This window comes from Microcoleus sp. Pol11C3, assembly GCF_036701485.1.
In the GTDB taxonomy this organism is placed as follows: Bacteria; Cyanobacteriota; Cyanobacteriia; order Cyanobacteriales; family Microcoleaceae; genus Microcoleus.
This window is the reverse complement of the sequence record NZ_JAUBQW010000034.1, coordinates 1-48940: the sequence shown is the minus strand read 5'-3', so window position 1 is coordinate 48940 and position 48940 is coordinate 1. Positions and strand designations below refer to the sequence as shown.

The following is a 48940-nucleotide window of genomic DNA, read 5'->3' as shown; positions in this document are numbered from 1 at the left end:
TTATCTTTAGTTGAGTTTGAATATATCGGTCGCTCCTATTCATAGTTTGCGATCGATTATTCAGCAAGCCCTAATTATGAAATGGAACCGAAAAATAAAAAATAAAGGTAACTTAGTTAATGCAGTTTAGATGTTTGACAGCTTATACTTGTTTTATAATTGAAATATGTGTAAAATTTTTATTTTTGTAAACACCCCATTATATAATAATGTACAATAAGATTAGGGGAAAAGTCAAGTAGAGACGGAAAAAATATAAAATTTTTTTTAATTAATTAAAAACTTAACAAACATAAATAAATTTCCACTTCCCAAACTTAAACAAATCCAAGTGTATTGCAAATATATAACTGGCCCAGCAGTATGGATGATTTAATGTTCAGAAACTTTGTGAGAGTTATCAAAAATACGTAAGGTGCGCCCGGCGCACCTCACAATAATCCCAAGCGCTAGAGGAAAAACCCCCCTTGGAATAGGTAGAAATTTAAACAGGTTCTAACTGAGAAATTACCTTTTCCATGTGTTGGGCAACTTGGCTTTCTTTTTCCACAGAATTAGTTTCCATGTAAACGCGCATTAGGGGTTCGGTTCCCGAAGGCCGCAGCAGTACCCAGCCGCCGTCTTCAAGATAAAGTTTAATCCCGTCTTTGCGGCCGATTTCCTTAACGCCGATACCCGCTATTTCCGTCGGGGGATTCTTGGTAAAAGAGTCCAAAACGGCTGCTTTGTGGGCGTCATCTAGGTGCAAGTCTAAGCGTTTGTTGTACAGGGGGCCGTCGGCTTCTTTAATGGCTTCTTCGACTAGCTGAGAAAGCGGTTTGCCTTCATAGGCGATCGCCTCAGCAACTAGCATATCAGCCAAAATCCCGTCTTTTTCGGGAATGTGACCCAAAACGCTCAAACCGCCAGATTCTTCTCCACCGATGAGTACGGCAGTTTCCCGCATTTTTTCGCCGATGTATTTAAAACCGACTGCGGTTTCGTAGATTGTTAAACCGTACTTGGCGGCCAAATTGTCCAGCAAGTGGGTAGTTGCGACTGTACGGACGATCGCCCCAGTCAATCCTTTATTCTTAACCAAGTGACGCGCCAGCAGCAACAGTACAGTATTTGGAGTCAAGACATTTCCCAACTCGTCAACAATACCAAAGCGATCGCTGTCGCCATCGGTAGCTAAACCCAAATCCGCCGAATCCTTCTTAACAGCTTCCACCAACTCAACTAACTGTTCCCCCTTGGGTTCGGGCATTCCGCCCCCAAACAGCACGTCCCGGTAGGTATGAAAACTTTCGACATCGCAGCCGCAGTGTTCCAAAACGCCGTCGAGATAGCCGCGAGAAGTCGAGTAGAGAGCGTCGTACTTCACCTTCAATTTCGCAGAGCGAATCCGCTCCACATCGATCAAAGTATAAAGAAACTTCAGATATTCGGGTTTCGGGTCAAAACTGGAGATTTTATCGTTGTGGCTGCCTTTGGCTGGGGCATCAGAAGCACCAGCAATATTTGCCACAATTGTATCAGTAATTTCCGGGGTGGCCGGACCCGCGTAGTCGGGGATGTATTTGATGCCGCAGTAAGGTGCGGGATTGTGCGAAGCCGTGAACATCAGGGCTCCTGCGGAGTTTAGATGCTTGGCGCTGTAGGCGATGACTGGTGTGGGGCAATCTCGATCGACCACTTTCACAGTCCATCCCAAATCTGCCAATACTTCAGCCGACGTGCGGGCGAACTCGTCTGCCAGAAAGCGGGTATCGTAGGAGACTAGAACTGGGCGGTCTTTGGTGTAAGCGGTTTCTAGGTAACTGGCGATCGCCCTGGTGACTTTTCGCACGTTGGCAAAAGTAAAGTCATGGGCAATCAGTCCCCGCCACCCATCGGTTCCGAACTTAATTTCAGTTGAATTGCTGCTAGCGCTCATTTTATCCACTTCCTCTCGTCCTACTAATCCTACCCGAAGCCATAGCCTTAAAGACGTACCGGCCGTGCTGTTTGTGAGGATTGATCGCCCGTGGGGCCCGCATCAACCTAATCCTATCGTTGTAGAGACAGGCTTCGGCCTCCGGCAGAGGACTCAAAAAACTCAGAGTTGGCAAAATGTGGGAGTGATCGGGCTAGTCAGTCGCTAATTCCGGTTGTGAAGGGTCGTTGCCGATCAAATCGACGACGATCTATTGCGGGCGATTCCCTACGGGATAGCTTCGCTTCACGGGGAAGCTAAAAAACTGATCGCAAAAACCTTGCTGGCAATAGCATTAACGAAATGCACATAAATCTGATTCTCATTTCACACTTAATTCTTTCTCTATAAAAGCCCATAGTTGAACTTGTTAGGGTTTCCTAACAATCGCCAGGCTCAAAATACATTTCTAATTTAGCTAGGGAAATAAATTAACAAAAGTCACCGCTCATCGTGCTTTAGCCTAGCTTCATTAAGAAATTAGGGCGATCTACCAAAGCGCTTCAAAACAAAGATAAAGTATTTCAAGTATCAGTTTTTTTGAGGCAGACTTGACTTTAATTCTCAGCTTCTAAGACAAATTAAATTTATTTACAGACCTCTTTATAGGTGAAAAACATAAATTAGGATCGCGATCACAGGGTGATGGTGATCGATCGCACAATAAATAACGTTATTAACGTGCAACTTATAAAAGATGCAGGCAGTCGAGCCAAATGGCTTATAGCTTTAAGCGTAATGGCTGATGACTGTCAGCGTAACAAATGCAGAAAATTGTAGTTAACAACGTTAAAAATTAGGAGAATCGACCGGGTGCGACTTAATAAAAAAACGAGGTTTATCATGACGGGTATTTCACAAATATCTTCAAAATCTTTACCAGCAGCAGACCAACTTCAACAGGGCGCAAGTCAGGCGTCCCAAGGTATTACCGGACTGGACACAGAAAAACTCCCAAAAGCTAAAGGTGTCAGCGTTTCTTCCTTCGCAGTTAGCTGGGCAAAAAAATATTACAGTACAGTTGCGACACGAGAGAACCAAGCGCCACGCCAAATTCTCCCAAGGCTCGATTTAACTAATTTTGAGGGAAATAGAGCTCCAATCGTTGACAAATTGACAGATACCCTGAAATTAGCCAGCGAGATAGCTTGGAGTAGAGTAGAAGCTCTTTTAGGGAAACAAATAGAGCGCCACGCGATCGCTCCTAGTTTAATTAATTCTTTAGAAATTGCCGCCGACACTCGCACTTTATATCGGAAAGCAATAGACGCTTATGCGGATAGAGAACCTGTTTTCCGCTTGTCAGTGCTGGTGGGAAAAGATATTATCAAAGTGAGGCGAAAATACTCACAGACAGATTCGTTAGTGCTGGGATTTGTGACAATGCAGTTTCAATACACTAGCAAAATTTTGTTAGGATGCCTTTCGGAGTCAGAGCGAGCGGAATTTGCGCCATACTTAAAAGTTGTAGACGACTACCTGCACATTCCTTACGGAGAGATTAACGAGGCTGCGGCGAATCAGCCCCCGAATTCAAAAGCTCTATTAGCTGTTCAGCATTTATTGCAGCACACGACTCAGATTGCTAGTGCAGTGTACGATCGAGCTAGTTCACAGCATCAAGGATACCGCAGCAGCAGCGGGTATTTGAGCGATCGGGAAATAAAAATTTCTGGTATCCGGGATGTCGAGATTTTTCAAAGCTATTTGTGCTGGTGCGTTTTGGAAGGTAGCATTCACCCGGTACAGCAAGAATTGTTTCCAATTTGCGTGATGTTGTACCCGAAACTTCATGTATGTTGGGAGTTAGTGCAGGATATGCTGCTGATTTTGTTTTGGGAAATATGCGAGCGGCTTCCTGCTGAAGATTTAACGGTATTTGTACCTTACTTGCGTACTTTGACAGAGATGTTTTCCAGGGATGTGTTTGATAATTAGGTAATTGCTAATTGGTAATGGTTTCAAAATTTACCAGTTGCCTATTTAAAACTAAAAGCTGCGACTGCCAAAGATCCCCAACCAACAATAAAAGCAACTCCCCCCAGTGGCGTAATTGCACCCAGCCATTTGATGTCGCTCAAACTCAGGGCGTACAAACTGCCTGAAAAGATGATAGTGCCGGCCATAAAAGCCCATCCAGACACTGCAAAAAAGGTTTGAGACTCTTGGGCGCGGCTCAAGAGTAAAGCGACGAGTAATAGAGCTAGGGCATGGTACATTTGATAGCGGGCGCCGGTTTCAAAAATGGTTAAAGCTCGATCGCTCAATTGATTTTTCAAAGCGTGGGAGGCGAAAGCACCGCCTGCAACGGATAAACCTCCGAATAATGCTGCGGCTGCTATAAAAATGCGAATTAAAATTAGCGTATACATAATATTTATTGAATTGGGAAGAAGGAAGTTCGGCAACGGATTCTGTAACGGATGTCAGTCCGATGTCCGTCGGAAGAAGGAGGAGAGAAAAACATCTAATTGTTGATATCGAATGTGCGCGGTGCGTGCCTTACTTGTCATTACGAGCATCCCCGAAGCAATCGCATAGTAGAGATGTTCACTGGCCTAACTCTGGGAAGGTAAGGTGCGCGGGGCGCACCCTAGGCTGATGATAAATTAGCTTTTTTGCAGATAGATATTTTTAACCTATTTCCGCACAGCTTCCAGCAAGCGAGAATAGTAAAAGCTAGTGCTATTCATGGCTGTTCTGTTAACAACAAAGCCGTTGCTTTCTAGGATTTTGATAATATCTGCTTCGCGGTGCTGGTAAGCGCGAGTAGTTTTGCTCGGGCCGGGGAAAAGTTCGCCAAATTTTTTGAGGGCGGTGAGTGCTAAAGTTTTGGGGGCAAAACTGAGAATTAGTCGCGATTCGGCGATCGAACTTAGGTGAGCAATCATTTCTGCAGCCTTATTTTGAGGATAATGGATTAGCACATCCAAACAAATCACTGTGTGGAATTTGCCGGTTAAAGCTTCCAAATCTTGGGCGGCGAAGGAGATGTTGTAGAGCTTGCCGGGAACTGCTGTCGATCGCTCGTAAGCTTCTGCTACCATCTTTTCAGAGATATCGCTAGCGCAAACAATTGCCCCAGCGTCAGCCAGAGGAATGCTCAGAGAGCCTACACCGCAACCGGCATCGCAGACACAAAGCCCGGGTAAATTGCCGTCAGCTTGCAGCCATTCGATGACTGTATCCACCGTTTTCTGGTGGCCGGTGCGGATGTCTAGCTGAACTTTATTGACTTGGCCGTCGCCGTAAATTCGCTGCCAGCGATCGAATCCCGTCGAGTTAAAATACTGTCTAACTATAGTCTTGTCGTCTACCAAATTCATCGATCTGCCTGCTGCTGAGTTATTGCCAACGGTTAGATATTATATAGCAATCCGGTTCCGAAAACGCGCAACTTGCAACCATCGATTTTAGATTGGCGATTTGAGATATTTGATGAAAACGGCACATCTCAAATCTCAAATCAATCGGGCAATACCAGTTCGCCGATTCCCACTTTTTCAATTCTTTAATCTAAAATGGTATAACAGGCTAAAAGAGTCGATGCCAAGTCAATTCCTTTGTCGCCGCATTTAAATTCCAGCGCAACAATTGAGTGGCAGATTTGCCAATAATTCCCGAAATTCCGATCGCCCTTCTCGGAGATTCAGTTGCCAGGGCGATCGCACTTTCGGCATCGCAAATCCCCCACTCCACCAAATTCTGAACTCCCGCCAACAGTGGCAGAGTTGTACCCGCCAAAGTAGCAGATTCCAGGGCCGAGTGGTAATCTAATCTTACCCAAGCTGTACCTTTTCTGACTTCAATTTGTCGGGAATCCCAAGGATAAACACCGTCAGGCAAACCCAAAGGAGCCAAAGCATCGCTCACTAAAAAAACGCCTTTTTGATACCTACCAGCGCGTAGCAAAAAATCAATCATTGTCGGAGAAACGTGCTTCCCGTCAGCAATTAAACCGCATTTTACGCCCGGATAAACAATCGCCGCTCCCAACAAACCCGGTTCTCGGTGGTGCAAACTCGGCATCGCATTAAAAGCGTGAGTTACCATTGAAGCTCCCCGCTCAAATGCTTGTTGGGCTTGCTCTGCCGTCGCTTGGGAGTGTCCGAGACTGACGGCAATTCCCAAACTTTGCAAATAGGGAATGACTTCGCCAGTGCTGTCTAACTCCGGCGCTAAAGTAATTATTTTGACAATATCACCCCAATCTCCTAAAACTTTTTTGACATTTTCTATAGTTAGCGGTAATAAAAACTCAACTGGGTGAGCTCCTCGCTTCTGGGGGTTGAGAAAAGGGCCTTCGAGGTGAACACCGAGAATTTCCGCTGTTTTGGGTTGAATTGTTGCAGGAGCAACGTTTTGTACAGTGCGGATATAATCAGCTATAGTTGAGAGCGATCGCCTAAACTTGTCCAGCGAAGTTGTAACCAAAGTCGGCAAAAAAGCATCGACTCCCTGATTCCACAAAAATTGACAAATTTTCGGCAACATTTCAATATGCTTGCTTTCTAAATCGGGAAAAGCAAAACCGAGGGCGCCGTTAATCTGCAAGTCAACACCGCCTAGAGAAAGCCAATCGCCTGCTACATCAAGCACTTGCCAATCGGGAGGACAAATCCGTTTAAATACGGCGTCCATTGGCCAAACTTCTTGAATGATGCCCGTTTCGTCAACAGCAAGCATCTGCAAATCCTTGCAACCGGGGAGGCGAACATTGAGAATATCTGTGCGGGCGGCAGTTGGGGTTGTGGCTTCAGTCATCCGATTTTAGATTTTAGATTTTAGATTTTAGATTTTAGATTTAATATTCGCTACGGATAAATCCGGTGGCTGGCGATCAGGAGGGGGAGCTTTTTACTTTTTGCTGGCTCCTGGGCTGCTCTGACGGGGGCTTGTGGCCAAATTGCTTTTAAGGGTCAGTTTTGGTACAAAATATCTAAATTTGAGTTAACGCAATCATTTAAAATTAGCATTTATCTGAAATCTCAAAGCTGAAAATTTTATGAATCAAGCGACAGTTGGAATTATCATGGGTAGCGATTCGGATTTGCCAACCATGAAAGATGCGATCGCAGTTTGCGAAGAATTCAGTGTTGCTTGCTCCGTGGCGATCGTCTCGGCGCACCGTACCCCTGATCGCATGGTGGAATACGCCCAAACCGCGCACCAACGAGGCTTGAAAGTCATTATCGCAGGTGCTGGGGGAGCAGCGCACCTCCCAGGTATGGTAGCATCTTTAACGCCCTTGCCAGTAATTGGCGTGCCGGTACCGAGCCGCCACCTACAAGGGGTAGATTCGCTGTACTCGATCGTGCAAATGCCAGCCGGGATACCCGTAGCAACAGTGGGGATCGGCAACGCTAAGAATGCTGGCTTGCTGGCAGTTCAGATATTAGCAGTTTCCCAGCCAGAGTTGCTAGAGCTAGTCCTGGATTACCGCAAAACTTTGTCGGAATCTGTCATGAAAAAACAAACTCAGCTAGAAGAGTTAGGCTATCAAAACTATCTCAATCTAAATAAATAATCTCTAAACTTTTGTAGTAAAATTGGAAAGTTTTCCGAATATTGCTGAGCTTACTAGCCGTAAAGAGGGTGAAAGTGATTAAAATGACTGTCGGAAAGAAAAAGTCGAAACAAGTCAGGCGGGAGTCTTTAAATTTGCCAGCAGCTAACTTTTTGACCAAAGTTAACAGGTTCAAAAAATTACAAAGGACGATCGCCCGCCTCAGTCCCAGTTGGCAAGCCTGCATACCAATAGCAGCAATCATCGTCTTGGTTTGGGGATATGCGGCGGTAGCCCAAACCCCTCCCAGGCCGACCACCGAGGAACAATTAGCAAGCCTTAAAGTGGGCATGGATACCATGTGGGTCATGGTGGCGGCGATGCTAGTGTTCTTTATGAACGCCGGTTTCGGTATGTTGGAAACCGGTTTTTGCCGTCAGAAAAATGCCGTTAACGTGTTGTCAAAAAACTTGATTGTTTTTGCGCTTTCTACGATCGCATTTTGGGCGATCGGCTTTGCATTAATGTTCAGCAACGGCAACGGTTTTATCGGCAGCAGTGGCGGATTTTTTCTGTGGAATGTAGCGGACAACAGCCCCGCCACAGGAGACGCTTATCAAGGCATTTTCAGCGCATTAAACTGGACGGGAGTGCCTCTAAACGCTAAATTCTTTTTCCAATTAGTTTTTGCCGGAACTGCTGCCACGATCGTTTCTGGAGCAGTTGCAGAGCGAGTTAAATTCCTTGACTTCTTAATTTTCAGCTTGCTGCTAGTAGGCATTGCTTACCCAATTACCGGACACTGGATTTGGGGCGGCGGCTGGCTGGCAGACGCAGGCTTCCGGGATTTTGCCGGTTCGACAGTGGTTCACTCGGTAGGCGGTTGGGCGGCTTTGATGGGAGCGGCATTTTTGGGGCCGCGAATCGGCAAGTACCGCGACGGCGATACTGTGGCGATGCCGGGACACAATATGAGCATTGCCACCCTGGGCTGTTTGATTCTGTGGTTGGGCTGGTTCGGGTTCAATCCCGGTTCGACAATGGCAGTCGATGCAAATGCGATCGCCCACATTGCGATCACCACCAACACTGCCGGTGCCTTCGGGGGAGTTGCTGCAACCATTACTGCTTGGCTGTACCTGGGCAAACCCGACCTTTCGATGATTATCAACGGCATCCTCGCCGGCTTAGTCGCGATAACAGCGGGCTGCGCTTGGATCAACGTACCCAACTCTGCCATTATCGGCACGATCGCCGGTATCCTGGTAGTTTTCGCGGTAACTTTCTTCGACAACTTGAAAATTGACGACCCTGTAGGGGCAACTTCAGTTCACTTAGTCTGCGGCATCTGGGGAACTCTGGCAGTTGGCTTGTTTGCGGACGGGCCTGGAACGGGAATTTATACCGACGCCTTCCCGAAAGCGGGATTGCTTGTGGGCGGAGGTTTCGGTCAACTCTGGGCGCAGTTGGTCGGCATTATCTCTGTAGGCGGGATGACCGTGCTGCTGAGTACGATTTTTTGGCTGGCACTCAAAGCTTTGTTGGGTATCCGCGTTTCTGCTTTAGAGGAGGCTGAAGGTTTGGATATCGGCGAACACGGGATGGAAGCTTACAACGGGTTTGTGAAGGAAACGAGCTTGGACAACAGAATTGAGGGTGGCTACGGCGGTTATGCTGGGGGTTCTGGGGGGAGGACTACAAAACTGTAGAGTGTGCGCTCGATCGACCAATTCAGCTTTCGTGTCCTAGATTAGCTATTTAAGTAACCGGACAGAATTAATTACATCAAGACTTTTGAATAGGCAAGGTTTTTAGGCGGTATTTGGGGTAATTAATTGTGTCCAACTACTTATCAGCTAATTCACGCCTTTATTCAGAAAAACCACAATGTGAAATCCGCCTACTTATGGCTGTCTATCGTTGTGCTCGCGTTTCAATCTTCAATGCGAACGCGGGCATAATTTTATTTTTAGTTTTCGATTGCATGAGATGTGCGCCGATAATTGGTAATTGGTAATTTAGAATCTGTAACTAATGAACTTTGCAAGCTGGTGTATTGATTAGAGTTTACCGGCAATTGCTTTAAGTTCTTCAACGACGCGTTTGTTCTTGGGATTCCTGCTGCCATCAAGGCGGGCGGAGACAACAGTGATTATTTCTAGTATATCTTTAACTAAATCCTCGTCACAGCTAGTATTTTCGGTTTGATTTATAATCACTACCTCTGTCCCAAAGTGTTCGCACAAATTAAAAATTAGTTCCCAACCAAATCTCAGCAGTCTGTCTTTGTGAGTTAATACCAACCTTTCTACTTGATTGTCTGCGATCGCCCGAATTAGATGCTGTAAACCCCCCTTACTGTAATTAACCCCAGAACCCACATCATCAATGATTTGGAATTGCCAGCCGTGAGATGCACAAAACAATTCCAAAACTTGTTTTTGTCTGTCTAAATCATCTTTTTGGTCGTGGCTGCTAACCCGAGCGTAAGCTATGGTTAAAGCGCCGTTGGGTTTTAAGCCGAGAAGATGAGCTAGGTCATACCGTCTGTGACCGTTAGCCGTGCGTTCCGGTATTAGCTTGCCTTCGGCTTCCCACCTGCGTAAGGTGGAAGCGCTCACACCTTTAATTTTGGCTGCTTCAGTTATAGTTAATTTTTTCATTTTTGGATTTTAGCATCAGAACTGAGTAAGTTCGATCACTTTTAGATATATTTTTGTGCAGTGCTGCAGCTTTGACAAATCCGATTGCGGTGCCAGAAAGTTTGGTAGGCAGATTTTTTATGGTAAAGTAGTGCTAAAAAGCAAAGTTCTGCATCGCCGCCCTTGCCCAACACAGCACAGTGCTGGATTCTTACAAGAATTGAGGCTTTAATTGAGCGGTAAAATTTGATGCAGCAATCAGTGCAAATTATTCGGTGTGAGGCCTGCAAATAGCTTGAGTTTATGGAGAAGTTTGGCGGAGGTAGCAGAAGTAGAACTCATAAATCCCTCTTAGGGATGGAAGTTAGCCGATCGAAAGCTGTTCCGGTTTGGGCTTTGCTATCTTTGGTGACGAATGGGGTACTGATATTCACAGTGGCTCAATTACTGCTGCGGGGACACAACTGGGCAGAAAGCTTCCGGGCGAGTGTTGCGGTGATAGCAGAAGGCGCCCAGGAACAAATTGACCAACCGGCTACCTCTGCAAAGCCAGTGCTAGACGTGCCCGTTCCAGGACCGCGACATAAATGGACTTACCAGCAGTGGGTGACGCAGTTGGGTCGGGAAGCTGAGGCGGCCGCGGCGAATCGACCCTCCAGACTGACTGTTTTGGCTGGGGATTCTCTGAGTATGTGGTTTCCGACGAAGCTGTTACCGGTCGATCGAATTTGGCTGAATCAAGGGATTTCGGGGGAGACTTCCGTGGGTTTGCTGAAGCGGTTGCAGTTGTTCGATCGAACTGTTCCGGATACGGTGTTTGTGATGATCGGGATTAACGATTTGTTGCGGGGGGCCAGCGACGAAGGGATTTTGGACAACCAGCGGCAGATTATTCGCGATTTGCGGTGGGCTCACCCCCAAGCACAAGTGGTTGTGCAGTCGATTTTGCCGCACAGTGGCGAACAAGCTACTTGGGAAAATCGCGATCGGCTGTTGGCGATTCCTAACAGTCGGATTCGGGCAATAAATCGGCGACTCAAAGATATTGCTAGTTCTGAAAATGTTTTGTATCTGGATTTGTACCCGCTGTTTGCGGATGCTGACGGCAATTTGCCAACCGAACTCAGCACAGACGGCTTGCACCTTAACGATCAAGGTTATCTGGTTTGGCGATCGGCCCTGCAACTGTTCGATCAGATGCAGTTGAAAAATTAGTCATTAGTTATTAGTCATTAGTTAGAAAAAAGATGAACGAGGAAGTCCTATTCTCCCCAAATCTCCCCCTCTCCTCGTCCCACTCTCCGCCTCCCACTCTCCCCAACTCAAAAATCTCCCCCTCTCCTCCACTCGCCCTCCCCAAACACTCTGGTGTCACGGGCTATGTCAAGTAGCGACCTATAGATTAAGAAATATGATAGTTAGCTATTTAGTATAGTGTGATACAGAATTTCTGTTTGTACAAATGGTGCAATCCAGAAGGCATAGACCATTGGATAGATAGTTGATGAATTGAGATGAGTCCGGCTATACCAAGTCGGGGGTTGAGGATTGGGGAATTATCTATTGAAGATTTGTTCCGCTAAAACAGGGACTTAAAACCAAAGAACTATTGCATCTAAAATCCTCGCATCTAAAATCGGCTCGGTCTTCCCTGAAAATTGCTGAGTATGAGAAGGTACAACTAACGTGATCAAAAAAAGTTTAACGATCGGCATCATCGCACTGTGGCTGTTAAGCGTACCGCTGACGGACAATGCCTTAGCTCAAGCTGCTGATGCTGCGGCTGCTGCTGTGGCGCCGCCGAATCCGATCGACAGTGGCGATACGGCCTGGATGTTGGTCTCCTCAGCACTGGTATTGCTGATGACACCGGGGCTGGCCTTTTTCTACGGGGGACTGGTGCGATCGCGCAACGTCCTCAACACCATGATGATGAGCTTAGTCATGATGGGACTGATCGGCGTCACCTGGACGCTGTGGGGTTATAGTTTGGCTTTTGATGTCACGCCCAGCAACCTCAATGATAAAGGGTTTGCCCAAGGGATCGAAACCTTCATCGGCGGTTTCGACTGGATGTTCTTGAACAACGTCACGGCGGACAAACCAGATCCGATCGGCTACGCACCCACAATACCCCACCAAGTCTTCATGGTGTACCAGATGATGTTCGCCATCATCACTCCAGCCTTGATTTCCGGGGCGATCGTCGAACGGGTAACATTTAAAACCTATTTCTGGTTCGTGCTGCTGTGGTCTACCTTCATCTACTCTCCTTTAGCCCACTGGGTTTGGGGTAAAGGCTGGCTGGGGGCGATCGGAGCTTTAGACTTTGCCGGCGGCACAGTCGTGCACATCAGTTCCGGCGTTTCTGCAGTTGTCGCAGCGTGGGTAATCGGGCCCCGCAAAGACCACTTGAACAAGCCCCACACCCCCCACAACGTACCCTACGTCTTGCTGGGAATTGGGCTGCTGTGGTTTGGCTGGTTTGGTTTCAACGGCGGTAGTGCTTTGGGATCTGGTTCTTTAGCAACAGTGGCTTTTGTCACCACAATGATTGCTACAGCAGCCGGCGGTTTAACTTGGACAATTATCGAATGGGTACTCAGAGGCAAACCGACAGCAGTGGGAATTGCTAGCGGTTTCCTAGCGGGATTGGTGGGCATCACACCTGCGGCTGGATTCGTGCTTCCAGTGGGAGCGCTTTTGATCGGATCGATCACTTCGGTTGCCTGCTTCTTCGCCGTTAGTTTCCGGGCTAAGCTGGGATTTGACGACTCTTTGGATACCTTCCCGATTCACGGCGTCGGCGGGACTGTGGGCGCGATTCTGACAGGTGTGTTTGCGACTAAAGCCGTTAACGCTGCCGGAAATGACGGGCTGTTTGCCGGGAATCCGGGGCTAATCGGCACCCAGTTGGTAGGCGTTCTAGCTACTTACCTGTTTGCGGCTGTGGGCACTTTTGTGATCCTGAAAATTTTAGGGCAGTTTATGGAACTGCGAGTGCCGTCATCTGCTGAAGACCAAGGTTTGGATATCGGCCAGCATGGGGAAGAAGCTTACGGTGAGGATTTTGCCGGCGGTTTCAGTTCGTTTGAATCCAGTTCTCCTTTTGCGCCGAAGAAGGTTTGAAAATATCCTAAGACTGACGCACTCAAGCCTGTGAAACCCGGTTTCTTTGTAGATTTATCGGCTCCCAAGCAGATTTTTCTAATAAACCGGGTTTCTTTGCCGGATTTGGCGCCGAAGAAGGTTTGAAGCTAGGATTTGCAGTCAGAGTCAAAAATACTTGTGTAGCCCCGTTTTGCCGTTGTTGCAGGCGGGGTTTTCAAATTTGAGATAGGAATTCTCCAATGGTTCTAAAATCAAAGGTAATTAACCTAGATTTCAACTCGATACCGCATGGATACTAAAGCTTTTAAACGATCGCTCCAACAGTCTGAAAACTACCACCGCAAGGGTTTCGGACACGAAGCTGAGGTAGCTGGCGTGATGCAGACGGCTTATCAAAGCAGTCTGATCCAGCAAATTCGCGACAATAATTACAGGCTGGAACGCGGCGCAGTCACGATCCGGCTGGCTGAGGCTTTTGGCTTTTGCTGGGGGGTGGAACGCGCTGTAGCTATTGCTTACGAGACTCGCCAGCATTTCCCAACCGAACGAATTTGGATTACTAATGAGATTATTCACAATCCCTCTGTAAATCAGCATTTGCGGGATATGGAAGTTGGTTTTATTTCTGTTGAGAAGGGACAGAAAGATTTTTCGGTTGTCGATAGCGGCGATGTGGTAATTTTACCAGCTTTTGGGGCGAGCGTCCAAGAAATGCAGTTGCTTAATGAGAAGGGCTGCAAGATTGTTGATACTACTTGTCCTTGGGTTTCTAAGGTTTGGAATACTGTTGAGAAGCACAAGAAGAGGAATTATACTTCGATTATTCACGGTCAATACAAGCATGAGGAAACTGTTGCTACGAGTTCTTTTGCTGATAAGTATTTGATTGTGCTGAATTTGCAGGAAGCTGAATATGTCAGCAATTATATTTTGCATGGGGGCGACCGCGATGAGTTTATTGCTAAATTTAGCAAGGCTTATTCGGCTGGTTTTGACCCAGATGTTGATTTGGAAAGTGTGGGTATTGCTAACCAAACTACTATGCTCAAAACTGAGACAGAGAATATTGGCAAGTTGTTTGAAAAAACGATGATGCGGAAGTTTGGACCTGAGAATTTGAACGAGCATTTTCAGAGTTTTAATACTATCTGCGATGCGACTCAGGAACGCCAAGATGCTATGTTGAGTTTGGTTGAGGAAAAGTTAGATTTGATGCTGGTGATTGGGGGTTTTAATTCTTCTAATACTACGCATTTGCAGGAAATTGCGATCGACAAAACTGTTCCTTCTTATCACATTGATTGTGCGGAGCGTATTTTACCGGGAAATCGGATCGAACACAAGCCTTTGGGGGCAGATTTGGAGGTAGCTGAAGGTTGGCTACCGGATGGTAAAATTGTAGTCGGCGTGACTTCTGGTGCTTCTACGCCTGATAAGGTTGTTGAAGATGCGATCGATCGCATTTTCGCGATGAAAGCGGCTGCTGTTGTCTAATTATTATATTGTTTCGGCACTGCACTCGGAATCATAATTTTCTCAGTGCAGTGCGATCGTCTAAATCCTCAACAGAGTATCAACTCCAATTACTCTTCATTCCCTCTTGATGCTGAAAATTATCCGCGTTAACCTGCCTTTATCTGCGGTTAGTTTCCCTAGCAATTTCTCCCCTGCATCCCAAAATTATTTTTTTCACAAATCATGAAAAATCCGCCTTTTTTTTTGGGGAAAAAGCTTGACACTGGCCGCTTGACAAGGTATTATTTAATAATGGAAATATTGGCAAAATTTAAATTTATCTCACCACTTCCATTATCTAAAATATACCCCAAAAATCAACTTAAGTCAATAGGTAAAAACTCTTTTCTTTGCGCCGCGATTTGAAACTGTGAAAGCAGGATAATCGATGCAACAAAACATGGTGAATAAAGCTTTGTTAACCATCCTAGATTGTGTGGGGCCTGCCTGAATCACGAGAGGCAAGAGAGCGATTTCTTGCCTCTGGTTACTTAAGGGGATAGCAGGAATATCTACACTAAAATAGGAACAAGATCGATCGCACATTTGAGCCTTAAATTTATAGGCTTTGCCCGCCGGCCAGCGGGCGCCACAAATTCGCTTAGTCTGAATCCCGCTAAAATAAAGAAAAAAGCAGGACTCGCGTGCCGATCATTTCATGAAACAATCGCTGACTCCCCAAATTACCGTAGGTATCGGAATGGCCGTGGCGCTGCTGATTTTAAATGCGGCAACTTCCTACCGCAATACTCTCAAGTTAGTCGAAAACGAACGCTGGGTGAGCCATACTCACCAAGTTTTAACCGAACTCGAAGCCACGCTTTCTACCTTAAAAGATGCTGAAACCGGACAGCGCGGTTATTTGCTGACGGGAGAAGAACGGTATTTAGAACCGTATCACAGCGCGATCGCCCGCATCAACGAGCAAGTAGTCGGATTGCAGCAGCTAACCGCTGACAATAATCGGCAGCAACAGCGCATTCGCGACTTGAAAATTGCGATCGACTCTAAATTAGGCCAACTTGAAAAAACCATCAATCTGCGACGCCGACAAAACTTAGAAGCAGCCCTGCGGGAAGTAAAATCCGGTAGGGGAAGGCAAATAATGGGCAGCATTCGGCAGCAGATAGCCGCCATGACTGCCGAAGAAACTCAGCTATTGCAGCAGCGCGCCCGAGAATCTCAAGCGAGTGCTAATTTGACAATCCTGACTTTTACCGTTGCCGCTTTAGTAAATTTCCTGTTGATGCTGTTGGTTTACTATTTGGTGAAGCGCGATCGAACTTTGCGCGATCATGCCGAAATCAAGCAAAATCAACTGTTAGAACAGCTAGAAAACGATCGCCACTCCCTACAATTAACCGAAGAACGTTTCCGCCTCGCCATTCTCAACGCACCGCTGCCAATTATGCTGCACGCTGAAAACGGAGAAGTTTTGCAAATTAACTATGCTTGGACTGAACTCTCAGGCTACGAATACTCAGAAATTTCCACAATTGAAGATTGGACAGAAAAAGCTTACCACAGCCGCCAATCCCTAGTGCAAGCAGATATTGATCGGCTGCACCAATTAAACGCCCGCATTTCTGAAGGCGAATATATGATTGCCACAGCCAGCGGCGAAAGCCGAGTTTGGGACTTTTTTTCCGCACCTTTAGGCAAGCTTTCCGACGGCAGAAGTTTAGTAATTAGTACCGCCATTGACGTAACTGCGCGCAAACAAGCAGAAGCAGAAATTCGGATGCTCAACGCTACCTTAGAACGGCGAGTGGAACTCCGTACCAATCAACTTCAAGCAGCTAACGAAGAATTAGAAGCTTTCGCCTATACCGTTGCCCACGATTTGCGTGCTCCCCTGCGGGGAATGCAGGGATTGGCTGAAGCTTTATTAGAAGATTACCGTGACATCCTCGACGAACTTGGTCAAGAATACGCCCAGCAAATTGTTAATTCTGGGCAACAACTAGAAGAATTAATCCAAGATTTGCTAGCTTACAGCCGCCTGAGTCGCACTGATTTATCGCTGCAAGTTTTAGATTTAGAATCTGTTGTTGCCGAGGCAATTGCTATGCTAAAAGCTGACGCTAAATCCAGGCACGCTCAAATCAGTGTTCGATCGCCCTTGCCTGCGGTAATTGCCCACCGCGTTACTTTAGTGCAAGTAATCGCCAATCTGCTCACGAATGCTATAAAATTTGTGGAAGGCACACCACCCCAAGTGCAGATATGGGCTGAGGAACTTGAGCTGCCTCAAGAGGGAGAGACTGACAGCGATACAGCGGGAGAATTGGAAAGGAGAACTGTGGGACAGTGGGAACATTCCCAGTTACTGATGGCCAGTTGCCTATTGCCAGTCTGCATCATCCGTCTGTGGGTAGAAGACAACGGCATCGGTATTGCTCCGGAACATCAAAAACGCATTTTTCGGGTTTTTGAACGGCTGCACGGTATCGAATCTTACCCCGGAACTGGTATAGGATTAGCTATTGTAAAAAAAGGAGTCGATCGCATGGGCGGTCAAGTTGGAGTGGAATCTCAAGTAGGACAAGGCAGTCGATTTTGGATACAACTGAGGAAGCATGACCCAAACGCAGACGATTTTGCTGGTGGAAGATAACCCCGTTGATATTTTGTTGATGCAGCGGGCTTTTCGGAATGAGAATTTTGCTAATACTTCGCTGCAAATTGTCCGAGATGGAGATGCAGCGGTTTTTTATTTAAATGGTGACGGAGAGTACAGCGATCGCGATCGCTATCCTTTACCTGCGATAATTTTACTAGATTTGAAATTGCCTAGGCGATCCGGTCACGAGGTTCTGGTTTGGCTGAAGCAGCAGCCGGAACTCAAACGCTTGCCGGTGGTTATGCTTACTTCTTCTAGGCAAACACTTGATGTCAAGCGAGCTTACGATTTAGGGGTGAATTCTTATTTGGTTAAACCCATCGGGTTTGCTTCTCTATTGGAAATGATGCAGAGTTTTAGCGAGTATTGGCTCAACTATACCGAACTGCCGGAACCTAGAGAATTTTCGGGTTTGTAGTGGCGGTTCCCCGGTTTTTATTCCTCGTTTCCTCGTTACCAGACTCTTCCTGGTAACGAGGAAATTAAGTTTCTAGTCAGGAAGCCCGTCCTCTATCATCTTAAAGGGGCGATCTCCAACATTTTTATAAGCGATCGATCCGCAGTTTATCTGAGAGCCAAATTATCAATAGTTAAAGTGGTACACATTCTGGTAATTGACGATAACCCAACGGATCGCCTGCTCGTCAAACGCGAGTTAGAGCGGCAATTCTCGCAATTGCAAATAACGGAAATTGGCGACGATAGATTATTCGGGGAAGCACTGAATCGAGGCGGATTCCATCTGGTAATTACCGACTACCAACTACGCTGGACGAACGGTATAGATGTGCTTAAAACTATCAAAGCCCGTTATCCAGAATGCCCGATTGTAATGTTTACGAATACTGGCAACGAAGAAATTGCTGTAGAGGCGATGAAATCCGGATTGGACGACTATATTATCAAGTCGCCGAAGCACTACGTCCGCCTTTGCGTTGCGGTTCGCGGCGTACTCGATAGAGTGGCCGCCTGGAAACGAGTCGCCCGACTGGAAAATCAACTTAATTCTCTGCTAGAACGCTTAAATGTCGGAGTTTTTCGAGCGACTTCCGAGGGAAAGCTTTTGGAAAGCAATCAAGCTTTTTTGCACTTGTTTAATGCCAGCAATTTAGCAGATGTCCAAGGCATCTATCGGCAGCAATTGTTTTTGCAACCGCTAGATTCAGGGGAGTCTCGCTCTCAAAATCTCGAAATTACATTTCCTTTGGCAGACGGTCGAGTAAAATGGATTCGGTTTACTCAATATCTCTACAGCGCAGAAGGTGAAAGTACCATTGAGGGAGTGGTGGAAGATATTACCGAACTCAAGCAGGCTGAACTTGCTTTGCGCGAATTTAATGAAACTTTGGAAGATCGGGTGAGAGAGCGTACTGCTGAGTTAGAAGAAGTTAACGCACAGCTCGAATCGTTTACCTATTCAGTTTCTCACGACTTGCGCGCTCCTCTGCGGGGAATTTCGTTTTTTGCTGAAATGTTGCTCAAAGATAAAGTTAGGGACTTGGATGCTACCGCACAAGATTACTTGTACCGGATTGCGGACGCTGCCAGTCTGATGAATACTTTAATCGAAAATTTGCTAGAGTACAGCCGCCTCAGCAAAGCTAACTTGCCGCTAAAAGCAGTCTCTCTTGATTTAATTGTAGCTCGATCGATCGCGCAACTAGAGGCAGAAATTGCCCAAAAACAAGCTCGGATAACGGTTGTCGAACCGCTACCTGCGATGTTGGCACATCCTTCTACGCTGCTGCAAGTCTTGGCTAACTTGCTCTCCAATGCTATTAAATTCGTGCAGCCGGGGATAGCTCCCCAGGTGCGAGTTTATGCAGAAGCTGAGGATGAATATATATATCTTTGGGTAGAAGACAACGGCATTGGTATTGCCGAAAAATTTCAAGAAAGGATTTTTGGGTTGTTCGATCGCCTGCACGGTCAAGAAGTGTATCCAGGGACGGGAATCGGGCTGGCGATAGCGAAGAAAGGAGTCGATCTGATGGGCGGTGCGATCGGGCTGAAATCGACTGTGGGAAGCGGTACCCGATTTTGGGTAAAATTGCGAAAGTGCGATTGTTGAAGAAGGAAACTCGGCAATGGATTTTACAGATGAGGTTCCAGGGAAGAGGTTTTTAACAGCAATATTCTGCTGTAGCTGAAAGAATCAATTAACCCGCTTCCTCACACCACAACACATAATAAACAAGTAGTATACTGAGAGTTAACTGAGCTCTGGCACCGTTCCCGCCAGATCAGGCTGTCTGACCTGTTCTACAACAACTTAATTATTTTTTTTGTGGGCAGACCCTAAGATGCTGGTTAAGGATATTACAAGCTGTAAAATATAATAAAATACAAGCAAATACAATCTACTTATGTGCAAGCCTAATTAACCAGCCAAGTAAATATTCAAATTATCGAGATTGCTTAATAACATATTCTTAAATTAAAGAATGTTTGCGCCCCTACAAAAAGTAAAAGCCCAATGCTGTCAATTCTGTTAATCGACGACAACCCGAACGATCGCCTGATGATAGATCGAGAACTGAGGAAAACTTTTCCCGATTTAGAAATTAAATCGGTGATTGATATCCAAACTCTCGAACAAATCCTGAGCGCCGGGGGTTTTGACATAGTAATTACCGACTACCAACTGCACTGGAGCGACGGATTAACTATTCTCCACAAAGTTCAAAGCCGCTACCCAAATTGTCCGGTAATTATGTGTACGGACAGCGGTAGCGAACAAGTGGCAGTCGAAGCTATGAAAGCCGGTTTGAGCGATTACGTATTCAAAGGGCGGCACTTAAAGCGGCTGGCCGGGGCCGTGGGCGAAAGCTTGAAAAAACAGCAGTTGCGCGAGAACTACGCGAAAACGTCGGCGCAGTTGGCAATTTCGGAGGAAAGGCTGAGGTTGGCGATCGAAGCCTCGAAAATGGGAACTTGGGATTGGAATTTATTAAATGGCGAGGTCGTTTGGTCTGAGGGACACGAACTGTTATTGGGGTTGGAAAAAGGCAGTTTTGCAGGAACTTACGAAGCGTTTTTTGCCTGCATACACCCGGATGACCAGAGCTCGATCGCCCGGGCTGTTGCCTTTGCTTTAGAAAACAAAATAGAATACCAATACGAATTTAGAGTCATTTGGCCCGACGGCAGCTTGCACTGGATCGCGAGTAGGGGCAAGTTTTTTGATGATGATACGGGTAAATCGGTGCGATCGAGCGGCGTGGTTTGGGAGATTACCGAGCGCAAATTATCGATCGCGCGGGTGCAAGAAAGCGAGGAAAATTTGCGCTTTGCTCTAGAAGCAGCTAACATGATCGCTTTTACCTGGGATGTGGCATCGGGGGAAGTCCGCCGTTCGTCCAATGCCGAAACACAGATGGGTTTGGGCCCAGATAGCACCTGCGGTACTTTTGAGCAAAAAAAGAATGCGGTGCATCCAGAAGACCGGGAAAGCTTTTTGGCAGATTTGGATGCAGCACTCAGGGGTACGGGAGTTTACGAGTCGGAATACCGCAAAGTGCGACCCGACGGCTCAGTGATTTGGCTTCACGACAAAGGGCGGATGGTTTTTGACGCATCGGGTACACCCCTTCGGCTGTTCGGCGTGGCGATCGACATTACGGATCGCAAACAGTTAGAATACGATCGCTCGCGCGCCTTGATCCGCGAGCAGTCGTATTTACGGCGCCTGCAAAAGTTAACCTCCACGTCAGTTGCCATCAACTCCACACTGTCGGTAGGAGAAATACTTCAGTTAGCAGCAGATAGCGCCCGCCAAATTCTCGAAGTCCACCAGGTAGCGGTCAACCTCGACCCTGCCGCCACCTGGGATGCGGGAATTAGCAAGTTTTCCATGTCAGAAAAATACGCCGCGTGGCAAGATTACTGCGAAGAGCCAGACGGTACGGGCATTTACCAGCAAGTTTGCCAGCACCAACAGGCGATGCGGATGACTCAAACCGAGTTAGAGGCTCACCCGGCATGGCGGAAGTTCGGCAAGGCGGCGGGGAAGCACCCGCCGATGCGGGGCTGGCTGGCTGTACCGCTGACGACTCGGGACGGCAGAAATCTGGGATTGATTCAGTTGTCTGACAAGTCTGAGGGGGAGTTTGCCGAAGATGATGAAACTATTTTAATGCAGTTGGCTCAGGCGGTGTCGGGGGCGATCGACAATGCCCGACTTTACGAGGAATCTCAGCAGGCAAATCGCATGAAAGATGAGTTTTTGGCAACTCTTTCTCACGAGCTGCGATCGCCCTTAAACGCGATTTTGGGCTGGGCGCAACTGCTGCAGCAACGCAATTTCACTCCGGCTGCTACTGGGCGGGCTTTGTCCACTATTGAGCGAAATGCTAAATTGCAAACTCAATTGATTGATGATTTGCTGGATATTTCGAGAATTATTCGCGGCAAGTTGACTTTGAATCCTTGTGCGGTAAATCTGATTTCTCTGGTGGAAGGAGCGGTGAATACGGTGCGGTTGGCCGCCGATGCTAAGTCGATTGATTTGCGGTTTGGAATTGTAGATTTGGGCTTGGAGACTGCTGAATTTTCCGAACCAGGCGAGGTTTTTGGCAATCCTAAATCTCAGTTAAATCCGAAATTTTGGGTATCAGGAGACTCCGGCCGCTTGCAGCAAGTGATTTGGAATTTGCTGACGAATGCGATTAAGTTTACGCCGCGCGGGGGGCGAGTTGAAATCCGGCTTTCGAGAGTTGATTCGCAGGTTGAGCTGGCTGTTACCGACACGGGAATTGGGGTGGCTGCGAATTTTTTGCCTTACGTGTTTGAGTCTTTCCGCCAAGCGGATGCTACGATTACTCGCAATTATAGCGGTTTGGGGCTGGGTCTGGCGATCGTCCGGCAGTTGGTGGAACTCCACGGCGGCACGGTTTGGGCCCAGAGTCCGGGACTGGATATGGGATCGACTTTTACTTTCCGTCTCCCTTCGATGCAGGTAAATTCGATCCCCGACGAGGAAGTGCAGGTTTTGGCGGGCGCTGGTAATTTACTGGGAGTTAAGGTTTTGCTGGTTGATGACGAGGTTGATTCGCGGGAATTTATGAGGTTTGTCTTGGCAGATTCCGGGGCCACTGTTAGGGCTGCATCGTCTGCTGCTGAGGCGTTTGAGCTGGCTTCACAGTTTGGGCCGGATGTTTTGGTGAGCGATATCGGAATGCCGGAGGAAGACGGCTATTCGCTGCTACGAAGGCTGCGTTCTTTGAACACTCAGACAGGGAAATTTTGGGCGATCGCTTTGACGGCTTATGCTAGGGATGAAGACCGCAATCGTGCTTTTGCTGCGGGTTTTGACAGACATCTGTCTAAACCTGTGCAACCCGATGTGTTGGTAGAGACTATAGTCAAGTTGAGGCAGCAATGGCTAACAAATTAAAAAATTCAATTAATAATTGATAATTGGTAATTGAAATTGGGAATTGTGTTTGTAGTGACGACTTTAATCCTCGTAAAACTAGCTCGTACTTGCATTCCTCACTACCAATCTATAATACTGATTTTACCGGACACGAGCTGATAAACCCGACTGGATATCGACGAAAATCGCTCAACTGAGAAACATAAAAATTTGTATTTTTAAAACGCTTCAACTTCTTCTTGTGAGGCCTTGCTTCTAGCCTGCCGAAAATATGCAATTTCTATGCCGATTAGGTGAGGGGTTTGTGTTACTATGCTAAAATATCCAACAACCACACGGTAATTAGGTGGACAAACTTCAGACAGATATAGAGGCCATTTACTCTCAAATAGAGGAATTGCGCCTGGAACGCCAGCAGCTTAGTATTGCCGATGCTGTCCCAGCCGGTGATTCGCCCCAAGCGATCGCCGATGCTTATCGGCGTCACGCGAGGGAAACAGCACAAGTGTCGGCAGAAGTCAAGGGTATAGATGATGCGATCGCCGCTCTGTCTGCTCAACTGAGTCAGAAACAGCAGCAGTCGGTAAAGTTGCAAAGAATCACTCCGATGGAGGAGCAAGTTGAAGAAGGAAGAGTGCTCGCTCACGGACACGCGGAACGGATTAATGAACTGGCGGCGGAACTGGCGGCGGAAGTGAAGGGACTCAAAGCTATCGCCGACCAAATTAGTCCCAGCTACTGGCAGGTTTATTACAAGCCTTTTATTACGGGCTTTAAAAGTATTTCTGTTCCCTACGTGCGATCGGACGGGGATGTTTGGACTATTGTCAATCGAGTAGTTTAGAGAGGCTGCGGGAGCAGAAATAATCAGCGCTCAAGACAATTTTTTTCCTGTCCCTATTCCTCAACCTCAACCTCGCAGCAATTGCTTAATAGTGCCGACTAATTCCTGTGGGTGAAATGGCTTGGCGATGTAAGCGTCGGCTCCTTGTTTCATTCCCCAGTAGCGATCGAACTCTTCGCTTTTGCTCGAACACATTACCACCGGCAAATTTTGGGTTTTAGGGTCGCTTTTGAGTCGGCGACAGACTTCGTAGCCGTTCATCCGGGGCATCACGATATCCAGAACCACTAAATCTGGGCGGTTAGCCTTGATTTGCTCTAGAGCTTCTACGCCATCACTCGCTACCGTGACGTTGAGTCCTCTACCTTTGAGCAAGTCGGCGATCATCTCCCGCAGAGTGACGCTATCATCAACAACCATAACTGTACTCATAGAATAATCCCTACCAAGTTTCTGGGTTGAAACGTTCTCATTAACGTTTACACTAACGTTCACCTTCAAAGGTGTCTTTTCCTGATTGAGATTGCGCTCTGCTAAATGTAGTTTACCCACTTTTGGTGATTTCTCAATCATTTTGTGAGTAATTACCGCAAAATTCAAAGATCCGCGCAATCTCGGTTGACACAGGAGGCTATGTCCGTTAGTCTATCATTTTCTTTCTCAAATGGTACTATTATCCAAAAATCAGGGTATAGCTTGGTTGTATTTTTCCCGTGGAGGACGGCGGCGCTCGCCCGCCTGCATCAACATTTGTCTAATTAGGATTTTTCGTACCTAAAGCGGATAGTTTTTGGTCGTAGAGCGTGTCTAAAACGACCGGGCGCTGGCGGTAGCTGTGACCGGTGTTTTTGCAGCTATTAGCAACTATTCCCAAGACGGAAGCTCCAGAAATTTTTAATTCTTCTAAAACTTTGCGAACTTGCGCTCGGTCTGTTTGCCCAATTTGGACGACCATAATCGTAGCGTCTGTGTGAGCTGCGAGCAAGTGGGTGTCTGCCAAGCCTGCTATAGCAATCCTAAATGATTTGTGGGACTACTCGTTACGAGGAAGAGCCTGGTAACGCAGATCCGGAGGAAGAGCCTCCATTATCTCCGGCGAGGCAGAGCAAGAGTGACATGGGTTTCCCAGGCCAAGAGCCTGGGAACCAGTTATTGAAAATGATTTAGGATTGCTATAATAGCCGAATTAATTGAGACAAATAACGATGCGACTCTCGAATAACTTTTTCAGTTGACAGTTGACAGTTGACAGTTGATAGCTACCTCTACCTGGAAGGAAGAGGATTGGAGTAATGAATAGTCTTCTTTTAATTTCTCCCGATCAGGCTTGGGGCTTTAAACCAATTCTTTCTGGTAAGTTACTCCTAGAAAAAATCGGTGTCACTATCAGCCGAGCGACAATGGGAAGAATGACACAACGCTTGGACATGACTTTCAAAAAAAAACGCTCTTTCCGGCGGGTAAAGGCAGTCAAAGACTTCAAAACCTGCGATCTGATTTCTGGAAGCAAGTTAACAAGCTGAAGGTACAAGACTTAATCTTTATTGATGAGTCCGGGCTGAATCAGGCTATGGTTACGTTATATGCCTGAGCGTTAAAAGGTTCAAAAACTCACGGGCTAAAACTGAATATGCGAGGTAGAAATGTATCGATATTGGGAGCAATATCCGTCAAACAAGTTTTAATATCCGTGAATTTAGTAGGCTCAATATAGCAATCCTCGCATCAGTTTCAATAACTGGTTAACTGGTTCCCGGCTCTTCCTGGGAACCGATGTCACTCTTGCTCTGCCTCGGCCCAGACTATGGAGGCAGAGTCTCCGGATATGCGTTACCAGGCCGATCCTGGTAACGAGTATAATCATTTAGGATTGCTATAGATGGCATTAATTTAGAAGTTTTTAAGATTAAAAAACTCGTCCATGTTATAGGAAAAGGTGCTTGTCTATTAATAGAAAACTCGGGCATTTATCAAGGAGAATAAATAGAAAAACTTTTTAAAAAAAACCGGGTACATTTAATATTTTTACATACCTATTATCCTGACTTCTCACCAACGTTAAAATCTCTTATCTCCGGTTAAAAGCATTCTCCGTACTTGGGCGTGAGAACTTATAAAGGGTTATCGGAAGTCATAAAGATTGCCTTTGAGCAAGTTGACGAGCCAGACTTGGGGAATTGTTTACCCACTGCTGTTATTGTACCTCCAGAAACCTGAGAAAGGCTATATTGGACTAGAAAGGACTATAAATTGCATAAAGTTTTATAATAGTGGGAAATTGGTAATTTGGTGATCAAATTATCTAATGAGTTTTAACCAAAAGAGGTTTGTTTTTATGGCGATCGAGTTTGCGAAGTATCAGGGACTGGGAAATGATTTTATTCTGATTGACAACCGCCACTCGTCAGAACCGGCGATTACACCAGAACAAGCTGTGGATTGGTGCGATCGACATTTCGGGATTGGCGCAGACGGCGTGATATTTGCTCTTCCAGGGCAAAACGAGACTGACTATACCATGCGGATTTTTAACTCCGACGGTTCGGAACCGGAAATGTGCGGCAACGGGATTCGCTGTTTGGCTAAGTTTATCGCCGATTTGGAAGGGTCAGAGGCGAAAACTCAGTACCGCATCCACACTCTGGCGGGTGTGATTACCCCGGAATTGCGATCGGACGGTCAGGTTAAGGTGGATATGGGAGTTCCCCGGCTGCTGGCTGCGGAAATTCCGACAACTTTGACCGCATCGGATGCCAAAGTTATAGATGTGCCGATCGAAGTTGCTGATAAATCTTGGTCTGTTACCTGTGTCAGTATGGGCAATCCTCACTGCATTACTTTTGTAGAGGATGTTGCGGCTGTTGCTTTAGAAACTGTCGGGCCTCAATTCGAGCACAACAAAGCATTCCCGCAGCGTACCAATACCGAATTTATTCAAGTGATACGACGGGACTATGTAAAAATGCGGGTGTGGGAAAGAGGCGCGGGTGTTACTCTAGCTTGTGGGACTGGTGCTTGTGCTGCTGTGGTAGCTGGAGTGTTGGTAGGGAAGTGCGATCGGGCAACTGCGGTTGAGCTCCCTGGCGGCGTTTTGGAAATCGAATGGGCTGAAGTTTCTGGGCGGATTTACATGACCGGGCCGGCACAGCAAGTATTTACTGGCTTTATTGCTAATTAATATCAGGCCTTACGCAACTGGCATATATAGTAAGGTGCGTCAGATCCCGAAACCCTCGATAATCGTTCTAGAACTTCGCCTGACGCACCCTACAAGTTGATTGGAGTGTGACAGTTGGCCTTAGTCCTAAGTGTGTTAACAGTCAACAGTCAACAGTCAACAGTTAACAGTCAACAGTTAACAGTTCAAACAATAAAAATCTCAAATTGAGTAGGTGGACTTGCATGGCTGGAGGGATTTATTTGATTCAGGACGACGACAGGCTGGTAGAAATGATGGAACAGCCCTACGACTCGGAAGACCAGTTACAAGACTTGCTAGTAACTTATCCTAATTTGATCGCGGGAGACCAAATCGATCGGGCGACGGCGCGCAGGTGGCTGTTAATTTCGCGGGAAGCTGCACCCAGCGATGAGGAAACAGCGGTGCAGTGGTCGCTGGATCATTTGTTTCTCGACCAAAATGCCGTTCCTACTTTCGTGGATGTCCGGCGAACTCCTAATGCCGAACTGCGGCAAAAAGTTTTGGGTCAGTCGATCGACTATGCTGCTAATGCGTTGTTTTACTGGCCCATAGATTCAATTATTGCTCTGTTTGAAGCTAATTGTCGCGATCGGGGTCGCGATCCAGAACAGGTTTTTGAAGAGTTTCTCGGTGCAGATGCTAATGAAGACAGATTTTGGCAGAAGGTTAAAACTAATTTGCAAGCGGGTAAAGTTCGCTTAGTGTTTGTAGCTGACGAGATTTCCGCTGAAATGCGCCGAGTGGTTGAATTTCTTAACGAACAAATGGACCCGGTTGAAGTTTTGGCCCTGGAAATTAAGCAGTATGTAAGTGAAGATGGTTTAAAAACGCTGGTTCCCAGAGTGATCGGTCAGACCGCCGAAGCACAGCAGAAAAAATCCAGCGCAACGCGCGAAAGAAGGCGCTGGGATGAATCTTCATTTTTTGCGGAAATCAAAGCTAGACGAGGCGCGGACGAGGCGCAAATGGCAAAAGCAATTTACTTGTGGGCAAAAAGTCAAGAACCCGAAATTCAAATTCAGTGGGGAACGGGGGACGCCTACGGCGGTTTCGCAGCTCAATTGCCTCACAAGGGAAGAAAACCCTATCAGTTATTCACTGTAGATATTGCTGGCAGAATGGAGATTTCTGCTCATAATTATGGTTCCCAGCCACCGTTTAATGTGGAACAAAATTGGCTGGAATTGAGAAGTAAGCTGAGTTCGATCGGTCTGTCGCTACCTATAGAACCGGGTGAGAGAAGGTCGCCGAGTCTGGCTTTGTTTACTTTGCAAGACGAATCGGCCCTCAAGCAAGTTCTAAAAACTTTTGACTGGGTGATCGAGCAAATTCAAACGTTATAGTTATTTGTCATTTGTCATTTGTCAGTTGATTATTGGTTATTATCACCAACAAGTAACCAATAACAACTAACAACTAACAACCCACAAATAACCAAGAACTACTGACTAATGACTACTGACTAATATCGAATATTTGCTTGTTTCAAACGCCGCAATGCTTCTCCAAGTCGATCGCAATCTGCAATCAAACTAATTCTCACATATCCTTCGCCGCCCGGCCCAAAAGCATTGCCAGGAGTCACCACAACACCAGTTTGCTGCAAAACATTCAGAGCAAAATCAGTCGAACTCATGCCGCGAGTGCAGGGAACCCAAAGATACATTGCAGCCAGAGGTTTGGGAATATTCCATCCTAACTCTGCCAATCCTTCCACCATGAAATCCCGGCGAGTTCTGTAACGATTCTGCACTTCGTGCAAGTAACTGTCCGGCAATTGCAGTGCTGTTTCTGCTGCTGTTTGCAAAGCGGAAAATATACCGTAATCTAGGTTAGTTTTTAATGTCCGCAAACCTTGAATAATCTTGCTATTTCCTACTACAAAACCGACGCGCCAGCCGGCCATATTGTAGGTTTTGGACATGGTGTGAAATTCGACGCCGATTTCTTTACCGCCGGGAATTTCTAATAAACTTGTCGGTTGATAGCCGTCAAAGGCTAATTCCGCATAACACAAGTCATGAACCAGCAAAATTTGATGTTTGTGTGCGAAAGCCACAATATCTTTGTAAAATTCGCGGGGTGCAGTTGCTCCAGTCGGATTACTGGGATAATTGAAATATAGTATTTTGGCTTGTTCGGCTACGCTGTCGGGAATGTCGGCTAAATCAATTACCCAGTCATTTTCTGGTTTGAGGATGATGTTGTGAACTTTTGCACCAGCGATAATCGGGCCGCGAAATAATACGGGATAAGCGGGACTGGGCACTAATATTAAGTCCCCTGGATTGATATAGGCGATCGCAAAATGTGCTAAACCTTCTTTAGAACCCAACAGAGGCAATGCTTCGCTTTCTGGATCGAGTTCAACATTGTAGCGGCGGCTGTACCATTTAGTAATGGTGCGGCGGAAACTGGCAGTTCCTTCAAAGGGTGGATAGCCGTGATTGGCAGGATTTTGGATGGCTGCGACTGCGGCTTCTACTACTGGTTGAGGAGTGGCACCGTCAGGGTTTCCCATTCCTAAGTCTATTAAATCGAGTCCTTGTTCGCGGGCGCGGGCTTTGAGTTCGTCGAGACGGGCAAATACGTAGGGCGGTAGTTTTTGCAACCTGTCAGCAGGGGTAATCCAATCCAAGGTCATTTATTTTTTGTCAGTTGTCAGTTTTCCTGGTTTGTAGTAAGGACTTTCGTCCTTGCTAGCACAGCCTTTTCAGGACTTTAGTCCTTACTACAAACTGTTTTAATTCTTAATCTTTAATTCTCCCACAGGTGCGGTGGTAGAAACCATGGCTGCCATTAATTGTTGGGGAACGACTTTAAAAGGCAGTCTGTGGATGTCGGAATTAGGATTGCAGGCTATGTCGGTGGCGCGCTGCAATTCTGTGATGGTAATGTCTCCGAGTCCGAGGTTGTCTAAAGTTTGGGGCAATCCAATCTCGGCATAGAATTTTAGCAGTTGCTGTCTGGCGCTAGCGGCGAGTTGATTGTTTTGCAGCATTTCTTCTAGTCGTAGTTGTACTAAAATGCCGTAGGCAACTTTTTCGCCGTGCAATGTGCCGTGACTTGCTAATAGATGAGTTAGACCGTTGTGGACGGCGTGGGCAGCGACGGTGCGACATTGGGCACCGCCAATTCCGCCGATTACTCCTGCTAGCAATACGGCTGCATCTGTGACTTCTTGCCAGGTTTCGCTACCGGGTTCTTTGAGGGCGGCGGCTGATTTTTGGAATAATATATCGCGCAGTATTCTAGCTTGTTGAACGGCGGAAATTATCAGGGTTTGTTCGGAGTGTCCGCTGCTGACTGATGCTTCGTACCATTTGGCGATCGCATCTCCAATTCCTGCTACTAATGTCCGCTGTGGTGCGGTTTGAATTAAGCCGTAGTCGAGTATTAATAAGTCTGGACATCTGGCTAAGGTGACATCGTATTGGAATGCACCTTGTTCTGAATAAATGTTAGAAAGGGCTGTCCAAGCGGCACAGGTGGCTGCTGATGTGGGTATTGTGACGATCGGGATTTTGCACTGATGGGCGAGGAGTTTGGCTGCGTCTAAGGCTTTGCCGCCGCCAACTCCGATGATGAAGTCGGCTTGATGGGTTTGGGCTGCTTCGCGGAGGGTTTCGAGGCTGGTTTCGCTGCAATCCTTGCCGTATGCTGTTTCGGCGGATTTTAACTGCTGCTGTTCGAGGATTGGTTGCAGGTACGGTTGGGCGGCGGCGAGGGAGTTGCTGCCGCCGACGATTAGCGGCCGCTTTCCGAAACGGGCGATCGCATCTCCGGCTTGTGCGAGGGCCGATCGACCTCGCAATACACAGGCGGGAGCAATTGTCAAGGAATAAATTGCAGTTGGGGTGGCGGTCTTAGTGCTTTGGGTTTGAGTCATCGAACCACTGGATAAGTGACGAGAAGGTTGACGCTTTGCAGGATTGCTGGATTTTCTAGGATAACTCTAATCTATGCGAACATGGTAAGTTTTATAAACTTTTTATTAAGTATTGTTGGGCTGTTGGGGGATGGGAGGGGGGAGTTGAGGGGCGATCGCTAAGTTGATGAAGAAAATACGGGCGATCGAATTATCATTAAAATTGAGGCTTAACGTACAACTCCCAGACTTGTTTCACTGCTGCTGCATCTGCTTGAGAAATTTGCCAGATTTTCTTCCCTAGCAACAAAGACTTGTCCAAACAATCTAATCTAGACAAACGCACTGTTGAAGCAACGCGCAAACCGCTGACAGACCAATCATTAAGAAATACATCTGTTTGGCTGCGGGGTTTGACAGAGGTGACGACTGCTGCTACCACATCCTCGCCATCCAACCATACCAAAAGTATGGGGGGTTTTTTAGAGTCTGCGCCGTTTGTAAAAGGAATATTTGCCACCCCAAAATCACCAGGTTCAATAGTCGTCATAAAGTCCTTCGTCTTCGGGTGCGTAACCTTTCAAAAAAGCATCATGACTGCGAGTAATAGCTGGGTAAATTAAATTGTCTTCGCCGTCTTGTAGCGAGCGATTGAGAGGTGGTGTTTCTGTTGGCGAAGTGCTAGATGCTGAACATACGCTCAACGCCTTTGTCTGTAGTAATTTGAGTAGCCAGCGCCTGATAGGCAGTGTTTCTGTTGGCGAAGTGCTAGATTTTGAACTTATGCTAAACTGCTTTGTCGGTTGTGATTTGTACAAGAGGAATTGGACAAAATCGAGCACTTCTTCTTGTTTTTCTCTCGACAGAAGTCGCAATTTTTTTGACACGACTTTTTCTATATTATTAATAATAATTGGTTTCATGGGATTTTTACCCTTCAGCGTTGTTATATTTCTGGGTTACCTACATATTTTATCACGACTCTCAAAGGTGAGAGCGTTCCTGATTCTAGCAAGTCCAACGATTAAAACCACAGTTCCTCACCTCTGTGGTTTTAATCGTTGGAGGTGGGCTGCTTTTTCCGACCAAACACACCCGACATACTTAAACCAGTCACTAACAAGCCTATCATTCCCAAGCCGTTCAAAATCGGGTAAATTGCTTGCAGGTGAAAGATTTCACCTGTATGAATTTTCAACAAAAATCTCGATGAAGTTTTTATACCCAGCGGCCACTCTCGGAAAATTGTGATCACCATTCCAGTCAAAACAGTCAGCGCGATCGGCAAAGCAACAATAAGGCCTAGAATGCGGTGGTACTTGCGAAATGCTCTCTTCATAGTGGTTGAAAGTTTGGGAATACTGAGGGTATATAAGGAGCGAGTGTTGAGTGCTTGTTGCTGAGTAACTGCGATCGCAGTTACTCTCACAGGACTTACGCCCTCCGACGCACAGAAACCGGATATTTTAACTTTTATTCAAGGTTTGAACCAATTACGGGGGTTAAAAAACTCGGTTTCTGCGTCTGAGACTTTAGAATCAAGCACTCACCACTGACATTTAGGACTTAGGAATGCTACTGATAGTCTTTTCAAGCGACTGCAATTGAGTCAGCACTTGGTCTTTACTTGGCTGAGACTTTTTGAGTTCATCCGTCACTTTTTCGGCGGTTTCTTCAACTGCATCGTAGCTTTTGGGAGCTTTAGCTTTGATGCCGTCTTCAACCTTCTTCCAGGAATTCTCGAATGTGCCAAATTCCGTTTTGGCTTTGGCAAAGTTTCCAGCCTGAACTGCTGCTTTGGTACTGGAAACCACGCCACTCAATTCTGCATAGTTTCCCTGGGATGCTGCTTTCTCAGTTTTAACAGCAGTAGCAGCAGGAACCGGGGCGGGTGAAGTTTTCGGAGTGGAAGCTTCCTTCGCGCTGTCGCAACCAGCTAAAGCTAGAAGGCTGATGGCGCTAAGGACAAGGATTTGATTAAAACGAGCCATGAACAATCCTCACATAGATCGATACTAGAATCTATTGTGTCACAAAAAAAACCAGATCCGTGGGAATAAATCAACATCCTGCGGAATAGTAAATTTTGAAGCTAGAAGTGGGCGGATAGTTGGGTAAGTTTGGTAGATTTGGGTTGAGGGAGGAAACGCCACTAGATGATGGGTGGCCACTGTTGACCTGAATTCCGTGCAACCCAACCTAGTGACTACCCTCTTGTGTGTTTTATGTTCAGAAAGCTAATTCGGGCGATCGACATTCCTGATTTTATGGACAATAATCAACACAGATAATTAAGTTTATTACTAATTCTTGGACAACCGTTTTAGAAACTTTTCCGATACATCTGACAAATCGCTCAGTAGTTACACTCCGAACTTGCAAAACATTACCTGCTGAGTCTGCGTCTCAACAGTTTTCTTCAGTTAGCTGAATCAGAATCATGAAAGGGCGATTTTGAAATTTAGGTGACCATGTAGCCACAGTAATTATAATGCGCATGGGGATATAACTAAACATTTCCGAACTATAGCAATCCTCGCATCAGTTTCAATAACTGGTTAACTGGTTCCCAGGTTCTGCCTGGGAATCGATGTAAGCGAGGAAGAGCCTCAGCGGAGACTATGGAGGCAGAGCTTGCGGGTATGCGTTACCAGGCTCTTCCTGGTAACGAGTATAATCATTTAGGATTTCTATATCGCCTATCATCTACAGTAAGTAGTTAAGCAAAATCAATTACACAAAGAAAAATTATGATACAATAAGACTATTTAGTTGTTCGGAGAGATTTTGTGTATCTTTTTACTGAGAGATGTTAATCCCCTTTCATTTAAATTACTAATCCGAATTTATCGTTAAAGTAGACATCATCAAGTGCGTCAAAGAACACATTTTTTAATCGGGGTTTCACAAGGTGTCAAAAATCAACAATTGAAGAAAATATTTAAAATTAGTCATAAGACTATGTATAACTGGTTGAATCGATGGGAGTCCGAGGGAATGCTCGGACTATATAATAAGCCAGGTCGCGGTAGAAAACAAACATTTGATTGTACACAATTAGCTCAAATAAGAGACTGGGTAAAATCCGAGCCAAGACAATTAAAGCAAGCAGTACAAAAAATCCAACAAGAATGGGATATTACTATAAGCACGGAAACAATTAAGAGAATACTTAAATCATTTTCCATGAGTTGGCATCCTCTGCGGCGAGGTGTTGGAGGAGAGCCAGACCCCATAGAATACAAGGAAAAACTAGCACAAGTATCATAATTACAAAGACTAGAAGATATAGGTGAGATTGATTTATACTATTTAGATGAAACAGGATTTTGTCTGATTCCTTTTGTTCCTTATGCTTGGCAAAATATCGGTGAATATTTATCGATCAACAGTCGGCATAGTCAGCGTTTAAAGGTCTTGGGAATCATGAAGATAAAAAATAATCTTAACGCCTATGTTTCCACTCCGACCCTCAATTCTGATGTAATTTCTGCCTGTATAGATAGTTTTTTTCCTGTGGTCGAACGACCAACATTTATTGTAGTCGATAGAGCTTCTATTCATACTAGCAATTTCATCTACGACCGACTTGAAGAATGGAAAGAACGCGGTCTACATATCTTTGAACTACCGACTTATTCACCAGAATTGAATTTAATTGAGATTCTGTAGCGGTTTATCAAATATGAATGGATCGAAATAAATGCCTATTCTAGCTGGCCAGCTCTTGTTTCATGTGTGGAAAAAATACTTAAAGAATTTGGAGAAAATTATGTAATTAATTTTGCTTAACTACTTAAGTTGTAGATTCCTGGGCTGGACACGGCAATGCTGTTTCCCTACACATATCGCCTATTATCTACAGTAAGTTGCCGATTTCTCTGCCGGACACGGCAATGCCGTTTCCCTACACATATATATCGCCTCTCAATTCAAAGCCGGGGCTGTAACTTCTACGGGTCGAATAATTGCGGGTTTATTGGTAGATTGTTGCTGAAAAAGTGCCTTGAGTGCCGCGTCAAGATTTTCTGCCATGACGATGCGGTTTTGGTAGGCAGCAATAACTCTGATTAAAGTTGGTAAACTATTGCGCTCGGCTTCTAAATAAAGAGGTTCCACATACAGTAAAGATTGTTCAATGGGAATTACTAATAAGTTTCCTTGAATTGCTTTTGAACCCTCGCGATTCCAGAGAGATATTTGTTCGGAAATAACCGGATCTTGGTTAATTAAAGCTTCTATTTGTTCCGGGCCGTAAACTAATCGCTGTTTGGGAAACAGATACAGTAGCAATTTTCCGTACTCGCTACCATCCGATCGCCCTGCAATCCAAGCAATTAAATTGTTGCGACTTACTGGTGTAAATGGGAGCAGCAAAATAAATTCTTCTGCTGTTTCCGTTGGCAGTTTCGTAATCAAATAATACGGTGCTACGGGCTGCTGTTCGCTGCCATAAATTTCATTGGGAACTCGCCACAAATCCTCCCGATTGTAAAATACTTGCGGGTCTTCCATATGATAAGTTAGCAAGCGTTCTGATTGAATGCTCAACAAATCTACTGGATACCGGATATGTTTTCGGAGAGCGGGAGGCATTTTGTCAAGGGGTTTGAAGAGTCCGGGAAAGATAGCAATCCAACTGTTAATAATCGGATCGGAGGGATAGGCAACGTAGAAGTCAACCGACCCGTTGTAAGCATCAATCACTACTTTAACGGAGTTGCGGATGTAGTTAAACTCATGATTTCCGGGGTCAGAATACGGATAGCGATCGCTCGCTGTATAGGCATCGATAATCCAGTAAAGATAGTTGGGAGATTTCTCAGTAGCCGAGGGTGAAGGTTTAATCTTGTTGCCATTTTCATCTTTTTCTTTTTCTATATCATCATTGCTAAGATTGGCGTTTGCTGCTACTAAATACGGGTCGGAATCGTAGCGCAAAAAAGGAGCGATCGCCCGGACTCTTTTATTAATATTTCGGCGGTAGAGCAATTTAGTTTCTGGCGTAAAATTGCGCGTCAGTGCCATTTGCCAATTTTTGAGATAATTAGCAAACAGCCAGCGCCGCCACATAGAACCGATCGCAATTCCGCCCCTACCGCTGTAAGTATTGTAAACATTGTCTTCGCCGCTGGGATAGTCGAATTCTTTGACTTTGGTGGGCGTCATGGCGTCTGTATCGGTGATTTCCCCGTAGTAAATTCGCGGGTAGCCGATCGGAATACTGGCCCGAATTCGATCGCTCGTTATTTCCAAAGCAGTCTCTCCTTTCTGGGCTGCAACCCCAATATCTTTGACAAAATAATCTGGTAAACCGCCGACACCGACTGTATTTACCGGAGAAAGAGTAAAGCCGTAACCGTGAGTGTAAACCAGGTGTTTGTTCACCCAAGTTTGAGCTTCGGGGGCAACTGCTGTGTAATCTAATTCCCGCGCTGCCAGAAACACTTGTTGGCTTTCAGAATCTCCCTTTTTTGCTTTTTCATTTTTGATTGTGTAGCGCTCGATATCCGCATCCGGAAAGGTATAATAGGGTCTGATTTGCTGTAACTGTCGGTTGGTTTGCAGCAGCGGCAGCTTGTCCCACAGCCGGATGTTGCTAATAGTAAGTTTATTTTTTTCTAAGTCGGCATAAGTGAGTTTTCCGGCGGGATCGAAAGTTTTTATTTCAATTTGTTTGAGGCCAAAGGCTTCTTGAGTAAAGGCAATGCTGTGCTGAATGTACGGCTGTTCTCGTGCTAGTTCGTTGGGTTTAACCAGGAGTTGCTGCACAAGTGTTGGTAGCAGAAAAGTTCCCAAAAAACTTAAACTTAGCCACGCTAAAATAGTTTTTTTTATGAGTTCATTTTTTATTGTGAATGGGTAAACCTGGCACAGCATCAAAAGTGCGATCGCCCCCGCCAAAATACTCAAAAAGCCATACCAGGGCAACCGCACTGTCACGTCAGCATAATTCGCCCCGTAAGTAACGTCTCCCCGCGAATACAGCAATGCGTAGCGCCCCAACCAGTAGCGGAATGCAACGGCTAGCATTAAAGCTGCACCCAACCCGTACAAGTGCCGCTGCTGCGATCGAGAAAACCCCAAAAATATCCCTTGACTCAGGCTATTTGCCGACAGTAAATATGTTAAAGCACAAGATACTAAACTGTACAAAAATACAACTGTCACCCAGAAGCCTAGCAAATCAAAGATTGGCAAAATAAATACATAAAAGCTAATATTTTGATTAAAAAGAGGGTCGGTTGTGTTAAAATTAGTAGGGTGAAAATATTGCAAAACATTTGTCCAGCGACTGGCGGCAATAAGCCCGATCGCCAAACTGAGAAAAATGGCGATCGCCCGTAGCCAAAAATCAGGCTTAATTACCACAGCTAACATTGTCCCCAGCAGCAAGCCCAACTGCCACCAGTGAGAAAATAGCTGCCGTGCTATTTGCTGGATTGACTCAATTCCCAACTGTACGGGCGGTAGAGGTAAATTGCCAGCTATACCGAAATAGGTGAGGCTGTTTGCAGCTAACAGCCCGCAGTGAATTACTGTCAAAGTTGCGATCGAAGTCAATCCGAATATCGCCAACAGCAGCCAGGAAAAAGTTATTGGGGATTTAGCAACAGGTAATTCGTAATTCTTCGCGGTTTTGTTCGCCCTGAGTGAAGCGAATAGCGCCCCCGCAACCGGCGATTTCATTTCCTCTGCGGGATGTTGCAGGCGGCGGGCTAAAGCCAAATTTCCCAGCAAAAAGGCAGAAGAAACAGCAATTGCGATCGCCCCCAGCAACCCTTGAGTTTTCAGCTTTAACAGAAAAACCTGAAGATATCCAACTTCCTGAAACCAGAGAATTTCTGCCGCAATCCGGGAGGAAAACTCAAAAACTAACCACAGCCCTACAATCAGTAAAATTAATTGAGAAATTCGCCTTCTTAAAGTCATAAGAATGAGCTACAAATAGGGACACAGCAATGCCCATAGGTGTCAACTTAAGACTAAAATTCATGAGAAATCTCGCTTCTAGCAAAGTCTAGATCCCCCTAAATCCACCTTAAAAAGGGGGACTTTGAGCGCTCTTGTCCCCCCCTTGTTAAGGGGGGCTAGGGGAGATCTAGACTCGGCGACAAACAAGATATACAAAGGATTTTAGACTTACGTTTACACCAATGGACAAATGCCGTGTCCCTACAAATATAACGTGCAATTAACCGGATTTGAATCGAAATTTGAATCGAAAAACCAACTAGCTGTACTGCTGATTGACATCCACATCCAAATTAAACAGTGTTTGCAAAGTTTGCATCGCTTGCCGGCGCGCCTCAATATCCTGCTGAGCGCGCAACTGTACCATCGGATCGTGCAAAATCTTATTCACAATCCCCCTTGTTAAAGATTCAATCACATCTTGATGTTTCTCCGAAAATTCCGAACCCAGACGCGATAAAGCTTTTTCTAACTCTTGTTCCCGAATCAATTCTATCTTATCCCGCAAACTGCTAATAGTAGGAACAGTTTCCAGACTGCGCCACCAGAGATCAAAAGCCTCTACTTCCTGTTCCAGCAAGCCCTGAGCTTCCAGTGCCATTTTGCGACGGCTTTCGTGATTTTGAGCTACCACTGCTTTCAAGTCGTCCACATTAAACGATCGCACATTAGCGAGTTCGTTCGCATCCGAGTCAATGTTGCGTGGCACAGAAATATCCACCAACATCAAAGGGCGATTCGGGTCTAAAACCGCTTCCAATTTAGCTTTATTCAACAGTGGCTCAGTAGCTGCCGTACTGGTAAAAACCAAGTCTGAACTGGCAATTACCTGCATCATTTCCGAGAGCTGATACAAGTGCAATTCAGCATCTTTAAACTGACCTGCCAACTCCAGGGCGCCACGCACAGAGCGGTTGACGATCGAAATATTGCTAGCTCCTTTTGAGAGCAAATGCTGCACCAAAAGCCGCGACATTTTGCCAGCACCAATAATCGCAATTTTGCTGCTTGCTAAATGCTGACCCTTCATTTGAGCCAATTCGGCCGCCGCCGAACTGATAGAAACTGCACCGGTACCGATGCTAGTTTCCGTGCGAACTCGCTTCCCTGCTGTGAGAGCTTGCTTGAACAAGCGCTCTAAAATTCTGCCTACACCTTTGTACTGCTGGGCGAGTTTGTGAGTTTGTTTCACCTGAGCCAAAATTTGTCCTTCTCCGAGCACCAAACTGTCGAGACCAGAAGCCACTCGCATCAAGTGCATCACCGCATCTTCGTGCAACAAAATAAACAGGTGAGGGCGCAAAGACTGCAAAGGAACTTTACTGCATTCCGAAAGGAACTGAATAACTTCTCGCACACCAGGCTCCGACTCGCTGGTAACGATATAAATTTCTAAGCGGTTGCAAGTGCTGAGGATGGCAACCTCTTGAATGTGCGGGTAGCCACGCAATTGGGCGATCGCCGCTTCAACTTTCTGTTCTGGAATGCTCAGTTTTTCGCGAACTTCAACCGGCGCTGTTTTGTGGCTCAGACCTACGACTGCAATATTCATATCTGTGATTTGTCACTATTTATTTCTTAGTTGTTAACAGTCACCTGTTATTAGTTATTAGTTTATCGCTAATTGCTAATCACCGGTGACTGTTAATCGTTAACTGTTAATTGTTAACATTTAACTGTTAACCACTAACTAATCACTAATTCAATTGCAGAGATTTAGGCTGGTCAAACATATGGATTGTATCCACAAACCGAGCGGTCTTCGACTGAGAAGAAATTACCAAACTTTCAGTGCGAGCGCCGCCGCCAAAGAAGCGAACTCCATCCATCAGCGTTCCGGGAGTAATCCCGCAAGCTGCAAACAGAACTGTTTCTCCAGATGCCAACTCTTCAGCATTGTAAATCTTGTCTGGGTCTGTGATGCCCATGTCTTTCAGGCGAGCGATATTGCTTTCTTTGCTTTCACCGATCAAACCAGTTTTTACAACAGCCGGATCGTAAATTAACTGCCCTTGGAAGTGACCGCCCAAACAGCGCATTGCTGCTGCTGAAATCACACCTTCCGGTGCTGCGCCAATACCCATAAGTGCGTGGATGTTGGAACCAGAAAACGCGCAAGAAATTGCTGCCGAAACGTCGCCGTCGCTGATCAGCCGAACTCTTGCACCCGCTTGCCGAATTTCATTAATTAAACCTTTGTGCCGATCGCGATCCATCACGACCACCACCAAATCTTCAATACTGCGGCCGAGGCAATCAGAGATAATTTTGAGGTTTTGAGTTGGCGTCTTGCGAATATCTACATGATTCTTAGCAGCCGCAGGAGCAGCCAATTTGTTCATGTAGAAATCCGGTGCAGCAAACAAACCACCTTTTTCAGAGATTGCCAAAACTGCCATCGAACCGTTTTGACCGTAAGCTACCAGGTTAGTACCTTCGCAGGGGTCAACAGCGATGTCAATTTCGATCAATTCATCTAGGTTGCAGAAATCTTTGGCATCTTCGCGGGTACAAATACCTACTTGTTCGCCGATGTAAAGCATGGGTGCGTCATCGCGCTCGCCTTCGCCGATCACGATGCGGCCGCGCATATGAATTTTGTTCATGCGCTCCCGCATGGCTTCTACAGCCACTCTGTCGGCTTCATCTTTTTCGCCTTTGCCCATCAAGCGAGCGGAAGCGATGGCTGCCTGCTCAACTACTTCGATGATCTCTAAACCGATTACATTGTCCACGAACTAGATCCTCCCAACTGCTGATGCGTGCCTGTGCTCTTTTGCACTCCCAGCCATCAAGTTTATCAGAGCCGGGGATCTGTGCGAACGTCAGGAGTTGGTTAGTTTGTGTTAACTTTTGCTTCTTTGAGCTGGGGGCTGGAAATTTGAGTCAAAGGAGAGGGGAGATGCGAGAGTGGGAGAGTCGCCATCCTTGATTTATTGTAACAGTTGCCTCAGTCCTGAAGTTTTATGATGATAGCAAATCAAATGGACGCCCCAAAATCGGGACGCACTAGACTTTATAAGCAGGAAGCAATAAAAAATGATGATGAAAGCCCAAGATATTATGACCACAGAAGTTGTTACCATTCGTGGTTCGGCAACTGTAGCTGAAGCAGTGGCGATGATGAACGAACTGTGTTTGCGCGCGTTAATTGTGGAACGCCGCCACGAACAAGACGCCTACGGCATTGTCACGGAAACGGATATTGTCTACAAAGTAACAGCCTACGGAGTAGACCCGCAGAAAGTCCGCGTCTTCGAGATTATGACCAAACCGTGCATCACGGTGAATCCCGACTTGGGCGTGGAATACGTGGCGAGGTTGTTCGCGAATACCCGAATCCGCCGAGCTCCGGTGATTAAAGACAAACTGCTGGGCATTATTTCGGTAACGGATATCTTGACAAAAAGCGATTTTGTCGAGAAGCCGAAAAGTGTTTTATTTGAGGAAGAAATCGAACAGGCGATCGCGGAGGCCAGAACTATCTGTGCCGAGAAAGGCGCTACCTCTAGAGAGTGCGCGGTAGCGTGGGATATTGTAGAGGAAATGCAGGCTGAGGCTTCTCACCAGCGATCGATGAAGCTTGAAAAAACGGCTTTTGACCAGTATTGCGAGGAAAATCCAGAGGCTGCGGAAGCGCGGATGTACGACAGTTAATTTAGTTATTCGTCCTTAGCCATTACTTATTAGTTATCAACTCTTATGTATCAATACGGTTCAGTTATTGCTAAAAAAACAGATTATGCGTAGTGCGTAGGTTGGGTTGAGGAACGAAACCCAACCTACGCACTACAATTTTCCTTAACTGAACCGTATTGTCTTATTTATGGATTGATAACTAATAACTAACGATCGGAAATAGCTTTTTTTGTGCGAACCTCACGAAAAATAAAAATCTTAAGTGTTTGGCCCCATCATACAAAACACGTTCAGCTTGTTCCCCTCAAGATCGCGAAAATATCCCGCATAAAACCCCGGCAACACGCCTCTTGGCCCCGCAGCTCCTTCATCCTTACCCCCAAGTTCGATCGCTTTGTTATAAACTAAGTTGACTTTTTCTGGACTGTCAACTTGAAGAGCTATCATTACTCCATTGCCAACAGTTGCTGTGTTACCATCAAATGGTTTTGTAATAGCAAGTGCTGGTCGATCGGGAGAAACACTCCATGCGATAAATCCGTCGAATTCCATGAATCGTCGAGCGCCAATTTCAGCAAGCAAAGCATCATAAAACTTTGCTGCACTTTCAATATCGTTGGTACCGAGCGTAACGTATCCGATCATATTTTTTGTCTTCTAACGGATGTTAAGATTAAAACAATGTTTGAGCAAATAACCACTGAGTTAAACTGATCCTTATAAAACCCAAGCTACAGCTCAAACATCATTTTAGATCATAACTCAAACTATCTCGGTTTTGTCCGATCCAATGATTTATTGCCGATCGCTAATACATTCGGGACTGTCTCTAGTTGGACTGTTGACGATCGCACTTACCGCCTTTGCTTTCATAGCTTCGGAAGCATAGGGCTTTAACAAGGGCAAAACTTCCTGAGCATTTTTAACAGAAGGATCGAGCCACTGTTCCCAATCGCTGTCGGGGAGAATCACTGGCATTCGATCGTGCATCGGCTGGACTGTTTCATTAGCAGCGGTAGTAATTATACTGCAAGATACAATGTTTTCTTTTTCTGGAGATTCCCAATTTTCCCACAAACCGGCAAAAGCAAAAGGTTCGCCGTCTGCCTTTTGAAAATAGTAAGGCTGTTTGTTCTTTCCCTGCTGTTGCCATTCGTAGAAGCCGTCAGCGACTATCAAACATCGCCTGTGCTTGATGGCGCTGCGAAAAGCAGGTTTTTCGGCTACAGTTTCCGATCGCGCATTGATCATCTTGCTGCCCATTTTCATGTCTTTTGCCCAACTTGGAATCAAACCCCAGCGCATAAATTGGAACTGTCGCTGCATTTTTTTTGCAGCAACTGTGACTGTGGCAACTGATTGAGTTGGGGCGATATTGTATCGCGGTTTGATGTCTGGAACTTCCGACAGTTTGAAGAATTCGGCTATGATTTGAGCTGAAGTATTTAAAGTGAATCTTCCGCACATAGTTTTTAGTTTGTATTAACAAAGAGGTAGATTGCGATTTACCCTTGGGGTGGGGGCGGGTTTTCGAGATGATTGGTTTTAGGCAAAGATGGTTTGTAAAACCCCACCCTACGAGACACTGCTAAATTGTGGAACATTCGCAGACAACCATTCTGTCCGCAACTTTTCAATAGCTAATTCTTTGAATTTAGCTTCTACTTCAATCCAAGGAGCATCATAATAGCAATTGGGCATATCTGTAATCAAGTCGCTGTGGCGCGGATCGGCAAAAAATTCTCTGCCGTTTGAGATGTGCACTAATTGCCATTCAGGAAGGCGCCAAGTAGTCCTTGCTGCTGCTAGCATTTCTGCCACACTCGGATCGTCGTAACTTTCTAAATGTTCGTGAATGACGTGGTGGTGGGCGTCAAAAACCATTGCTACGCCAGTATCGAGACACACTTCTACCAGTTCTGAGGAACTGTAAGCGTATTCGTCATTTTCAAAGGTTAAGCGCGATCGAATGGATTCTGGCAAGTCGCGGATGACTGATTTGAGCTGCGAAGTACGATCGCTCTTCCCGCCGTGAATGTTCATCAGTGCCTGGGGCGATCGGGGCTGTCCCAACTTGTCCATAATTAAAGCATGAGTCGCCAGAATTTTAATGCTGTTTTTTACAACATCAGGCTTGTCGGAACTGAGGACGACAAATTGATCGGGGTGGAGTACCAAACGGATGTTGAGGGAAATTGCGCGATCGCCCACTCTCCGCAATTCCTCAGTCATGGAGTGTAGCACTGCTTCCCCCAAATCTGTATCTGCAAAAGGGAACAGTGCAGAAGTCATGCGGTAGAGCTTAATCTGATTAACAGAACAGAAGTCGATCGCTTTGTCAAGCCGCTTTAAGTTGTCTATATAAAGCTCGCGCAATACTGTTTCTTGTTCAGTTTCCGAAAGCTGTAAAAGTCGCTTCCGCGTGACAGTCCGAAAGCGAACTGCATCGGATGTTGTAATGCAGACCAACCCTAATTCCGGCAATTTTTCCTGTTCCACTACTTCGTTAATCCCGCTCATTTAGCAATAATCCCTAACTTTAATTTTATGTTAAATAGGTTTCTCTTAAGGACTTGAGTTTTTAGTCTTGAAGTTTTTAGGTACTACTGAACCTGCCTAAAGAGTCCGGCAGAGATTGAAATCCCTGGCGGACTCTGGAAGTGCAAGATGTAATTAGTACAAACCTGATTTTTATCAAACATCTAATCAACCGCGTCGCAGATAGCATATCGATGCCAATTTAATCGATATAACTATTGCTGTTCTTCGCCAGACTCAGCCTCTTCGTCGGGCCGCGCGGTGGCAACAGGATTTTCCATTGCTTCGTTATGGAACGGATAGCCGGATGTTTCTTGATTTAGCGGATCAGCGGGTTGGTCGGCAGGGGATGTAATTTGACCGTTAGTGTTGGTATTGGGTTTTGTGGAAGAGCCTTTATGGCTGGCGTGACCGCTACTCATCTTTTTTTCCTCAATTAGGTTTATGGAACAATTTCTAGCTTAGACTTAGCTGCTGCGGGCGATCGCCTATCTTAAGTCAGAGATATTGGTTAACAGTTGAGGATGCTATAGCCTTTCTCGGCAACTGTGCGGTAGATAGGAAAACCGCAGATTAAGGCAGACAAACACAGATTAACGCAGATAATTTCCATATTTTTCTGCGAATGGCGATCGGATTGGGAATTTGTCGCCCGCGTACCTCACGAAAATTGAGAAAGGCTATATATCTCCTGATTTTCCTCATTTCTCCTTGACAATTAACTCCGCAAACGCCCGGAGCGCATAATACTAATAATTAACCAAAAACCCAAAAAACTCGCCGCTCCAAACAAACCATTGCTCAAAAAAGATAGCTGAGCAGTTTGCGCGTTAGAAGAAATAATTGCCGCCCCCACAATCAGCGAACCCACGACAATACTAAAAGAAAGTCGGTTCGCAGAATCCCCCAAAGTGCGGCGTAGCGGATCGAGTTCTTTTAGTGTCAAGTTCCACTTCAAAGTTTCCGAAGTAACCCGGTCTAAAAGCACTTCCACCTGTCGCGGAGATTGCAAAGACAAGCTTTTCAGATCCAGGGCAGTTCTCAGCAGAGCTTGCACCGGGTCATCTCCTAATAACTGACGCCGAAACATATCGGTCATCAGCGGTTTCACCTGCTCTACAATATTAAATCGGGGATTAAAAGAGCGCGCTAGTCCTTCCAAATTAGCTAGAGTTTTTGCATACAAACCGAGATTGCTGGGCAGACGAATTTTATTTTTGCGGGTGATTTCTAGCACCTCATAAAAAATTTCCGACAAGTTCATTTGCGACAAGCTGACATTGTAATACTTGCGGAGCATTCTAGCCAAATCGTTCTCTAGAACAGCTAAACTTTTCGGCTGAGCAAATTCTGCCATTTCCAATGTTAATTGAGTGCAGCGCTGAGCATCTAAATCGACAATTGCCAGCAACATTTCTGTCAAATTTTGCTGAGTGCGCGGGTCTAATCTGCCGACCATGCCGCAGTCTAGTAAAGCTATCCGGCCGTCTTTGAGATAAAATAAATTGCCGGGATGCGGGTCTGCGTGAAAGAATCCGTCGATATACAACTGCTGGAAGAAAACGCGACAAAGCAGCGTTGTAATTTCTTCGCGTTCGGCATTTATATCTCCTTTGTGGCGAATTCCTTGCAAATCGCCTAACAAAATCGGCACCCCGTTCAGCCACTCCATTACTAAGAGTTTTTTTGTGGTTAACTCCCAGTTAATTTCTGGCAAAACAACTTGTGTGGGGTCAAACCATTTACTTTTAGATAAATTGCGGCGCAGTTCGTCTGTGTAGCTGGCTTCTTGAATGAAGTCTAGTTCTGCACGCAGGGCGATCGCAAATTCTTCTGCTAGGGCGACAATATCGTATTGTTGACCGAAGTCTGTGAGCATGACAAGTTCTGCCAAACCTCGGAGCACGGCGATGTCTTGTTCGATGACAATCTCAATACCGGGACGCTGAACTTTGAGGGCGACTTCGCGGCCGTCTTTTAAGGTAGCTTTGTGGGTTTGGGCGATCGAACCTGCCGCGACAGCTTGAGTGTTAAATTTGGCGAAGGTATCTTCGAGAGATTGTGTGAGTTCCATCCGGACGATGGCTTCTACTTCCGACCACGGTACGGGGGGTACTTCCGCTTGTAGCGTGGAGAGGGTTTCGATGTAGCTGGCCGGTAAAAGGTCAGGACGAGTGCTCAGCAATTGTCCCAATTTGACAAAAACTGGGCCTAATTCGACGAGGATGTTGCGGAGAACTGCTGGAGTTGGGAGACTGGGTGCGTCGATTTTGCGGCCGGTTAGGAGGCTTTTCATGTAGTCCCAACCGTTGCGGAAGACGACCTCTAGAATTTCTCCTTTGCGAGAATTGTTTTGAACTAGGCTAAACAAGGGGCCTCCGGGTCGATCGGGTTTAAGGGCTATATAACTACTAGGATAGCGCTGTTAACCGGGCTGACCATTGTCTTGAGGAATAACTTGGGGGAAAAAGTGCGATCAAATTTTGGGATGTGGGGGCGATCGGTTTTTGGCTTTGGCATTACTCCTCATCGTAATATACACAGGAATTACGCCCGCACACTACATATACTGTGCCGAAAAAGAGCGATCGCCTTTTCTCTCCCACAAGCGCGATCGTCCCTACCATTAAAAATTTAACTGCTTAAAAAATTAAGTTTCCATGATTTCAGTTCGGATTTTTTATACTGTACTTTTTCAATCTCTTTATACTTTTATGCTTTTTTTATATCATCTACCAGCCGATTTTTGTTAAAATTATAATAAATCTTTCCCAAATTATCAATAATTGCCATTACTTTTTGGCTCGCATACCAGCTATCCACGTCTGACTTTCTGGAGCATCGCTGCCAATTTCAGATGAGATGTTCATCCAAATAGCAAACTTATTTAGCTTGTAGCTGCGCTGTCTTCGCTCTCTTTCCCCAAGACAGTGCAACTACAAACCTTAGTTAAATCTATCAGCCTTTGTAAATCCTGACGACATAGGATCTGTGTTTGCCATTAGCGATCGCTAATGCTGCCAACTAATCCTCTACCCAATTGAGTAACCCAAGAGAAGTAACAGCTCCAAAAAAGTGAGCCCCAATCAGATTAACGTTTGCCATTGTCACAAAAATATCTAGGGAACGAATCACATTTTCTGGCGCATAAGCTGCCATCGCTTGCGGTTGACTAAGAGTTTTCGCTAGGACTACAGCAACTGTTTCTTCAGAAGCGACAAACGCGATTAATACCCCCACCAAACTAGAAATTAATCCAATCCGTAGGGTGTGAGTAATATGTTCTTTGCTGGGATATACCTGAGAATTTTCGGCGTGCAAAAGTCGGCCTAAAAGCCTATAACGAAAATCCCAAAAAATTCTAAAGCACAGCAATAAAAGACCGAGTACCGCTAAAAACACCCCGAAACCAATACCTGCATTATTATTGGTTTGTTCGCTCATGTTGCGACCCAACATAGCAAATACTAAAACAATGCCGGAAACAGCACCCAAGAATAACTGTATCCAGAAGCTAACTCGACTGAACAAGCGAAAAGTGGCGACGAATTCGGTATTCGTCAGCGGTTGCGACAAGGATTCTGGTTGATTCATTATATACACCTTATTGCTGAATTGATCGTAAAAATAAACGAGGCAAGAAAGAGATTCTGCTTGTCTTCCTGGCGCAAGCGACCACCTTGTGGTTAGCTATTAGACTTCTCCTGAAAACTCAGTTCAGCACAGGCAAGATGCCTGATGTTTGGTAACTGATTTTGGCAATTTCCGGTAAATAAAAGGTTGAACTCAACACAGCCACTGCCGTTGTGGTTGATTCCATTTTCCTAATATCCTCCTCTGAACCATCAACTTCTTGCGATAATGGCAATTTAGAATCTTAAAAATAGACTTAGGTAAAAGGTCTATTGTCCCGGTTCAACATTTCAAAATGTTGCTTCTCTCTCTATTTAATCTAACTAGCCAAACTTTGCCCTCTGTCTAATGCCATAAAAAAATATCCACCTGATGGAAGATGATTGAGGAAAAACTTATGATATTGCTTTCAGTTAAGTGCGATAGCTCGGAGGATTGGCGATAGATGCGTGATTCCCAACTGCCGCACGGGGGCGCATCCATTCTTACAACGTCTTGAAGGCAATTTTCTCACCGCTATCATTATGAAAAATTAGGTATCTTTGCTTCCCGCTTACACCTTAGATCTCTTGACAGCATTCGGATTTTTGTTTGGTTTTTTGGGAGTATTTTTAGCGCTGCCAATTCTAATTGTTATTCAACTTGGGTTAAAAAAATTTTAATCAAAGATATACTAGACCGCTGGCAGGCGGCTGCATCAGTGAAGCAATTTTATTATAGCCCATAAAGCTATATTTGTCCTGGGGGGGTAACAACCAGCCTGAAACCCATACCTTTGTAAGGATTGAGCCAATGTGTGCTAAAAAAAGATAGGCAGCATAATTGTTACACGCTTGCCTATCTCAAAAATAATGATACCAACATTCTACCTCATTCATTTAAAAAAATAACTAAGTTCAGCTCAATTTAAACTGATTGGAATCTTGCTACCTTTGATACAATCAGAAAAACAAGTGAGATTAGAACGGCTCTCGCGGGTATTTCCCTATCCAATTACAACAGAAAGTCGGCGTAGAAAACTACAAAGGTTTCTCGATTTGCCTCACTTAACTATCTCACTAATTTGGTTCCCATTAATTACTTATTGGTTGATTACTTATTGCCGTGTTGGTCAAACTTTATCACTTGCAATCGACCGCAGTCAATGGGGGCGCATTAATCTATTTATGGTTAGCCTGATCTGGGAGCGAAGAGCAATTCCATTATACTGGTCACTGTTGCCCAAATTGGGAAACAGTAACTTCGAGTCAGAAATAACCAATTTACAGCAAGTTTTACCATTGTTTTCAGAATATAAAATCCTCGTTTTAGGAGACCGTGAATTTTATTCTGTCGATTTGGGAAACCAGGGTAAGCTCATCTAATTTGGTATAAATTCTACTTGAAAAAAATACGACTGTAGCAATCCTAAATCATTATCAAGACTCTGATACAATTATATGCAATACTTGATTTTGACAATAAAAAATGAATAACTTACAACTGCAACAAAAAGATAGAGAAAAAGAAA

38 protein-coding genes and 1 pseudogene are annotated in these 48940 nt (G+C 45.6%); 17 read left to right on the top strand and 22 right to left on the bottom strand.

Annotated features, from left to right (window positions below):
- Window positions 1-484: 484 nt before the first annotated feature.
- A complete protein-coding gene (locus tag QUA40_RS10765) occupies window positions 485-1918 on the bottom strand; it encodes a phosphoglucomutase/phosphomannomutase family protein (protein WP_333125066.1) in 1434 nt (477 codons plus the stop codon).
- Window positions 1919-2800: 882 nt separating this feature from the next.
- Between QUA40_RS10765 and QUA40_RS10760 the strand changes: the two genes are divergently transcribed.
- Window positions 2801-3895, top strand: coding sequence for a hypothetical protein (locus QUA40_RS10760; protein ID WP_333125063.1), 1095 nt, complete (start codon window positions 2801-2803; stop codon window positions 3893-3895).
- Window positions 3896-3936: 41 nt separating this feature from the next.
- Here QUA40_RS10760 and QUA40_RS10755 read toward each other — a convergent pair whose 3' ends face one another.
- The 3 genes from QUA40_RS10755 to nagA form a co-directional block, all read right to left on the bottom strand.
- Window positions 3937-4329: a DUF423 domain-containing protein gene (locus QUA40_RS10755; protein WP_333125061.1), complete on the bottom strand. Its 393-nt coding sequence runs from the start codon at window positions 4327-4329 to the stop codon at window positions 3937-3939.
- Window positions 4330-4596: 267 nt separating this feature from the next.
- Window positions 4597-5283, bottom strand: coding sequence for a magnesium protoporphyrin IX methyltransferase (bchM, locus tag QUA40_RS10750; RefSeq protein WP_333125058.1), 687 nt, complete (start codon window positions 5281-5283; stop codon window positions 4597-4599).
- A gap of 208 nt (window positions 5284-5491) precedes the next feature.
- Window positions 5492-6721: an N-acetylglucosamine-6-phosphate deacetylase gene (gene nagA / locus QUA40_RS10745; protein ID WP_333125057.1), complete on the bottom strand. Its 1230-nt coding sequence runs from the start codon at window positions 6719-6721 to the stop codon at window positions 5492-5494.
- 241 nt (window positions 6722-6962) lie between these two features.
- On the opposite strand from nagA, the gene purE reads away from it, so the two are divergent.
- Both purE and QUA40_RS10735 read left to right on the top strand, forming a co-directional pair.
- A complete protein-coding gene (purE, locus tag QUA40_RS10740) occupies window positions 6963-7484 on the top strand; it encodes a 5-(carboxyamino)imidazole ribonucleotide mutase (protein ID WP_333125054.1) in 522 nt (173 codons plus the stop codon).
- An 83-nt stretch (window positions 7485-7567) separates the two neighbouring features.
- Window positions 7568-9172: an ammonium transporter gene (locus tag QUA40_RS10735; RefSeq protein WP_333125051.1), complete on the top strand. Its 1605-nt coding sequence runs from the start codon at window positions 7568-7570 to the stop codon at window positions 9170-9172.
- Window positions 9173-9523: 351 nt separating this feature from the next.
- Here QUA40_RS10735 and QUA40_RS10730 read toward each other — a convergent pair whose 3' ends face one another.
- A complete protein-coding gene (locus QUA40_RS10730; RefSeq protein WP_333125049.1) occupies window positions 9524-10126 on the bottom strand; it encodes an IS607 family transposase in 603 nt (200 codons plus the stop codon).
- A gap of 282 nt (window positions 10127-10408) precedes the next feature.
- On the opposite strand from QUA40_RS10730, the gene QUA40_RS10725 reads away from it, so the two are divergent.
- The 8 genes from QUA40_RS10725 (at window position 10409) to QUA40_RS10690 (ending at window position 23575) form a co-directional block, all read left to right on the top strand.
- Window positions 10409-11320 carry an SGNH/GDSL hydrolase family protein gene (locus tag QUA40_RS10725; RefSeq protein WP_333125047.1) on the top strand — a complete coding sequence of 304 codons (912 nt, stop codon included), beginning with the start codon at window positions 10409-10411 and terminating at the stop codon, window positions 11318-11320.
- Window positions 11321-11791: 471 nt separating this feature from the next.
- Complete coding sequence (locus QUA40_RS10720) at window positions 11792-13234, top strand: ammonium transporter (RefSeq protein ID WP_333125045.1); 1443 nt, start codon at window positions 11792-11794, stop codon at window positions 13232-13234.
- 270 nt (window positions 13235-13504) lie between these two features.
- Window positions 13505-14710 carry a 4-hydroxy-3-methylbut-2-enyl diphosphate reductase gene (locus QUA40_RS10715; protein WP_333125042.1) on the top strand — a complete coding sequence of 402 codons (1206 nt, stop codon included), beginning with the start codon at window positions 13505-13507 and terminating at the stop codon, window positions 14708-14710.
- 679 nt (window positions 14711-15389) lie between these two features.
- Window positions 15390-17348: a CHASE3 domain-containing protein gene (locus QUA40_RS10710; protein ID WP_333125038.1), complete on the top strand. Its 1959-nt coding sequence runs from the start codon at window positions 15390-15392 to the stop codon at window positions 17346-17348.
- Entirely contained in the window at window positions 17311-17772 is a 462-nt protein-coding gene (locus QUA40_RS10705) for a response regulator (RefSeq protein WP_333125036.1), read from the top strand. Before QUA40_RS10710 ends, QUA40_RS10705 begins: the two co-directional genes overlap by 38 nt.
- 177 nt (window positions 17773-17949) lie before the next feature.
- Entirely contained in the window at window positions 17950-19425 is a 1476-nt protein-coding gene (locus tag QUA40_RS10700; RefSeq protein WP_333125033.1) for an ATP-binding protein, read from the top strand.
- 405 nt (window positions 19426-19830) lie between these two features.
- Entirely contained in the window at window positions 19831-22749 is a 2919-nt protein-coding gene (locus QUA40_RS10695; RefSeq protein ID WP_333125030.1) for a response regulator, read from the top strand.
- Window positions 22750-23077: 328 nt separating this feature from the next.
- Window positions 23078-23575, top strand: coding sequence for a hypothetical protein (locus QUA40_RS10690; RefSeq protein WP_333125028.1), 498 nt, complete (start codon window positions 23078-23080; stop codon window positions 23573-23575).
- A 66-nt stretch (window positions 23576-23641) separates the two neighbouring features.
- On the opposite strand, the gene QUA40_RS10685 is transcribed toward QUA40_RS10690, so the two are convergent.
- Window positions 23642-24007, bottom strand: coding sequence for a response regulator transcription factor (locus QUA40_RS10685; protein ID WP_039886668.1), 366 nt, complete (start codon window positions 24005-24007; stop codon window positions 23642-23644).
- 322 nt (window positions 24008-24329) lie between these two features.
- Window positions 24330-24575 carry a hypothetical protein gene (locus QUA40_RS10680; RefSeq protein ID WP_333125024.1) on the bottom strand — a complete coding sequence of 82 codons (246 nt, stop codon included), beginning with the start codon at window positions 24573-24575 and terminating at the stop codon, window positions 24330-24332.
- Between the two features lie 292 nt (window positions 24576-24867).
- Between QUA40_RS10680 and QUA40_RS10675 the strand changes: the two genes are divergently transcribed.
- The 3 genes from QUA40_RS10675 to QUA40_RS10665 all read left to right on the top strand — a co-directional run bounded on the left by QUA40_RS10675 (window position 24868) and on the right by QUA40_RS10665 (window position 28120).
- Entirely contained in the window at window positions 24868-25098 is a 231-nt protein-coding gene (locus tag QUA40_RS10675; RefSeq protein WP_333125022.1) for a hypothetical protein, read from the top strand.
- 812 nt (window positions 25099-25910) lie between these two features.
- A complete protein-coding gene (dapF, locus tag QUA40_RS10670) occupies window positions 25911-26753 on the top strand; it encodes a diaminopimelate epimerase (RefSeq protein ID WP_333125071.1) in 843 nt (280 codons plus the stop codon).
- 224 nt (window positions 26754-26977) lie between these two features.
- On the top strand, window positions 26978-28120 hold the full coding sequence (locus QUA40_RS10665; RefSeq protein ID WP_333125068.1) for a hypothetical protein: 1143 nt from the start codon (window positions 26978-26980) through the stop codon (window positions 28118-28120).
- A gap of 119 nt (window positions 28121-28239) precedes the next feature.
- On the opposite strand, the gene QUA40_RS10660 is transcribed toward QUA40_RS10665, so the two are convergent.
- The 6 genes from QUA40_RS10660 to QUA40_RS10635 form a co-directional block, all read right to left on the bottom strand.
- Window positions 28240-29421, bottom strand: coding sequence for an aspartate aminotransferase (locus QUA40_RS10660; protein WP_333125020.1), 1182 nt, complete (start codon window positions 29419-29421; stop codon window positions 28240-28242).
- A gap of 99 nt (window positions 29422-29520) precedes the next feature.
- Window positions 29521-30666 carry an iron-containing alcohol dehydrogenase family protein gene (locus QUA40_RS10655; RefSeq protein WP_333125019.1) on the bottom strand — a complete coding sequence of 382 codons (1146 nt, stop codon included), beginning with the start codon at window positions 30664-30666 and terminating at the stop codon, window positions 29521-29523.
- A 196-nt stretch (window positions 30667-30862) separates the two neighbouring features.
- Entirely contained in the window at window positions 30863-31195 is a 333-nt protein-coding gene (locus QUA40_RS10650; RefSeq protein ID WP_333125017.1) for a PemK-like protein, read from the bottom strand.
- Complete coding sequence (locus QUA40_RS10645; protein WP_333125014.1) at window positions 31182-31568, bottom strand: hypothetical protein; 387 nt, start codon at window positions 31566-31568, stop codon at window positions 31182-31184. Before QUA40_RS10645 ends, QUA40_RS10650 begins: the two co-directional genes overlap by 14 nt.
- 131 nt (window positions 31569-31699) lie before the next feature.
- Complete coding sequence (locus QUA40_RS10640; RefSeq protein ID WP_333125011.1) at window positions 31700-32074, bottom strand: peptidase; 375 nt, start codon at window positions 32072-32074, stop codon at window positions 31700-31702.
- 130 nt (window positions 32075-32204) lie between these two features.
- Entirely contained in the window at window positions 32205-32636 is a 432-nt protein-coding gene (locus tag QUA40_RS10635; protein ID WP_333125008.1) for a hypothetical protein, read from the bottom strand.
- Between the two features lie 802 nt (window positions 32637-33438).
- Here QUA40_RS10635 and QUA40_RS10630 point away from each other — a divergent pair.
- Window positions 33439-34437 (top strand): annotated as a pseudogene (locus QUA40_RS10630) (IS630 family transposase).
- Window positions 34438-34572: 135 nt separating this feature from the next.
- Here the strand turns inward: QUA40_RS10630 and QUA40_RS10625 are convergent.
- The 3 genes from QUA40_RS10625 to glpX all read right to left on the bottom strand — a co-directional run bounded on the left by QUA40_RS10625 (window position 34573) and on the right by glpX (window position 40355).
- Window positions 34573-37578, bottom strand: a complete 3006-nt coding sequence (locus tag QUA40_RS10625; RefSeq protein ID WP_333125005.1) for a UPF0182 family protein — start codon at window positions 37576-37578, stop codon at window positions 34573-34575.
- 301 nt (window positions 37579-37879) lie between these two features.
- Complete coding sequence (locus QUA40_RS10620) at window positions 37880-39172, bottom strand: glutamyl-tRNA reductase (RefSeq protein WP_333125003.1); 1293 nt, start codon at window positions 39170-39172, stop codon at window positions 37880-37882.
- Between the two features lie 145 nt (window positions 39173-39317).
- Window positions 39318-40355, bottom strand: a complete 1038-nt coding sequence (glpX, locus tag QUA40_RS10615; RefSeq protein ID WP_333125000.1) for a class II fructose-bisphosphatase — start codon at window positions 40353-40355, stop codon at window positions 39318-39320.
- Window positions 40356-40659: 304 nt separating this feature from the next.
- Between glpX and QUA40_RS10610 the strand changes: the two genes are divergently transcribed.
- A complete protein-coding gene (locus tag QUA40_RS10610; protein ID WP_333124998.1) occupies window positions 40660-41277 on the top strand; it encodes a CP12 domain-containing protein in 618 nt (205 codons plus the stop codon).
- Window positions 41278-41517: 240 nt separating this feature from the next.
- Here the strand turns inward: QUA40_RS10610 and QUA40_RS10605 are convergent, their stop codons facing one another.
- From QUA40_RS10605 to QUA40_RS10580, 6 genes are all read right to left on the bottom strand, one after another.
- Window positions 41518-41904 (bottom strand): VOC family protein, encoded by a 387-nt coding sequence (locus QUA40_RS10605; protein WP_333124996.1) that lies wholly within the window; start codon window positions 41902-41904, stop codon window positions 41518-41520.
- A gap of 150 nt (window positions 41905-42054) precedes the next feature.
- Window positions 42055-42726 (bottom strand): SOS response-associated peptidase, encoded by a 672-nt coding sequence (locus QUA40_RS10600; RefSeq protein WP_333124993.1) that lies wholly within the window; start codon window positions 42724-42726, stop codon window positions 42055-42057.
- A gap of 108 nt (window positions 42727-42834) precedes the next feature.
- Complete coding sequence (uvsE, locus tag QUA40_RS10595) at window positions 42835-43779, bottom strand: UV DNA damage repair endonuclease UvsE (protein WP_333124989.1); 945 nt, start codon at window positions 43777-43779, stop codon at window positions 42835-42837.
- 233 nt (window positions 43780-44012) lie between these two features.
- The gene (locus QUA40_RS10590) at window positions 44013-44219 is read right to left on the bottom strand and encodes a hypothetical protein (protein ID WP_190661448.1); all 207 of its coding nucleotides are present in this window, start codon (window positions 44217-44219) and stop codon (window positions 44013-44015) included.
- Between the two features lie 296 nt (window positions 44220-44515).
- On the bottom strand, window positions 44516-46168 hold the full coding sequence (locus tag QUA40_RS10585; protein ID WP_333124985.1) for an AarF/ABC1/UbiB kinase family protein: 1653 nt from the start codon (window positions 46166-46168) through the stop codon (window positions 44516-44518).
- A gap of 653 nt (window positions 46169-46821) precedes the next feature.
- Window positions 46822-47391 carry a DUF3611 family protein gene (locus tag QUA40_RS10580; protein ID WP_333124982.1) on the bottom strand — a complete coding sequence of 190 codons (570 nt, stop codon included), beginning with the start codon at window positions 47389-47391 and terminating at the stop codon, window positions 46822-46824.
- A gap of 971 nt (window positions 47392-48362) precedes the next feature.
- Between QUA40_RS10580 and QUA40_RS10575 the strand changes: the two genes are divergently transcribed.
- Complete coding sequence (locus tag QUA40_RS10575) at window positions 48363-48794, top strand: hypothetical protein (RefSeq protein WP_333124979.1); 432 nt, start codon at window positions 48363-48365, stop codon at window positions 48792-48794.
- The last annotated feature ends 146 nt before the right edge of the window (window positions 48795-48940 follow it).

Bases quoted from the DNA above. Each gene is read 5' to 3' on its own strand.
- QUA40_RS10755 (WP_333125061.1), bottom strand. From the start codon at position 4,329: ATGTATACGCTAATTTTAATTCGCATTTTTATAGCAGCCGCAGCATTA.
- QUA40_RS10635 (WP_333125008.1), bottom strand. From the start codon at position 32,636: ATGGCTCGTTTTAATCAAATCCTTGTCCTTAGCGCCATCAGCCTTCTA.
- QUA40_RS10625 (WP_333125005.1), bottom strand. From the start codon at position 37,578: ATGACTTTAAGAAGGCGAATTTCTCAATTAATTTTACTGATTGTAGGG.
- dapF (WP_333125071.1), top strand. From the start codon at position 25,911: ATGGCGATCGAGTTTGCGAAGTATCAGGGACTGGGAAATGATTTTATT.
- QUA40_RS10620 (WP_333125003.1), bottom strand. From the start codon at position 39,172: ATGAATATTGCAGTCGTAGGTCTGAGCCACAAAACAGCGCCGGTTGAA.
- QUA40_RS10695 (WP_333125030.1), top strand. From the start codon at position 19,831: ATGCTGTCAATTCTGTTAATCGACGACAACCCGAACGATCGCCTGATG.
- QUA40_RS10650 (WP_333125017.1), bottom strand. From the start codon at position 31,195: ATGACGACTATTGAACCTGGTGATTTTGGGGTGGCAAATATTCCTTTT.
- QUA40_RS10760 (WP_333125063.1), top strand. From the start codon at position 2,801: ATGACGGGTATTTCACAAATATCTTCAAAATCTTTACCAGCAGCAGAC.
- QUA40_RS10710 (WP_333125038.1), top strand. From the start codon at position 15,390: ATGAAACAATCGCTGACTCCCCAAATTACCGTAGGTATCGGAATGGCC.
- QUA40_RS10660 (WP_333125020.1), bottom strand. From the start codon at position 29,421: ATGACCTTGGATTGGATTACCCCTGCTGACAGGTTGCAAAAACTACCG.
- nagA (WP_333125057.1), bottom strand. From the start codon at position 6,721: ATGACTGAAGCCACAACCCCAACTGCCGCCCGCACAGATATTCTCAAT.
- QUA40_RS10600 (WP_333124993.1), bottom strand. From the start codon at position 42,726: ATGTGCGGAAGATTCACTTTAAATACTTCAGCTCAAATCATAGCCGAA.
- QUA40_RS10665 (WP_333125068.1), top strand. From the start codon at position 26,978: ATGGCTGGAGGGATTTATTTGATTCAGGACGACGACAGGCTGGTAGAA.
- QUA40_RS10735 (WP_333125051.1), top strand. From the start codon at position 7,568: ATGACTGTCGGAAAGAAAAAGTCGAAACAAGTCAGGCGGGAGTCTTTA.
- QUA40_RS10675 (WP_333125022.1), top strand. From the start codon at position 24,868: ATGAATAGTCTTCTTTTAATTTCTCCCGATCAGGCTTGGGGCTTTAAA.
- QUA40_RS10605 (WP_333124996.1), bottom strand. From the start codon at position 41,904: ATGATCGGATACGTTACGCTCGGTACCAACGATATTGAAAGTGCAGCA.
- QUA40_RS10705 (WP_333125036.1), top strand. From the start codon at position 17,311: ATGACCCAAACGCAGACGATTTTGCTGGTGGAAGATAACCCCGTTGAT.
- QUA40_RS10715 (WP_333125042.1), top strand. From the start codon at position 13,505: ATGGATACTAAAGCTTTTAAACGATCGCTCCAACAGTCTGAAAACTAC.
- QUA40_RS10725 (WP_333125047.1), top strand. From the start codon at position 10,409: ATGGAGAAGTTTGGCGGAGGTAGCAGAAGTAGAACTCATAAATCCCTC.
- purE (WP_333125054.1), top strand. From the start codon at position 6,963: ATGAATCAAGCGACAGTTGGAATTATCATGGGTAGCGATTCGGATTTG.
- QUA40_RS10685 (WP_039886668.1), bottom strand. From the start codon at position 24,007: ATGAGTACAGTTATGGTTGTTGATGATAGCGTCACTCTGCGGGAGATG.
- QUA40_RS10610 (WP_333124998.1), top strand. From the start codon at position 40,660: ATGATGATGAAAGCCCAAGATATTATGACCACAGAAGTTGTTACCATT.
- bchM (WP_333125058.1), bottom strand. From the start codon at position 5,283: ATGAATTTGGTAGACGACAAGACTATAGTTAGACAGTATTTTAACTCG.
- QUA40_RS10765 (WP_333125066.1), bottom strand. From the start codon at position 1,918: ATGAGCGCTAGCAGCAATTCAACTGAAATTAAGTTCGGAACCGATGGG.
- QUA40_RS10730 (WP_333125049.1), bottom strand. From the start codon at position 10,126: ATGAAAAAATTAACTATAACTGAAGCAGCCAAAATTAAAGGTGTGAGC.
- QUA40_RS10580 (WP_333124982.1), bottom strand. From the start codon at position 47,391: ATGAATCAACCAGAATCCTTGTCGCAACCGCTGACGAATACCGAATTC.
- QUA40_RS10645 (WP_333125014.1), bottom strand. From the start codon at position 31,568: ATGAAACCAATTATTATTAATAATATAGAAAAAGTCGTGTCAAAAAAA.
- QUA40_RS10655 (WP_333125019.1), bottom strand. From the start codon at position 30,666: ATGACTCAAACCCAAAGCACTAAGACCGCCACCCCAACTGCAATTTAT.
- uvsE (WP_333124989.1), bottom strand. From the start codon at position 43,779: ATGAGCGGGATTAACGAAGTAGTGGAACAGGAAAAATTGCCGGAATTA.
- QUA40_RS10590 (WP_190661448.1), bottom strand. From the start codon at position 44,219: ATGAGTAGCGGTCACGCCAGCCATAAAGGCTCTTCCACAAAACCCAAT.